The 57,671-nt window shown below is 53.0% G+C and carries 49 protein-coding genes (2 of these 49 cut by a window edge); 15 read left to right on the top strand and 34 right to left on the bottom strand.

Features of this window, described 5'->3' with window-relative positions; all coding sequences use genetic code 11:
• The 3 genes in view from galU to CFI03_RS07540 are tightly spaced (at most 20 nt apart) and all read right to left on the bottom strand, a layout consistent with a single transcriptional unit that may run on beyond the window.
• A protein-coding gene (gene galU, locus CFI03_RS07550; RefSeq protein WP_116394069.1) for a UTP--glucose-1-phosphate uridylyltransferase GalU crosses the window boundary here: on the bottom strand, positions 1–573 show its 5' portion. It extends 312 nt beyond the left edge of the window; only the first 573 of its 885 coding nucleotides appear in the window; it begins with the start codon at positions 571–573; its stop codon lies off the left edge, out of view.
• 20 nt (positions 574–593) lie between these two features.
• Positions 594–1,976 carry a HAMP domain-containing sensor histidine kinase gene (locus CFI03_RS07545; protein ID WP_116394068.1) on the bottom strand — a complete coding sequence of 461 codons (1,383 nt, stop codon included), beginning with the start codon at positions 1,974–1,976 and terminating at the stop codon, positions 594–596.
• Positions 1,973–2,647 (bottom strand): response regulator transcription factor, encoded by a 675-nt coding sequence (locus CFI03_RS07540; RefSeq protein ID WP_116394067.1) that lies wholly within the window; start codon positions 2,645–2,647, stop codon positions 1,973–1,975. Before CFI03_RS07540 ends, CFI03_RS07545 begins: the two co-directional genes overlap by 4 nt.
• 152 nt (positions 2,648–2,799) lie before the next feature.
• Here CFI03_RS07540 and trxB point away from each other — a divergent pair, with 152 nt between their 5' ends.
• On the top strand, positions 2,800–3,741 hold the full coding sequence (trxB, locus tag CFI03_RS07535) for a thioredoxin-disulfide reductase (RefSeq protein WP_116394066.1): 942 nt from the start codon (positions 2,800–2,802) through the stop codon (positions 3,739–3,741).
• Positions 3,742–3,925: 184 nt separating this feature from the next.
• Entirely contained in the window at positions 3,926–5,686 is a 1,761-nt protein-coding gene (locus tag CFI03_RS07530) for an alpha-glycosidase (RefSeq protein ID WP_116394065.1), read from the top strand.
• A gap of 53 nt (positions 5,687–5,739) precedes the next feature.
• On the opposite strand, the gene dgoD is transcribed toward CFI03_RS07530, so the two are convergent.
• The 5 genes from dgoD to CFI03_RS07505 form a co-directional block, all read right to left on the bottom strand.
• Complete coding sequence (gene dgoD, locus CFI03_RS07525; RefSeq protein WP_116394064.1) at positions 5,740–6,873, bottom strand: galactonate dehydratase; 1,134 nt, start codon at positions 6,871–6,873, stop codon at positions 5,740–5,742.
• Between the two features lie 40 nt (positions 6,874–6,913).
• Positions 6,914–7,690, bottom strand: a complete 777-nt coding sequence (locus tag CFI03_RS07520; RefSeq protein WP_162862768.1) for an SDR family NAD(P)-dependent oxidoreductase — start codon at positions 7,688–7,690, stop codon at positions 6,914–6,916.
• Positions 7,691–7,699: 9 nt separating this feature from the next.
• Entirely contained in the window at positions 7,700–9,028 is a 1,329-nt protein-coding gene (locus tag CFI03_RS07515) for a carbohydrate ABC transporter permease (RefSeq protein WP_116394062.1), read from the bottom strand.
• A 40-nt stretch (positions 9,029–9,068) separates the two neighbouring features.
• Entirely contained in the window at positions 9,069–9,977 is a 909-nt protein-coding gene (locus CFI03_RS07510) for a carbohydrate ABC transporter permease (RefSeq protein WP_116394061.1), read from the bottom strand.
• 94 nt (positions 9,978–10,071) lie between these two features.
• Entirely contained in the window at positions 10,072–11,529 is a 1,458-nt protein-coding gene (locus tag CFI03_RS07505) for an extracellular solute-binding protein (protein WP_116394060.1), read from the bottom strand.
• 206 nt (positions 11,530–11,735) lie between these two features.
• On the opposite strand from CFI03_RS07505, the gene CFI03_RS07500 reads away from it, so the two are divergent.
• Positions 11,736–13,541 carry a sensor histidine kinase gene (locus tag CFI03_RS07500; protein ID WP_116394059.1) on the top strand — a complete coding sequence of 602 codons (1,806 nt, stop codon included), beginning with the start codon at positions 11,736–11,738 and terminating at the stop codon, positions 13,539–13,541.
• A gap of 12 nt (positions 13,542–13,553) precedes the next feature.
• Positions 13,554–15,146, top strand: coding sequence for a response regulator (locus CFI03_RS07495; protein WP_116394058.1), 1,593 nt, complete (start codon positions 13,554–13,556; stop codon positions 15,144–15,146).
• Here the strand turns inward: CFI03_RS07495 and CFI03_RS07490 are convergent.
• The 5 genes from CFI03_RS07490 to CFI03_RS07470 all read right to left on the bottom strand — a co-directional run bounded on the left by CFI03_RS07490 (position 15,121) and on the right by CFI03_RS07470 (position 21,118).
• Positions 15,121–15,597: a hypothetical protein gene (locus CFI03_RS07490; protein ID WP_116394057.1), complete on the bottom strand. Its 477-nt coding sequence runs from the start codon at positions 15,595–15,597 to the stop codon at positions 15,121–15,123. The two genes, CFI03_RS07495 and CFI03_RS07490, sit on opposite strands and share 26 nt — an antisense overlap.
• Positions 15,598–15,893: 296 nt before the next feature.
• A complete protein-coding gene (locus CFI03_RS07485) occupies positions 15,894–17,549 on the bottom strand; it encodes an alpha-amylase family glycosyl hydrolase (RefSeq protein ID WP_116394056.1) in 1,656 nt (551 codons plus the stop codon).
• Positions 17,550–17,558: 9 nt separating this feature from the next.
• Positions 17,559–18,407, bottom strand: a complete 849-nt coding sequence (locus tag CFI03_RS07480) for a sugar ABC transporter permease (RefSeq protein WP_116394055.1) — start codon at positions 18,405–18,407, stop codon at positions 17,559–17,561.
• Positions 18,404–19,711 carry a carbohydrate ABC transporter permease gene (locus CFI03_RS07475; RefSeq protein WP_116394054.1) on the bottom strand — a complete coding sequence of 436 codons (1,308 nt, stop codon included), beginning with the start codon at positions 19,709–19,711 and terminating at the stop codon, positions 18,404–18,406. Before CFI03_RS07475 ends, CFI03_RS07480 begins: the two co-directional genes overlap by 4 nt.
• Before the next feature lie 81 nt (positions 19,712–19,792).
• Positions 19,793–21,118, bottom strand: coding sequence for a sugar ABC transporter substrate-binding protein (locus CFI03_RS07470; RefSeq protein WP_116394053.1), 1,326 nt, complete (start codon positions 21,116–21,118; stop codon positions 19,793–19,795).
• Positions 21,119–21,554: 436 nt separating this feature from the next.
• Between CFI03_RS07470 and CFI03_RS07465 the strand changes: the two genes are divergently transcribed.
• Positions 21,555–22,589: a LacI family DNA-binding transcriptional regulator gene (locus tag CFI03_RS07465; RefSeq protein WP_116394052.1), complete on the top strand. Its 1,035-nt coding sequence runs from the start codon at positions 21,555–21,557 to the stop codon at positions 22,587–22,589.
• A 57-nt stretch (positions 22,590–22,646) separates the two neighbouring features.
• Positions 22,647–23,081 (top strand): Dps family protein, encoded by a 435-nt coding sequence (locus CFI03_RS07460; RefSeq protein ID WP_116394051.1) that lies wholly within the window; start codon positions 22,647–22,649, stop codon positions 23,079–23,081.
• 79 nt (positions 23,082–23,160) lie between these two features.
• On the opposite strand, the gene CFI03_RS07455 is transcribed toward CFI03_RS07460, so the two are convergent.
• From CFI03_RS07455 to CFI03_RS07435, 5 genes are all read right to left on the bottom strand, one after another.
• Positions 23,161–24,678: an MFS transporter gene (locus CFI03_RS07455; protein WP_116394050.1), complete on the bottom strand. Its 1,518-nt coding sequence runs from the start codon at positions 24,676–24,678 to the stop codon at positions 23,161–23,163.
• Positions 24,679–24,804: 126 nt separating this feature from the next.
• Entirely contained in the window at positions 24,805–25,434 is a 630-nt protein-coding gene (locus CFI03_RS07450) for a fumarylacetoacetate hydrolase family protein (RefSeq protein ID WP_116394049.1), read from the bottom strand.
• A gap of 70 nt (positions 25,435–25,504) precedes the next feature.
• Positions 25,505–27,451, bottom strand: a complete 1,947-nt coding sequence (locus CFI03_RS07445; RefSeq protein WP_116394048.1) for an ABC-F family ATP-binding cassette domain-containing protein — start codon at positions 27,449–27,451, stop codon at positions 25,505–25,507.
• A 584-nt stretch (positions 27,452–28,035) separates the two neighbouring features.
• On the bottom strand, positions 28,036–29,421 hold the full coding sequence (fumC, locus tag CFI03_RS07440; protein ID WP_116394047.1) for a class II fumarate hydratase: 1,386 nt from the start codon (positions 29,419–29,421) through the stop codon (positions 28,036–28,038).
• A 183-nt stretch (positions 29,422–29,604) separates the two neighbouring features.
• A complete protein-coding gene (locus CFI03_RS07435) occupies positions 29,605–30,273 on the bottom strand; it encodes a bifunctional 2-keto-4-hydroxyglutarate aldolase/2-keto-3-deoxy-6-phosphogluconate aldolase (protein ID WP_015842390.1) in 669 nt (222 codons plus the stop codon).
• A gap of 178 nt (positions 30,274–30,451) precedes the next feature.
• Between CFI03_RS07435 and CFI03_RS07430 the strand changes: the two genes are divergently transcribed.
• The gene (locus tag CFI03_RS07430; protein WP_162862767.1) at positions 30,452–30,679 is read left to right on the top strand and encodes a DUF2642 domain-containing protein; all 228 of its coding nucleotides are present in this window, start codon (positions 30,452–30,454) and stop codon (positions 30,677–30,679) included.
• A 70-nt stretch (positions 30,680–30,749) separates the two neighbouring features.
• On the opposite strand, the gene CFI03_RS07425 is transcribed toward CFI03_RS07430, so the two are convergent.
• The 4 genes from CFI03_RS07425 to CFI03_RS07410 form a co-directional block, all read right to left on the bottom strand.
• Positions 30,750–31,067, bottom strand: coding sequence for a Dabb family protein (locus CFI03_RS07425; protein WP_116394045.1), 318 nt, complete (start codon positions 31,065–31,067; stop codon positions 30,750–30,752).
• Between the two features lie 56 nt (positions 31,068–31,123).
• A complete protein-coding gene (locus CFI03_RS07420; protein WP_116394044.1) occupies positions 31,124–32,053 on the bottom strand; it encodes a TauD/TfdA dioxygenase family protein in 930 nt (309 codons plus the stop codon).
• Positions 32,054–32,079: 26 nt separating this feature from the next.
• Positions 32,080–33,111, bottom strand: a complete 1,032-nt coding sequence (locus tag CFI03_RS07415; protein WP_116394043.1) for an aliphatic sulfonate ABC transporter substrate-binding protein — start codon at positions 33,109–33,111, stop codon at positions 32,080–32,082.
• A 257-nt stretch (positions 33,112–33,368) separates the two neighbouring features.
• The gene (locus CFI03_RS07410; RefSeq protein ID WP_116394042.1) at positions 33,369–33,962 is read right to left on the bottom strand and encodes a TetR/AcrR family transcriptional regulator; all 594 of its coding nucleotides are present in this window, start codon (positions 33,960–33,962) and stop codon (positions 33,369–33,371) included.
• Between the two features lie 113 nt (positions 33,963–34,075).
• Here CFI03_RS07410 and CFI03_RS07405 point away from each other — a divergent pair, with 113 nt between their 5' ends.
• Positions 34,076–34,870: a 3'-5' exonuclease gene (locus CFI03_RS07405; RefSeq protein ID WP_116394041.1), complete on the top strand. Its 795-nt coding sequence runs from the start codon at positions 34,076–34,078 to the stop codon at positions 34,868–34,870.
• On the opposite strand, the gene CFI03_RS07400 is transcribed toward CFI03_RS07405, so the two are convergent.
• Both CFI03_RS07400 and CFI03_RS07395 read right to left on the bottom strand, forming a co-directional pair.
• Positions 34,867–35,721 (bottom strand): ABC transporter permease, encoded by an 855-nt coding sequence (locus CFI03_RS07400; RefSeq protein WP_116394040.1) that lies wholly within the window; start codon positions 35,719–35,721, stop codon positions 34,867–34,869. The two genes, CFI03_RS07405 and CFI03_RS07400, sit on opposite strands and share 4 nt — an antisense overlap.
• Positions 35,722–36,055: 334 nt before the next feature.
• The gene (locus CFI03_RS07395) at positions 36,056–36,826 is read right to left on the bottom strand and encodes an ABC transporter ATP-binding protein (RefSeq protein ID WP_116394039.1); all 771 of its coding nucleotides are present in this window, start codon (positions 36,824–36,826) and stop codon (positions 36,056–36,058) included.
• 333 nt (positions 36,827–37,159) lie between these two features.
• Here CFI03_RS07395 and CFI03_RS07390 point away from each other — a divergent pair, with 333 nt between their 5' ends.
• Positions 37,160–38,038: a DMT family transporter gene (locus tag CFI03_RS07390; protein ID WP_116394038.1), complete on the top strand. Its 879-nt coding sequence runs from the start codon at positions 37,160–37,162 to the stop codon at positions 38,036–38,038.
• A gap of 170 nt (positions 38,039–38,208) precedes the next feature.
• Here the strand turns inward: CFI03_RS07390 and hisA are convergent, their stop codons facing one another.
• Positions 38,209–38,961: a phosphoribosylformimino-5-aminoimidazole carboxamide ribotide isomerase gene (gene hisA / locus CFI03_RS07385; RefSeq protein ID WP_116394037.1), complete on the bottom strand. Its 753-nt coding sequence runs from the start codon at positions 38,959–38,961 to the stop codon at positions 38,209–38,211.
• A 152-nt stretch (positions 38,962–39,113) separates the two neighbouring features.
• Here hisA and CFI03_RS07380 point away from each other — a divergent pair, with 152 nt between their 5' ends.
• Positions 39,114–39,890, top strand: coding sequence for an exodeoxyribonuclease III (locus CFI03_RS07380; protein ID WP_116394036.1), 777 nt, complete (start codon positions 39,114–39,116; stop codon positions 39,888–39,890).
• Here the strand turns inward: CFI03_RS07380 and CFI03_RS07375 are convergent.
• The gene (locus tag CFI03_RS07375; protein ID WP_116394035.1) at positions 39,887–41,497 is read right to left on the bottom strand and encodes an ABC transporter substrate-binding protein; all 1,611 of its coding nucleotides are present in this window, start codon (positions 41,495–41,497) and stop codon (positions 39,887–39,889) included. The two genes, CFI03_RS07380 and CFI03_RS07375, sit on opposite strands and share 4 nt — an antisense overlap.
• A 97-nt stretch (positions 41,498–41,594) precedes the next feature.
• Positions 41,595–42,476, bottom strand: coding sequence for a helix-turn-helix domain-containing protein (locus CFI03_RS07370; RefSeq protein ID WP_116394230.1), 882 nt, complete (start codon positions 42,474–42,476; stop codon positions 41,595–41,597).
• Positions 42,477–42,690: 214 nt separating this feature from the next.
• Between CFI03_RS07370 and CFI03_RS07365 the strand changes: the two genes are divergently transcribed.
• The 3 genes from CFI03_RS07365 (at position 42,691) to CFI03_RS07355 (ending at position 46,038) form a co-directional block, all read left to right on the top strand.
• On the top strand, positions 42,691–44,298 hold the full coding sequence (locus CFI03_RS07365; protein WP_116394034.1) for a glycoside hydrolase family 43 protein: 1,608 nt from the start codon (positions 42,691–42,693) through the stop codon (positions 44,296–44,298).
• Positions 44,299–44,634: 336 nt separating this feature from the next.
• Positions 44,635–45,492 (top strand): YwqG family protein, encoded by an 858-nt coding sequence (locus tag CFI03_RS07360; protein WP_116394033.1) that lies wholly within the window; start codon positions 44,635–44,637, stop codon positions 45,490–45,492.
• Positions 45,493–45,522: 30 nt separating this feature from the next.
• Positions 45,523–46,038, top strand: coding sequence for a tetratricopeptide repeat protein (locus tag CFI03_RS07355; protein WP_116394032.1), 516 nt, complete (start codon positions 45,523–45,525; stop codon positions 46,036–46,038).
• A gap of 91 nt (positions 46,039–46,129) precedes the next feature.
• Here CFI03_RS07355 and CFI03_RS07350 read toward each other — a convergent pair whose 3' ends face one another.
• From CFI03_RS07350 to CFI03_RS07340, 3 genes are all read right to left on the bottom strand, one after another.
• Positions 46,130–47,920, bottom strand: coding sequence for a right-handed parallel beta-helix repeat-containing protein (locus CFI03_RS07350; RefSeq protein WP_116394031.1), 1,791 nt, complete (start codon positions 47,918–47,920; stop codon positions 46,130–46,132).
• Between the two features lie 317 nt (positions 47,921–48,237).
• Positions 48,238–49,221, bottom strand: coding sequence for a Gfo/Idh/MocA family protein (locus CFI03_RS07345; RefSeq protein WP_116394030.1), 984 nt, complete (start codon positions 49,219–49,221; stop codon positions 48,238–48,240).
• Between the two features lie 19 nt (positions 49,222–49,240).
• Positions 49,241–50,218, bottom strand: coding sequence for a Gfo/Idh/MocA family protein (locus CFI03_RS07340; RefSeq protein WP_116394029.1), 978 nt, complete (start codon positions 50,216–50,218; stop codon positions 49,241–49,243).
• A 131-nt stretch (positions 50,219–50,349) separates the two neighbouring features.
• Here CFI03_RS07340 and CFI03_RS31285 point away from each other — a divergent pair, with 131 nt between their 5' ends.
• Positions 50,350–51,276 (top strand): helix-turn-helix domain-containing protein, encoded by a 927-nt coding sequence (locus CFI03_RS31285; protein WP_116394028.1) that lies wholly within the window; start codon positions 50,350–50,352, stop codon positions 51,274–51,276.
• 6 nt (positions 51,277–51,282) lie between these two features.
• On the opposite strand, the gene CFI03_RS07330 is transcribed toward CFI03_RS31285, so the two are convergent.
• The 3 genes from CFI03_RS07330 to CFI03_RS07320 all read right to left on the bottom strand — a co-directional run bounded on the left by CFI03_RS07330 (position 51,283) and on the right by CFI03_RS07320 (position 53,237).
• Positions 51,283–51,696, bottom strand: coding sequence for an RDD family protein (locus tag CFI03_RS07330; RefSeq protein ID WP_116394027.1), 414 nt, complete (start codon positions 51,694–51,696; stop codon positions 51,283–51,285).
• 135 nt (positions 51,697–51,831) lie between these two features.
• A complete protein-coding gene (locus tag CFI03_RS07325; protein WP_116394026.1) occupies positions 51,832–52,599 on the bottom strand; it encodes a hypothetical protein in 768 nt (255 codons plus the stop codon).
• Positions 52,600–52,691: 92 nt separating this feature from the next.
• Entirely contained in the window at positions 52,692–53,237 is a 546-nt protein-coding gene (locus CFI03_RS07320) for a GNAT family N-acetyltransferase (protein WP_116394025.1), read from the bottom strand.
• A 203-nt stretch (positions 53,238–53,440) separates the two neighbouring features.
• Between CFI03_RS07320 and CFI03_RS07315 the strand changes: the two genes are divergently transcribed.
• Positions 53,441–56,695, top strand: coding sequence for an OmpL47-type beta-barrel domain-containing protein (locus CFI03_RS07315; protein ID WP_248756983.1), 3,255 nt, complete (start codon positions 53,441–53,443; stop codon positions 56,693–56,695).
• Positions 56,696–56,729: 34 nt separating this feature from the next.
• On the opposite strand, the gene CFI03_RS07310 is transcribed toward CFI03_RS07315, so the two are convergent.
• Positions 56,730–57,671 carry the 3' portion of an NAD(P)-dependent alcohol dehydrogenase gene (locus tag CFI03_RS07310; RefSeq protein ID WP_116394023.1) on the bottom strand. Its footprint extends 60 nt past the window's final position, so 942 of the gene's 1,002 nt are visible here — the last part of the coding sequence; its start codon lies beyond the right edge, outside the window — the gene reads right to left on this strand; the stop codon is at positions 56,730–56,732.

The following is a 57,671-nucleotide window of genomic DNA, read 5'->3' as shown; positions in this document are numbered from 1 at the left end:
AATGCGGTTCTGGGAAGGGTCGGCGTTATCAAAAGCGGCAATGCCGTATTTATGCGTCTGATTCCAAGGCACCTCCATCAGGGCGACAACCGAGGAACCCGTCTCCTCGTACTGATGGATCATCTGCTGCAGGCATGGCGGCTCGGAACGAAGGATATCATCGCCAAGCAGCACCGCAAACGGCTCGTCCCCGATAAAACGCCGCGCGCACAAAACGGCATGTCCGAGCCCAAGCGGTTCCTTCTGACGGACGTAATAGATATCGGCCAGGTGCGAGATGTCGCGGACGATGGCGAGCATCTCTTCGTTGCCGCGTTCCTCGAGTTCCTTCTCCAGCTCGTAAGACTTGTCGAAATGATCCTCGATCGCCCGCTTATGCCGCCCGCTGACGATAATGATACTGTCGATGCCGGACTGCACCGCTTCTTCCACAATATATTGAATAGCCGGCTTATCGATAATTGGAAGCATTTCCTTCGGCTGCGCCTTGGTTGCGGGCAGGAAGCGCGTACCTAGTCCCCCTGCTGGAATAATGGCTTTGCGTACATGCTGCCTCTTCTTCTCATGAAACATGGCAGTCACCCTTTCTTGTTTCACATTGGCGGCTCGGGATCGAGCGGCAGCCGGACGACAAATACCGCCCCTTGTTCCGCATCCTCGATCTCGATCGTTCCGCCATGAATATCGATAATCTTCTTCACAATAGATAAGCCAAGCCCGCTTCCGCCCTCGGAACGGTCCCTCGACGGATCGATTTTGTAAAACCGTTCGAATACCCGGTCCCGTTCCTCCTCCGGTATTCCGCTGCCCGTATCGGAGATCCGGACGACGGCATAGCCGTTTTTCTCCGAGAGCTGGAACGAGATTTTGCCTTCCTCGGGCGTAAATTTCATGCTGTTGGCAAGCAGGTTGATCCATACCTGGCTCAATTGATCCTCGTCGGCTTTAATCACGGTCTCTTCCATTAACAGCTCTACCGTCAGCCGCTTCGCAAGCCAGGTCGGCTCGCAGGACAAAACGACGTCGCGGAGCTGCCTGTCCAGCCGGTAGGTGACCGGCTTGTACGGATGATGCTCGGAATCGAGCGACGCCAGCTTCAGCAGATTTTCGCTTAACCTGGATAGACGGCTGCTCTCCTGCTTAATAATACCAACATAACGATTCCGGTCCCCTTCCGTCAAATCCTCGCTGCGCAGCGCCTCGGCAAAACCGCCGATCGAGGTGAGCGGCGATTGGATTTCATGCGATACGTTGGATACGAAATCGCGCCGCATCGTCTCGAGCTGCGACAAGCTATGCGCCATCTTGTTAATGCTGTCCGCAAGCTCGCCCAGCTCGTTCTTATGCGACATCGGAAGCTGTACGCCAAAGTCGCCTTTGGCTATGCGGGTGGTGGCGGCCGTCATCATTTTGAGCGGCTTCACCAGATAACGGGCGGCGAACAGAATCAGGATACAGCCGACGACCAGCAGCGTAATCAGAATGGTGAACGTATTCCGCTGGAAGCTTCGAACCTGCCGGACATGATCCGGAGTAATAAACACGGCCCATTCCGTATTGCCGAATTGGGCCAGGCGGCCGTATGCCGGAGGCGAAGGCGGCCCGCTCTGATGCTCGTCCGCGAAGTTTACCCGTTCCGTTTTGCCTCCAAAAATGTTCTCGACCGTCTTGTAAGTCAAATGGTTCACGATCGCCCGGCTTGATCGCCCGACTTGAATAACAAGCCCGTTCCGGTTGACCGCAACGATCGACATCTCCTGAAGGCTTGAGACCTGCTCAAGGAACATCGGCAAGGACCGCGGAGACGAATCGTTGTACAGCCGCTCAAGCCGGGTTATCATCATTTCCTCAAGACCGTTCTGCCCTTGCAGATCCCGCCGGAACAGCTGGTTCGCCGTATAATAGGCAATACTGATACTTACTAATACGATGACCAGAAAAGTCACCGCTATTCGCACGTACAAGCTGCGGATCATGCCCGCTCCTCCAATCGGTAGCCAAGGCCGCGGATCGTCACGATGCGGAAGCCGAAATCCTCCTCCGGAAACCGTTCGCGAAGACGCTTAATATGTACATCAACCGTACGCTCGTCCCCTTCGTAGTTCATCCCCCACAGCTGCTCGATCAGATGCTCCCTCGTGAAGGTTTTGCCCGGATAGCTCGCCAGCTTGAAGAGCAGCTCGAATTCCTTCGGCGGCAGCAGAATCTTCTCGCCGTTCGCGGCAAGCTGGAAATCCGAGCGGTTCATCGACAGCCCGCCAAGCTCCACGACCTGCGAGGAAGCAATGCGGTAACGCTTGAGCAGCGCCTTGACCCGGACGATCAGCTCCGGCGGATCAAAGGGCTTCACCACGTAATCATCGGCGCCAAGCTCAAAGCCTTTTACCTTGTGAGCCGTCTCGCCCTTGGCCGTCAGCATCAAGAGCGGCATGTCGAACGACTCGCGCAAAGAAGAGCATAAAGCCCAGCCGTCCATCTTGGGCATCATCACGTCAATCACCGCGAGATCGGGCTTCACCGCCTCCAAGCGGGTTAAAGCGTCTTCCCCGTTGGTCGCTTCAATCACTTCATAACCTTCTCTCCGTAAAAACAAGCTGACCAGCTCTCTTATATTGGGATCGTCGTCCACGACGAGTATTTTCGGCATAATGGAGCACCCCCTGTACACTATCTTTCTACAATAATACATCTAGATGAAAATAAGATGAACTGTGTTGACAAAGTTTACAGATTGTAATAATTTTAAACTAGAAATTGCGACATATACCAACAACATATAGATGAGTGGAGGAATTCTTCATGTACAAAACAGTCATTATCGGTACCGGCCCTGCCGGATTAACGGCGGCGATCTATCTGGCGCGCGCAAATATGGAGCCTCTCGTTATCGAAGGCTGGCAGCCAGGCGGTCAGTTGACGACTACAACGGAAATCGAGAACTTCCCGGGCTTCCCTGAAGGCATTCTCGGCAGCGAATTGATGTCCAACATGCGTAAGCAAGCGCAGCGTTTCGGCGCATCCTTCCGCAACGGCTCCGTAAAAAGCGTCGACTTCAGCAAACGCCCTTATACGCTTGACGTTGAAGGCATCGGCGAGATTCAAGCCGAATCCGTCATTATCTCGACAGGCGCTTCCGCGAAATACCTCGGCATTCCGGGCGAGCAAGAAAACATCGGACGCGGCGTCAGCACTTGCGCAACCTGCGACGGCTTCTTCTTCCGCAACAAAAAGCTGATCATCGTTGGCGGCGGCGACTCCGCTATGGAAGAAGCGGTGTTCCTGACTCGCTTTGCATCCGAAGTAACGGTTGTTAACCGTCGCGATGAGCTCCGCGCTTCGAAAATCATGCAGGACCGCGCACGCGCGAACGAAAAAATCAGCTGGAACCTGAACAAAACTCCGCTTGAGATCGTTCCCGGCGAAATGGGCCTGAAAGGTCTGAAAGTACGCAACAACGCAACCGGCGAAGAAGAATTCGTGGAAGCGGACGGCGTGTTTATCACGATCGGCCATACGCCTAACACGAAATTCCTCGGCGGCCAAATCGACACCGACGAGCAAGGCTACATCATCGTGAAGCCTGGCACCTCGGAAACCAACATCCCTGGCGTATTCGCATGCGGCGACGTACAAGACCGTCAATACCGTCAAGCGATCACGGCGGCAGGCAGCGGCTGTATGGCTGCTCTGGATGCGGAACGCTTCCTGGAAGCGCAAAGCCATGACGCGGTGCATGCTTAAGATTTTATAAATTCGGGATTGCCAGTGGCTCGTTCGGACGGTTCGTAGTATAATGAGGAGGTTCGAACGACAATTTAAAGGCAATGCTACCTATAAAGGTACAACCTCGCTGATTTTTATAATTAGCAGGTTGTGCCTTTTTCTGTTTTCTACCCCATTATCCGATTGGAGTGATCTTACCCTTATGCTGCTGGAAGCGATCTATCACAGGCCGAAGCAAAACTGGGCTTACGCTTATAACCATACCACCCTGCATATCCGGATCCGCACGAAAAAGAACGATGCCCGGAGCGTGGAGCTCATTGCGGGAGATAAATACAACTGGGCCGGAACGTTTACCGTTGCCCGGATGAGCGTGCTCTCCTCGGATGCGCTTTTTGACTACTGGGAAGCTTCCATAGAACCTCCCTTCCGCCGGCTTCGTTATGCGTTTCGCCTTACCGGTGCCAATGCCGACGACGAGACGGTCTATATGACGGAAAGCGGCTTCCCGGCCGAGCTGCCGGATAATCCGAATACTTTTTTCGACTTCCCTTATATTAATCCGGTGGATGTGTTCTCTCCTCCGGCATGGGTGAAGGACGCGGTGTTTTATCAGATCTTCCCGGAACGCTTTGCAAATGGCGATCCTTCGTTGAACCCGGAGCTAACGGAAGCCTGGGGCGGTACGCCAACGCCAACGAACTTCTTCGGCGGAGACCTGCAAGGCGTGCTGGACCATCTGGATTATCTGGCCGAGCTTGGCATTAACGCGGTCTACTTCACCCCGCTCTTTGAAGCAACGACCAACCATAAATACGATACCGAGAACTATATGCAGGTGGACCGTCATTTTGGCACAAACGAGAAGCTGAAGGAGCTGGTCGGGGAATGTCATAAGCGCGGAATCCGGGTGCTGCTGGATGCGGTATTTAACCATGCGGGCCGTACGTTCCCTCCTTTTGTGGATCTGCTGAAAAACGGCGAGAAATCCGTCTATGCGAACTGGTTCCATGTGCGGGAGTGGCCGCTTCGGGTGGAGGACGGCATCCCTACTTACGAGACGTTTGCCTTTGAGCCGATGATGCCTAAGCTGAATACGGAAAATCCGGATGTGAAGGCCTACTTGTTCAATGTGGCGCGTTATTGGATCGAGAAGATCGGAATCGACGGCTGGCGGCTTGACGTGGCCAACGAGGTGGATCACCAGTTCTGGCGGGAGTTCCGCCAAGCGGTGAAATCCGTAAATCCCGATGCGTATATCCTCGGCGAGATCTGGCACGACGCGATGATGTGGCTGGAGGGCGACCAGTTCGACGCGGTGATGAACTATCCGTTTACGAACGCGGTGCTCGACTTCTTCGGGCATCAGACGATGGGGGCGAAGGCTTTCGCCGATGCGATCGGCAAGCAGCTGGCCGCTTATCCGCAGCAGGTGACGGAAACGGCGTTTAACCTGCTGGACAGCCATGATACGCCGCGTCTTCTGACGATTTGCGGCGATGAAGTCGACTCGATGAAGCTGGCGGCTTTGTTCCAGCTGACCTATCCGGGTACGCCGTGCATTTATTACGGCGATGAAGTGGGCATGAACGGCGCGGGCGATCCCGACTGCCGGAAATGCATGGTGTGGGAGCCGGAGCAGCAGGATCAGGAGCTGCTCGCTTTCTATAAGCAGGCGCTTGCGCTTCGGCGCAAGCACGCCGCGCTGCGCAGCGCGGACATCCGCTTCCTTCAGGCAGCGGATGGCGAAGACGGCGGCGTTATCGTGTACGAACGCCGCCATGGGGACGAGCGCATCCTCGTCGCGATGAACGCGCGAGGACGCGAGGCGGTTGCCGCCGTGACAGCTGGCGGCAGCTGGGTGTCGCTGCTCGGCGATGAGCAGCGGCTAGAGCCGGCAGCCGGGAAGCTGCAGCTGCGGCTCCCGGGGTACGGCTACGGTATTTGGAAGCAGCTTGTTTAAACGGAAAGACGGACACAGCATCAAGCTGTGTCCGTCTTTTTGTGTTTAGCCAATTACCATTCCGCGAACGAACCGTCGTCATAGGCGAGACGCGGCGTATCCCAGTCGCCTCCGAAGCTGCGTTCGATCAGCGCTTCTTCGTTTATTTCAATGCCAAGCCCCGGTCCCTCCGGGATGGCGACATGGCCGTCGATGACTTCGAACGGCTTGCTTAAGTAGCCTTCGCCCAGATCCCACTTCTCCGCCATGGAAGGATGCTCCTGAATGAGGAAGTTCGGCGTGCAGGCATCAAGCTGCAAGCAAGAGGCGAGAGAGATCGGCCCAAGCGGATTATGCGGGGCGACCGAAGCATAGTAGGTTTCCGCCATGGCGGCGATTTTGCGGCTTTCGAAGATGCCGCCGGCATGGCACAGGTCGGGCTGCACGATCGCCACGGCGCCTTTCTCGAGTGCCTCGCGGAAGCCCCAACGCGTGAACAGGCGCTCGCCGGTTGCGATCGGAATACTCGTCGATTCGGCGACGCGCAGCAGCTGGTCCACGTTTTCCGGCAGGCATGGCTCCTCGATAAACATCGGATAATAAGGCTCCAGCGCTACTGCCAGACGAATGGCCATCGCCGGGCTGACGCGTCCGTGAAAGTCGATGGCGATGTCAACGCCGCTGCCAACCGCCTCCCGCGCTGCCGCAAACTTGTTCACTTGGCTCTCCACGAAGGCAAGCGAATCCACGTTGCGGACAGGCGCGTCAACGCCTGTCTTTATGGCCTGGAAGCCGGCTGCCACTCTCAGCTTGGCGTTCGCGGCAAATTCCTCCGGCGTTGCGCCGCCGCAATGGCTGTACATGCGGATCTTGTCGCGGACGCGCCCGCCCAGCATTTCATAAACGGGCATGTTATGGAACTTGCCCTTAATATCCCAAAGCGCCTGCTCGATGCCGCTTATCGCGCTGACGAGAACCGGACCGCCGCGGTAGAATGTGCCGCGGTACATGATTTGCCAATGATGCTCGATGCGCAGCGGATCTTCGCCGATCAGATAGCGCTTCAGCTCTTCGATAGCCGTCGCAACCGTCAATGCGCGACCCTCTACGATAGGCTCGCCCCACCCGGCGATCCCTTCATCGGTCTCAATCTTCAGGAACAGCCAGCGCGGCTTGACATGGTAGAGCTTCATATCCGTTATTTTCACGATCAGGACTCCTTTATTTGATGAACTCGGCAGCTGCCGGTTAGCCGTTAATTCCTTTCTCCGCCCATACCGGGAGAAGAGCACCGCCATCCATATAAAACGTTGTTCCCGTGACGTAGCCCGCGCTGTCCGAAGAGAGGAATACGGCAGCCGCCCCAACCTCCTCCGGCGTGCAGAACCGCCCCATCGGAATGCGGGAAGAAATATCCGCGATGGCCTTCTGTACGCGTTCGTCGCCTTCGGTCCAACTGTTTCTCGTGTAGCCCGGGGCGATTCCGATGACCCGAATGCAGTGAGGCGCGAGATCAAGCGCCATATTTTTGGCCAGCTTGTTCACGCCGGCCTTCGCCGCCGCGTACACCGTCGAATTCGACCAATTGCCTTCCGCATGATTCGAGCTGATATGGATAATGACGCCGCGCGTGCCCTGTTTGACCATCAGGCGCGCCGCATGCTGAGAACAGAAATATAAACCGCGCAAATCGGTATTGATGACCTCTTCGAACAGCTCCGGAGGCGTCTCCAGGAACGGCTTCATCCGCGTGATGCCCGAGTTGTTCACAAGCACGTCGAGCCGGCCGAATCGGCTCTCCACCTGTTCGATCAACATCGCGATCTGGTCCAGATCGGCGATGTTCGCTTGGACCGCTTCCGCCCTCACGCCATATTCCAGCAGCTGCCGGACAACTTCCTGCGCCTGCTCGGCGCTTTTATTGTAATTGACGCACACATCGTAACCGGCTTTTGCAAACTCATGCGCGATCCCTTTGCCAATCCCTCGTCCCGAACCGGTTACCAAAGCGACTTTTCGTTCCAATTCGATCCCCTACCCTTTCAGTCCCGTGAAAGAAACGCCTTTCTCAATCAGCTTCTGACAGGACGTAATAATGATCATAAGCGGTATCGTAGCGATGACGAGACTTGACATAATGACGTTGGAGCCCAGGCTTCGCCGCTGCTGGAAGTCGTTCAGCGCAACCGTAAAGGTCCAGACGTTTTGCGTTCTCGCAACAACAAGCGGCCATAGAAATTCGTTCCATACCGCGATAAACGTCATGACCGCCACGACCGTAAAGATTGGCGCCGACATCGGCACAACAATGCGATAAAAGATCTTCATCTCGCTTGCGCCGTCAATCCGTCCCGCCTGCAGAAGCTCGCCCGGCAGCTGCTCGAAGAAGCCTTTGAACAGGAAGATTACAATCCCCCAAGCGGTATGCGGCAAAATAATCCCCCACAAGGTGTTGACCAGATGCAGCTTATCCATCGTCAGATAGAGCGGAACGAGTATCGCAATCTCGGGAATCATGATGGTCGCAACGAAGAAAAGCGTCAGCCAGCCGCTGATGGCACCTCGCATGAGATGCGCCAGCGCATAGCCTGCCGTACCGCCGATGATAAGCTGAAGGATAATCGTTGCGCCTGTGACAAAGACGCTGTTCAGCAAGAAGTGAGGAAAGCCGTATGATGCGGCAGTCGATTTGCTGTCCGAACTGCCGGTCATTTCCCACAGCACGATGTAGTTGTCGAACAATCGCTTCCAGTCGCTTATTTCATCGATGGTCAACACCTTGCCTTTGACCACTTTTGACTCGGACAGCCATTTGAGCGCATTGGCCGCCTGTTGCGGCAGCTCAGAGGGGATCGCCGTTTCGCCGCCGTACTTGCCGCCTTCCTCCATATAGTCAAAGGTCGTCAGCTTGCGGTCCCGAATTTTCTGCAGCTTGTTCTTCATCGTGGCATGGGTGGCGACCATCGTAGGGACGATCTCGGAGCGTCCCACCGTAAACTTGTAGGAAGGCATGGAGGCTTTGTAGACAACTACGCCGTCCTTCACTCCTGTTATCTTCATCGCGCCAACCGCTTCATTTTGCATGCGTTTCCAGGTAAACCAGATCGCTTCCATCGCATCCAGCTCGTAATCTTCCTTCTTCAGATCCGTGCCGTCGTAATTAAGGGTCACGCTGACGGATTTCGGCACCTCCGGAACCCAGGTCGGCGGAAACTTGTAGATGGTAATGTTGTCCTTCATCGATGAGCTGACCATCCAGAACAGCGGCACGATGGAGGCCAGGATAAAAAATATAGCAACCGAATAAGAGACGATTTTTACCGATAATGAACCCTTCTCCTTGATGCGTCCGCGTCCAGCCATGAGATGCTCCTTCCTGCTTAGCCAAATTTCCTAAGGGCAATTAATCCTTGTTCGACAATTTGATTTGCAAATAGGTAATGACCGCAATAATGACAAACATAACAAACGAAATCGAACCCGCCACGCCGAACCGGAACTCTTTAAACGAGCTGTTAAAAACAAGCATGGAGAGCGTCTTCGTGCTGCTGGCCGGGCCGCCGCCGGTCATAATATACATCGGGTCGAAGGTTAAGAACACGCCGCAAATAAACGAAATAAATTGAATGCCGATAACAAACTTGAGGCTTGGGAACACGATGGAGCGCATTCGGCGCCATGGTCCGGCACCGTCGATTTTGGCCGCTTCGATATTCTCGCTCGGAATGCCCTGCAGCGCGGAATAGTAGATCAGCATCCCCATTCCCGTTGCGAATACGCCCGGCAGCACGATTGACCACTTGGCCATGGAAGGATCATTCAGCCAGCCGTAAGGGCCAAGTCCGATAAAATGGAGCAGATAGTTCAACAATCCGTAATCCGGATTGTAAAGCCATTTCCACAGCAGGTAGCCGGCAACCGCGGGCACCGCCGTCGGCAGCAAATACAAGGACCTTAACGTTTTGCTCGCGAACTTGATCTCGTTAAGCAGCACCGCCTGTACAATCGGCACCCAAAACGTGAGAATGAAGTAGATAAAGAAGAACGCAAAGGTATTTCGGAATGCATTCCAGAACTCGGTGGAATGGATTAAATACTTATAGTTATCCAGCCAGACGAACTTGCCCGGCGGGTTGATGACTTTGTAATCGAAGAAGCTCATGTACACGGCTTGAAGAAGCGGATAATACTTGAACAACAGGAAACAGACAATGGCAGGAGATACGAAAGCGATCGCTGTCCAGGGGATCTTAATCCGGGGTCTGACCCGCGCTTGCACCTGAGGCTTCCGGCCTTCTATGGCTGCTTTCAACGTTTGACGCCTCCTTTCCAAATGGCAGGCGGAGCAGCTTGCGGCGTTTGCGCTTTACGCCCCGCTAATCAACTCCGCCTTCCTTCAAGTCGTTTTATTTCTTCACGGATGCGTTGTACGCGTCGACCACTTCTTTTTGCGCGGCATCCTGAGCTTCCTGGAGCAGCTGCTTCGGATCGGATTTTTCGTCCGTAAGCGCCTTTTGAACCGCTTTAACGACATACGGAGTCAAGCGTTCCTTCAGGAAATATTCCAGATGCGTATCGGATGCCGCTTTGTTCACGGCCGCTACAAGCTTAGGCGAAATGTCTTGCGCGAATTGGGATGGATCAACGTCGGAGCGAACGGACAGCAGATTCGGGAAGATTCCGTTGTCCTGCTGGAATTGAAGGTATTTCTCGGCAACCTCTTTGGAGTTCAAGTACATGATGTATTGCCAAGCCGCGTCTTGCTTCTCTTTGGTCGTCTTTGGATTAATGATCCAGTAAGCGCCGCCGATTTGTCCCGGACCTTTGCCGCTTGGGCCTACCGGATAAGGCGCAAAACCAACGTCGTTCAAGTCCATTCCTTGCGCAACATAGTCGCCGAATCCGCCGGAAGCTGCGTTCGACATCGCCGCGCGGCCTTGGAAAATATCGTTCATGTTATCCTGATAGCTCTGGAGCACGTTGTTTTGCACGATTTTATCCTTCCACTTCAGATCTTTATAGAATTGCAGCGCGGTTACGGAAGGCTCTTCCGTAAAGGCCAATTGCACCGTACCGTCCGGATTGACATGCGTCAGGTCGCCGCCCGCCTGCCATACGTAGTACTCAAACCACCAGTCTGCCCATTCCATGCCCAGCAGCGTAATGCCGTACTGCTTCTTGGCCGGATCCGTCAGCTTCTTGCCGAATTCAACAAGCTGATCCCAGTTCGCCGGAGGGGTATCGCGGTCAAGCCCCGCTTCTTCGAACATCTTCTTGTTCCAGAACAAGCCCGTTACGTACATATCGTGCGGAACGCCGTACACTTTGCCGTCAATGGTACCCGCTTCCATCGAGGATGGGATGAATTTATCTTTGTCCGAGTAGCTGTCCCAATACGGAGTCAAGTCAAGCGCAAGACCTTGGCCTACCCAGTCCGCGATAATCGGAAAGTGAGCCGAATGGTAAGCATCGGGGCCATTGCCGCCCGCCATCGCCGTTACGAATACTTCACGGTCGTTTGTGCCCTGCGGCATCAATTCGTGCTTTACTTTAATGTTGGGATGCTGCGCTTCGAAATCCGCGTAAACCTCTTCTTTGATGGATTTCATCGTGTCGTCCGGATTCGGCTGATCCCATACCGTAATTTCGACGGTGCCGCCGTTTGAAGCCGTATTATCCGCCGTCGCTTCCGCGTTATCAGACCCGTTGTTTGCCGCCGCGTTCGTGCTCGAAGAGTCATTAGTCGCTTCAGAAACGTTTGTCGCGTTGCTGCTATTTCCTCCACTGCAAGCTGATACCATTAGCATTAAGACAAGAGCAATTGCCAGACTGGACCACGTTCTAAACCGCTGCTTCTTCTTCAATCGAACGCCCCCTCAAATGGTTATCGGATTTACAAATTCAGTATAGGACTTAAATGATAGCGCTTTCTATGCAATATCTTAACCTCCTATTAGGAATATTTTAAGCAACTTTGGAATCAGGACTCTCCTAGAAACAGGAAAATAGTCAAAGCTATCGAATACCTTCTGAGTAAGCGGTTACAGATGCGTTGGGAGGTAGCTTGAACATGTGGTCTCGTTTCCTCAACCTGAACATGCAGTTCCGCAATAAGATGATTCTCTCTTTCTTTATCGTCATCGGCCTTACAGCAATCATTATGGGCTACTCCTACTATCGCATGATGAGCCGCGAGCTCGAAGCCTCCACGCTGCAAGGGCTGGAGAGGATGACCACGCAATCGGTCGATACGCTGGATCTTCATTTCAAGACGGCCTCCAATATCGGCTACAGCTATTTCAGCGATACTTCGCTGCAGAAGTTTCTCGATGGTCCTCCCAATACCGACAATGAACAATATTACCGGAACCGGATTATCTCTAATAAGCTGCAAAATCCTCTCATTTCGTTCATTTCCATCACCCGCTTGGACGGCCAGCAAATTTCGAGCTACTACTATTACAATCGGAACGTCAAATCCCTTCTGGATGAAGAGCAGGCGCACCTGTTCGACAAAGCGCTCCGAATGGACGGCACCCCCTTCTGGACAGTCTCGCATACAACCATAAGCACAACCGTCACGCCCGTCAAAACGGTCAGCTATATTCAGCTGCTCAAACGAATTACGATGAATGAACAGCACCCGATCGGGTACATCAAGATTGATATCGACCCCGGCGTGCTGGACAAAATTTTCCCGGAACCGCAAAAAAGCGACGCCAGCAAGTACTATATCGCGGACCGCTCCGGCCATATTATTTTCGCGCAGAACAAGGAAGACATCGGCAAGTCCATTGCGGGAAGTCCCTTGTTCGCGGCTTACAAGATGGCGCCAAGATCAAGCGACTACGTAAACTTCCGCTACGAAAACCGGAACAAAACCTATATCGGCTTCTATGAACGACTGGATGCCGGCGACTGGATTGTGATCGGCAATATTCCGCTGGATCAAGTGCTAAGTAAGGTAAACTCCTTCCGCCATACGCTAATCGTGATCGCCATGATCAGCTTTCTTGCCGCCATGCTCATCGCTTCTCTGATTGCCGCTGGCGTTACCCGTCCGCTGAAAGAGCTCAACAAAAAGATGAAGCAGGTGGAAATGGGCGATTTCGGGGCTACCATCGAGGTAAAAGGCAAAGACGAGCTGTCTACTATCCAGCATAGCTTCAACAAAATGACCGCCGAGATTAGTACACTCATCTCTAAAGTGTACGAGACGGAGCTATTGAAAAAGGAAGCGGAGATTAAGGCGCTTCAGACGCAGATCAACCCTCATTTTCTCTACAATACGTTAAGCACGATCGACAGCATTTCATCGGTTAACGGGGACGAACGGGTCTCTTTTATATGCATCGCGCTCGGAAGCATGCTCCGTTATAACTTGAACGGCGGCAGTCTCGCCACCGTTCAGGAGGAAATTACGCATCTGAATCAATATTTATCCATCTATCAAATTCGGTTTGCCAATGTGTTTGCTTACGAGATTGAAGTGGAGCCGGGTATGGAGGATCTCATTTTGCCGAAGTTTCTCATACAGCCTTTAGTCGAGAATGCCATCATTCACGGCTTGGAACAAAAGGTCGGGAACAAGAAGGTGCGCATCACGCTTGGCAGCGTAGACGATTCCTTCTTGAAAATCATCATAGAGGATAACGGGGTTGGCATGGATCCTGCCATGATCGAGCTTTTTCACCGCAAATTGAATAACCCGAACGCAATCGTGTCCAGGCAGACCTCTTCCAGGACGATGATTGGACTAGCGAACGTATTCAAACGGATTCAATTGTATTACGAAAGCGATCCGAGGGTTGAAATCTACAGCCAGCCGGGCGCAGGCACCAAAATTTATTTCGAGCTGCCGAAGCGGACGGCATAAGGGGATGATCGGATGAAGGTACTTATCGTGGAAGACGAGCCGCTTCTGCGGGAAGGTTTAATTCGAAAAATCGATTGGAAGACGCTTGGACTTACGCTTGCCGGAGAAGCGGGAGACGGATTCGAAGCGATGTCCCTGCTCGTTAGCTGCCAGCCGGATATCGTCCTTACCGATGTTCGAATGCCGGGCATGGACGGACTTCAGTTCATTAACCAGGCGCGGGCGATCTCCCCGAATACGAAATTCGTCATTATTAGCGGCTTTAACGAGTTCGAATATGTACGCGAGGCGCTGCTCAATCATGTGAAGGATTATTTGCTTAAGCCGATCGATAAGGAGAAGCTGCGCGCGCTTCTTGCCGGCCTGGTGGAGGAACTGCGGGCAGAAAGGCAGCAGGAAGCGGATCTCTCCAAGCTGAACGCGCTGGACGAAATGATCCGCCAGAGCCATTTGCAGCCGCTGGATTTTCAGCTTACGCATCTGATCACGGAGCAGGATGCCCACTGGGATGGTCTCCCTGTCGAGCTGCTGCACTGCTGCTCGTTCGTTGGCATCTCCGTGCGTATCGTCTACCGCAACGAGACCTCCCGCTTCAAGGAGAACGAGGAGCCGCTCGCCCGCTTCGCCGTCCAGAACAGCATTGAGAACGCGCTCGCCGCGCTCCCTGTTGAAATCCTTGCCTTCAAGCATGCTTACCACTCGGAGGAGATTGTTGTCTTTCTCGCCTCTCCGAATCGTGTTCTCGAGCCGGAAAGCATCGTGGAAACGTTAACGCAGACGGTTGGTTGGATCCGCCAGCATCTTGGGCTTGTCGTATCTATCGGCGTCGGCGGCGTAAAAGAACAGCTGACCTTGCTAAGAATCTCCTGTCTGGAAGCAAGGAAGGCGCTTCAGAACCGGCTGCTATTCGGCGGCGGCAACGTCTACACGGATACGGTTAACCAGTCGCATGCGGCGACGGTATTTCCGCTCCTTCATCAAGCGGAGCGCGGTTTAACCGCCTTGCTGGAGGATGGTCAGCACCGCGAATTTCTCGCTTTTGCTTCCGAGCTGTTCCACACCCTGGCGGAGTCGCCTGACGCACGGTACGAGCATGTCGAGTATTTGTACACCGAGATCATTCACGTTCTCCGCAAACACGCCGCCAAGACGGCCTTCGAACTGCCGAACTGGAATCTCGGGACGCCGATCGCCAGTCTCGAGAGCTTTACGGATTGGCGCCAGATTATTTCGGTTATCGAACAGCAGCTTGAAAGGCTGAGCAATGTGCTGGGTGGCGGAGCCGAGCGTTCCTGCGACGACATAATCGATAGCGTGCAGCAGTACGTACAGCAGCATTACGACGAAGACCTGTCGCTGCAATGGGTCAGCGACAAATATTTTATCCACCCCAACTATTTCTCGAAGCGTTTTAAGCAGATCGTTGGCATCAGCTATAACGACTATGTAACGCGAGTGCGCATCGAACGGTCCAAGGAGCTGCTCAAGACGACAACGCTCAAGATCGCTCGAATCTCTCAGCTAGTCGGGTACGAGGATCAAGGCTATTTTTGCAGCGTGTTTAAGAAAGTGACCGGCGTTAGTCCGTCGGCCTACCGGATCTGAATTTAAACCGGATTAGAGTGATCACCGATTGAATGAAGAGCAGCAGCAGGATGCCGCTTAAGAACGAGTAAAAGTTGATGTAAATCGTATTGGTATAGGGGTTCAGCCAGCCGAATTCATTCGTTCGGCCATCGATCCGATCGCGTATCCGCTGGGCTTTATCCACCTGAAGCAGGAGCGATACCGCCAGCAGAGCAAGTAAAATCACCGATACCCGGACTCTATTGTACTGCACCAGATACCGTTCTTTATGTACGATAAAGGCAATGCCGGTCAACAGCAGCAAATACGCCGGCAACTCGAGAAAACATAGAATAACCGCGGGGTTCGAGTTGCCGGAAATGTTTTTGCCCGGGATCATCTCGATCGTAAACCAATCAACAAGAAAAATGAGAATAACATTAATCAGGAACACAACAAGCGTCGCAATCCGCAGTACTTTCGTATTCAATGTTCCGCCCCTCCCGCAATCCGAGCTTACTCAGCTATCAATTACCGCAGACTACTATTGTACCGCTCTAACGGCTGGTTCAAACCCCGGTTGCTCCGGTTCCTCATCGGAGCCTTCTTCCTGCACACCCGCCAGCCGCCAACCTCAAACCAATCTGCCAACAATCGCTCCTCTTCGGAACAAGGCACTCTCGCTTCATCCGCTATAACACGGTTTTTACCTGTGCGGGACGACGGGTGGCGAGGCCCCCGCCGTCCAAACAACAAAAAATCCGGCGCCTCAGGCACCGGATTCGTCTACTTCAAAATAACGCTGCTGTATGGCGGCAGCGTGACGACGCCGCCGCTTAGCTCGGCGGCGTTGTCGCTCTTGCGGCTCAGCTTCGCGAATGAGCCGTACTCTTCGGCCAGCTCCGCCTTCTGCGGCTGGCCGGACAAATTGTGCAGCACGAGCACGCGCTCGTCTGCTGTTGCCCTCACATACGCGGATACTTGCGGTACCGCGTTCTTCAAGCTGTACGCGGCGATACCCCCGTCGCGCAATGCCGGCTCCTCGCTGCGCCACTTGAGCAGCATCCGATACCAAGCAAGCAGCGACTGATCATTCTGCTGCTCGCTTTCCACCGATACCGCAGAGCCCGCAGCATTGTACTTGCTCTGCTCCCAGCTGGTCTGGCCCTCCCCGCCAGCGGGGTCGGCATACCAGATCATCGGCTCGCGCAAATACTCATCCGGCTTAGCCCCGGCCATGCCAAGCTCTTCGCCGTAATAGATAAACGGATTTCCCGGTAGGGTGAGCAACATGGCTGCAGCCATCTTGGCATGAGCCAGATTGCCGTTCAAAGCGGTCATCACCCGAGTCTGATCATGGTTGCTCAGAAACGGCGCGTCCACATACGTTCCGCCCGAGGACTTCTCGTACAACCCGTATGCCTTGCCAAGCGTAAAGGCCAGATCCGAATCCCGCTCCCGGTCAGCCGAGCTGATCAGCTTGCCGGCGAGATCGAAATCAAATGCCGAGTCCAGCGCCTTATCCAGATAAGGAGCAATAACAACGGGCGAATCCCATACCTCGCCTACCAGGTACGCATCCGGCTTTACGCCGGACAAGCCACTGCGGAACTCCTGCCACCATTTCTTATTCGCAGCCTGAATCTCCGGGCTATTAATGGTTGAAGCATAGTCTCCGTAAATATGCTTGGCCGCATCAAGCCGGAAGCCGTCGAGCCCCTGCTCCAGCCAATATTGGCCGACGGACACAAGCTCTTGGCGTACGTCTGCGTTGTCAAAATCCAAGTCCGGCATGCCTTCCCAGAACACGCCTAGATACTTGCTTTTCCCGTCAGCCGTCACATGCCACGGATTGCTGCCAACCGCACCGTCCGCCTTCGCATCCTCATCGGCCCCCGCAAAATGGTACCAGCTCCGATAAGGACTATCCGGATCCGCAAGCGCCTCCTTAAACCACGGATGCTCCGTGCTCGTATGATTCACGACCAGATCCATTATGACCTTAATGCCGCGCTTATGCGCCTCATCCGTCAGCTTCTTCAGGTCATTCAGCGTACCGTAATCCGGATTGACCGCCCGGTAATCCGTCACGTCATACCCGTGATAGCTTGGCGAAGGATTAATGGGCATAAGCCAAATGCCGCCGACGCCGAGCTGCTGCAAATAGTCCAGCTTGGCCGTTACGCCGTTCAGATCGCCAATCCCGTCCCCATTCGTATCGTAGAAGGACCGGACAAAAATCTCGTAATAAACGGTGCCCGGCTGTTCATCCACCGGCTCCGCAGAAGCCTCCTTCACAGCAGCGGCAGCCGTCGGCGATGCCGAGGCAACAGGCTTACTCTCAGCCTTCCCGCCGCCAGCGTTATTCGCCGAGCAGCCCGCAAGCAAAGCTGCCAAGGCGGCAGCAATCGCGGCACGCACAAACCAACCTCCATACGCCATAGCCAAGCCTTATCCTTTCGAAGCGCCTGCCGTAAGCCCTTGAACAAGGAACTTCTGCAGGAAGACGAAAAGCAGCGTAATCGGAACCGCAATCAAGACGGCGCCCGCGGCAAACATCGTAAAGTTCGAGTTCTGGTACGAGCTGACCAGATCCCACATGCCGACGGCAAGCGTCCAGTTCTCTTTCGAACGAAGCACCAGCCGGGCGAAAATAAAGTCGACCCAAGCTCCCGCAAACGTCGTCAGCGCGACATAAATCAGAATCGGACGGGCAAGCGGCAGCATAATGCGGTAGAAAATTTGCAAATGGTTCGCGCCGTCAATCCGAGCGGATTCATCAAGGCTGCGCGGAATCGTATCGAAGAACCCTTTTATCACAAACCCGTTCATCAATACCGAACCCGCGGAATAAACGATGATGATCGCCGCATGGGTATCCAGCAGGTTAAGCTGAAGCAGGAAAATATACACCGGCACAAGGCTCATAAAGCCAGGGAACATGCCGAGGACTAGCAGGGTTGTCAGCAGGGTTTTCCGCCCCTTGAACCGGAAGCGCGACAACGCGTACATGCTCATCGTCGAGAGTATCGTCGAGAAAATCATCGACAGAAACGCGATTTTCAAAGTGTTCAGATACCATCTGCCGTACAGGAATACTTTCGAATGGAACAGCTCCGTGTAGTGCGACAGCGTAAACGTCTTTGGAATAAACGAATCGCTGTATAACGAAGTGCCCGGACGGAACGAAGACAGCAGCACCCAAAGGGCAGGATAAAGACAACAAATCGCGATGACAGTCAGCACCGCATAGCTAAGCGTCAGCCGAATATAACGGCTCCTCGATTGACCAGCCTTCATTGGATCATATCCTCCTCTTTGAACGACTTCGTACGGCGGTAGTTAATGATCGAGAACGTTGCGATAATAATGAAAATAATAATGCCAATCGCCGAAGCCATATTGAATTGGCTGTTGTTCAGCGTCAGTTTGTACAGCCACGTGACAAGCAGGTCCGTGCTGCCCGCATATTGATAATTGCCGTTCAGCGGTTCGCCGTTTGTCAGCAGGAAGATCAGGTTGAAGTTGTTGATATTGCCCGCAAACTGCGTAATCAGAATCGGCGCCGTCGCAAACAGGACAAACGGCAGCGTAACGATCCGGAACTTCTGGTAGCCGGAGGCTCCGTCCACGTCCGCCGCTTCGTAGAGATCCTTCGGAATGGCGGTTAGCACGCCAAGAATGAGGACCATCGACACCGGAATGCCAACCCACATATTCACGAGAATAGCGGTCGCCTTCGCCCAGGTCGGATCCGTCAGCCAAGGCAGCTTGCCAAAGCCGAAGTACGACAGGTACTGGTTAATCGGGCCAAACTGTCCGTTGAACAGGTTGCGCATCACAAGCAGCGAGATCAGTTGCGGAATCGCGTAAGGCAGGATGAACAGCGTCCGCCACAGCTTTTTAAACTTCACATCCTTCTGTTCGATAAGCAGGGCGACAAGCAGGCCGCCGAAATAGCAGGTTGCGGTCGCCAGCACGGCCCATATAATCGTCCAGGTAAAGACGCCAAAAAACGTTCTGCTCCAGGATTTCAGCGTCAGCAGATCCTTAAAGGTGTTGAAGCCGACCCAATCGACCAGCTTCGCCGGCGGAATATGTTGAGGCAATGAGTAGTTCGTGAAGGAAAGCAAAATCATGAAGACAATCGGCATAATCGTCAGGAACAATACGCCGAGGCCCGGAATGGTCAGCAGCAGATGAGGAAACTTGCGGTCCCACACATAGCTGATGGACTCCCGGAAGCTCGCGGCCTGAATGCCTTGATCTCTTTTTGCCCCCGTACGGTACGCATCGCGGATATTCATAATGTAAATGGCAATAAAAAGCGCCAATACTAAAATCGTAATTAGACCGTTAATCATCAGGAAGATCGAATGATCCCCTTTGACCGTCTGATAAACCTTGCCTACCTTCACCATCTTGGATGGTGCGTCACCCAGCGTCCAAATCCCCCACAGATCATGCACAAGGCGCGGTATAAAATAACCAAGCGCTGCCGCCTCCGTCAGGAGCAGCAGAATGCCTTTCAAATATTGCCGGTTGTACAGTTGGCCAAGCCCCATAGATATGGCGGACAAAACAGCACTGCGACGACCATTCATACCCGTGTACTCCTTCCACGGCTTACGCCCGCCGAAACTTTTTTCGGCGGGCGAGCCATCTGTCTCTTATTTCGAATGCCGTTATTTCGTCGCGCCTTTAGCCGCCTCTTGTACTTGCTTAACCGCATTGTCGAGTGCTGCTTTTGGATCTTTGTTCTCGTTCCAGATGTCGGCCAGAGCCGCGCCGATCGGATCCCATACCTTGCCCATTTCCGGAATGGAAGGCATCGCTTGCGAATTTACGAATTGCGCTGCAAAGCCGCTCGAGATCTCATCCGCTTTGAACGATGGATCTTCCATCGCTTCTTTGTTCGCCGGAATCGCGCCAGTCAGCGAGTAGTCTTTCAACTGGCCTGCTTTGGAAGAAATAAAGTTAGCAAACAGACGGGAAGCATTCGGGTATTTCGTAAACGAGTTCACGTACCAAGCTTTTACGCCGGAGAACGAAACAGCCGGTTTGCCGTTGATCGTCGGAATTGGAGCTACGCCAAAATTAATGCCCAGGTTCTTGAAGTCGCCGACTTTCCAAGGACCCGTAATCGTCATGGCCAGCGATTTGTCGGCGAATTTGCCTTGGATAATGTCCGCGGAAGCGTCGCCGGATTTGATCGGCAGAATTTGCTTCAAGGACTGGAAGTATTTCAGACCTTCAACCGCGCCATCGTTGTTCAGACCGATGTCGGCAGCGTTTGTGCCGTTCTCGCCGAACACGTAACCGCCGGTTGATGCGAAGAAGATGTAGTTGAAGTAGAAATTGCCCATTTCCCACATGAGGGCATATTTATTTTTTGCGGGATCATTAAATGTTTTCGAGAAGGTAACGATGTCGTCAAACGATGCCGGAGGCGTCTGTACCAGGTCTTTGTTGTAGAACAGCGCGTAAGTTTCTACCGAACGAGGGTAGCCGTACAGGATACCGTCCGAAGTTACCGCGTTAACCGCAGCTTCCGCGTTTGCCGTTTTTGTCTCTTCTTCGAAGAAATCGTTAGGAAGAATAAGTCCGGCTGCTACCGCTTGGCCAAGGTTGTCATGCGGGAACGTTACGATGTCGGCACCGATGCCCGCAGGACCGTCGGTTGTCAGCTTTTTCACTTGGTCCGGCGACTCTACTTCTTCGATTTTGACCGGAATGTTGTATTGCGCCGTAAATTCCTTCGCCATTTCTTCTACGAAGCCGCGTTCGTTCTTCGAATCCCATACAGTGAGCGTTGCGCCTTCTTCCGGTACGATCGCCTCGTCTGCCGGCTCCTCGCTTGCGCCTGCATTGCCTGCGTTAGCCGAAGCTTCTTCCGTTGCCGCGGGAGCGTTTGTAGCCGCGGAATTGCCGTTGTTATTGCTGCCGCCGCTTCCGCAAGCCGATACGATGAACAATGCCGTAATCATCGTCGATACAAACCATTTTTTCATTCTTAATGATCCCCTTCCGTAATGTATGACTTGGGATAGATGCGCCCGATCTTACCCGTTTTCCGTGCCTGCAGCGGGTATGCCGCTATTTGTCGTTTTGTGCAAACGTTTGTGCAAATGGCAAAAGAAAAGTAAGGGTACACGTCGTTTTCATTCGTTTCCGGCTGATTATACGCCGATTTTCGCAATGAAAGCGTTATATCCACGAGTTCATCATACAACAGCCTATTAGGTTTGTTAAAACGTTTGCACAGATGATCTATGCAAGTAATTTTATGGTTATCTCCCGTTTTCTTCGATTTTCTTGAATTTGCCCAATATTTCACTTGTGGCTTGGCAAAGTTCCGAACTGCCAGTTTACTTTAAAGACCCGTTCAAGTAACATGGATGCATAGAGTTCAAACGATTGCATAAGAGTAAGGGGATCACGATAACGATGGTAACCATTAAAGATATTGCGAAAGCTGCAGGCGTTTCCCCTTCGACCGTGTCGAGGGTGGTATCCAATCATCCTCGAATCAGCAAGGAGACGTCCGCCAAGGTGAAAAAGATCATGGAGGAAATGGGCTATCACCCGAATGTCATGGCTAAAAGCCTGGTCTCCAAGACAACCAAGACGTTAGCCATCATGCTCCCCCGCCCTGCGGAAGAGCTGTTCCAGGACTTCTTTTTCGGGGAACTGTTAAGAGGAATACTGACCCACTCCACCAGAGCGGGCTACGATATGCTGCTTACGACGGCAACAAGCGCGCATGACGAGACCGAGACGATCTCCCGGCTTGTGTTCGGCAGGCGCGTAGACGGCGTGATCCTGCTGTCTGCACGGGTGAATGATCCGCTTATCCGTTATTTAAACGAGCAGGATTTCCCCAGCATTCTGATCGGACGCGCCGGCGAGGAATACAGCCGCGTGATGACGGTCAACAACGATAACGTACAAGCTGCTTACGACGCCACTCAACACCTGATCAAGCAAGGCCATAGCCGAATCGGTTTTGTGAGCGGACCAACCAACCTGACCGTTTCGAACGACCGGATGGAAGGCTATAAAAAAGCGATGCGCGAGGCAGGACTGCCCATGCAGTCGGAGTGGATTGTGGAAGGCGAGTTCCTGCAGGAAAGCGGCTTCCGGGCTATGTCTTTTATTATGGGACTGCCGGAGCGCCCGACAGGGCTTGTGGTCATCGATGACGTGGTGGCGTTTGGCGTGCTTCGCGGCTTAACCGAAATCGGCTACAAGGTGCCTGATGACATCAGCCTTGTCAGCTTTAACAATATTGCGTTGTCCGAGCTTGCCACGCCGCCAATCAGCTCCGTAGATATCGGAACGTACCAGCTCGGCTATACGGCCTCGCAGCTCTTAATCCGTCAGATTCAGGACGAGCCGATCCATCAGTCGGATGTCATTATCCCGCACCGGCTGATCGTACGCGAATCCTCCGTTCGCCTTGCCGCCAGCCGCGGTTTTTAAGTATGCAAAACCTTTCCCGTGCGCACACTACTGCCTAGGAAAGGAATGTGAAACCGTATGACACAAACAAATGACGTTCTTAATAAACAAATCGCCAATTGGAGCGTCCTGTACATCAAATTGCACAACTTCCATTGGTATGTCAAAGGCACTCAGTTTTTCACCCTGCATGTGAAGTTCCAGGAGTTCTACGAGGAAGCGGCTCTTCATGTCGATGAGCTTGCCGAACGGCTGCTGGCGTTAAAAGGCGCACCGGTTGCGACGATGGCGGAATATCTGCGCATCGCCAGCATCAAGGAAGCGAGCGGCAGCGAATCGGCCCACCAGATGGTGGAGACGTTGATTACCGATTTCTCCATCGTCATCAGCGAGCTGAAGGAAGGCATGGATATTGCGCAAGACGCAGGCGACGAAACGACCGCCGATATGCTGCTTGCCATCCATACCACCCTCGAGAAGCATGTCTGGATGCTGACCGCGTTTAACGCTTAATTATTTTCGTTATATGACAAACACCCCCGCCTCAGCCTTCCGGCCTCCGCGGGGGTGTTTGTTATATTGCAAGAAAGATCTACGCAACCGTTTGTCCGGCTGCCTGCTCTTCCGCATCCTCATGCTTCGTGAGCACTTCCTTCTTCAAGAACCAGGTTATTACAAAGGATACTGCCGCGAATCCAAGCGCTATAGCGAAGATATGGTCAAAGGAATTAGCGAATACCGTTTGTATCTTCAGCACAAGATCTGATGGCAATCCGGCCGGAATCCCGCCTGTCTTGATCGAATCGACCGTCTCCGGATCCATTCCGCTGGACAAGCTGTTTATGCCGTCTTTAATGCTCTTGGCGAGAACACTGCCGAATACGCTAAGCCCAACTGTAGCGCCAAGCGACTGGAACAGCTGAACCGTGCCAAGCGCTACGCCGCTATGCTTTTTCTCTACGGACTCCTGCACGATCAGGTTATCTCCGCCAAACAGCGCTCCAATGCCTAGTCCCATAACAAAGAAGGCAATAATAACAAACAACGGAGTTGTGCTTACGGCCAGCTGCGTGAGCATGAATATTCCCACAAGCGGCAGGACGAAGCAGGTAATAAACAGGTTGCGATAAGCGACGCGGGTAATTAAAAACCCGTTTACGATACTGGACGGGATGGCTCCGGCCATAAAGGCGAACATCAGATAACCCGCTTCGGTTGGCGTAAGTCCCATCACATTTTGCGCGAAGAACGGGAAGGTTGCGATTCCGCCCATAAGCCCAAGCATTAACGTAAAGACAAGAAGCGATAATACAACGACATTCCGGTTGCGGAACAGATGCAGCGGAATGATCGGCTGCTTCGCTTTCGATTCAATCCGAATAAACAAGCCGATTAATACAGCGGACAAAACAAGCAGTCCTATAATAATCGGGGACGACCAGCTTAATCCTTGGTTATCGATCAGTACTGGCGCAATCAGGAAGGACAGTAATGCGACGACAAGCGTTCCCGCCCCTGCCCAGTCAATCGTATGCTTTTCTTCCCCTTTGGACTCATGCAGTCCTTTGAACAAGAAGGCAACCGCGATAACCGCTACGGGAATATTAATGAGGAACAACCAATGCCAATTGAGATTTCCGACAAAATAACCGCCGATCGTTGGTCCGATTAGCTGCGGCAGAATCATCAGCGGACCAATAAGGCTCTGCACCTTCGCGCGCTGCTCCAGCGGGAAGGATTCTCCGATAATAACTAGAGCGATTGGCATTAATCCGCCTGCGCCGATCCCTTGAATGCCTCTGCCGATAAGCAGCTGGGCCATGGAGTCGGCGGAGCCGCACACGATGGAACCGAGGCAGAACAAGGCCATACAGCTCATGTATATTTTTTTCCGGCCGAATACATCCGCAAGCCTGCCCAATATCGGCATAGCAATCGTCATAGCCAGCATGTATACGCCTGCTACCCAGCCGTACAGCGATAAACCGTGCAGCTCGCGGATAATCGTTGGCATTGCGGTTGAGACGACGGTCTCATCCATCTCGGCGAATATAAGGCCAAGAAGCAAGCCGATCAGGATGAGCGTTTTATTGTTTTTATTCACAGTCACAGATAAGCACCTCTCCACTTCTTTGATCTGGAATCATCTTAACCGCCGAATTTAAACGGAATTTAAACCGAAGCAGAAAAAAGACTGTCGATTCTAGCTCGACAGTCTAACTCGTTTTATGAGATGCTATACCAGCTTCACCGTGCAGCTTGCTGCTTTTTCGCCGTTAAACAGCGCTTCGAGCACGTCGCCGTCATGCAAAGCGGCTACGCCGGCAGGCGTGCCCGTAAAGATAATGTCGCCTTCGCCAAGGCCGTAACGCGAATCGATATGACGCACCAGCTCGGAGATGCTGAACAGCATATCCTTGGAATTGCCAAGCTGCGCTTGCTCGCCGTTGCGAATGAGGGCAAAATCAAAGGCTTTCAGCCCCTCCTCGCCCGGATAAGCCATCCATTCGCCAAGCGGAGCGGAGGCTTTGAAGCCTTTGGCATCCAGCCAAGGCTGGCCTTTTGCCTTCAGCTTGCTTTGCACGTCGCGCAGCGTCAAGTCGAGTCCTAGCGCCAATCCGTCAATAATCTCATCCGGCGACATGCCCGGTTCAAGCCGACGCGCAATGCGAAGCACCAGCTCCAGCTCGAAATGCACTTCCCCGCGTCCGCCCGGAATTTCGACGACGTTGCCGTTCATCGGCGCAACCGCATGAGAGGGCTTCGTAAAAACAAGCGGCTCCTCCGGTACTTCATTACCCAGCTCAAGCGCATGCAGCCGGTAGTTCCGGCCGATGCAATAGATGTTGCGAATATCGTTTGCCATGGTTGGAGTTCCTCCTAATAAGAATTGCGAACAACAATTGCGAAGTCATTTTCGCTCCGCAAGCATAAGTCTATTTCTTCTGAGCCGCGATCTTCTCCGCCAGCTCGTTAAGCTCCGCCCAGCGGTCCATCAGCTCTTCCAGCTTGGACTCCAACTGCTGCTGCTCTTCCACTAATTGCTGCAAAAGCGCGGAATCGCTGCCCGCGTTATTCATCTTTTCCGTCACGGCCGCCAGCTGGCTTTCCGCTTTCTCGATCCAGCCGTCAATCTGCTCGTAATCCTTCTGGTCCTTGTACGACATGCGCAAACGTTCGCCGGAAGGCTTGCTTCCGCCATCTGCTGCCGAAGAAGGTTCTGCAGCTGGCTTAGCTGCCGCCTGTGCCGGTTTTATGCTGCCTGCCGAGTCGGTAGTGCCACCATACTTCTCGACATATTCCTGGTATTCGGTGTAGTTGCCGACATGCTGCGTAATGACCCCATCGCCTTCAAAGGCGAAGATTTTATCGACGGTCCGGTCAAGGAAGTAACGGTCATGGGATACCACAAACACAACGCCGGGGAAATCGTCGAGGTAATCCTCGAGTACCGACAATGTCGCAATGTCCAGGTCATTGGTAGGCTCGTCGAGCAGCAGGACGTTAGGCGCATTCATCAGGACGCGCAGCAGCTGCAGACGGCGCTTCTCTCCGCCGGAGAGCTTGCCGATAATCGACCATTGCATCGCAGGCTCGAAAAGAAACCGCTCCAGCATCTGACCGGCAGAAATGGTCGTGCCATCTGCCGTCTTCACCTGCTCCGCTCCCTCGCGGATATACTCGATGACGCGAAGCGACTCATCCATCTCTTCATGCTCCTGCGAGAACCAACCCAGCTTAACGGTCATGCCAAGCTCGATCTTGCCTTCATCGGGCTTCAGCTTGTCCGCGATGAGCTTCAGCAACGTAGACTTACCTTCGCCGTTACGGCCAACGATGCCGACGCGGTCTTCCGGTACGGCGATATAGCTGAAATCGCGGATAAGCGTACGGTCGCCAAACCGTTTGCTGACCGATTCCATCTCCACGATTTTTTTGCCGAGTCGCGTTGACGCTACCGATACGTCCATTTTGCCGCCTGCTTGCTTCGGCGCTTGCGCCTTAAGCGCTTCGAACCGGTCGATCCGGGCCTTCTGCTTGGTCGACCTGGCTTTCGCTCCGCGCCGGATCCAAGCCAGTTCGTTACGCAGCAGATTTTGCCGCTTGTCCTCGGAAGCCGCTTCCCGCTCCTCGCGTTCTACCTTCAGCTCGAGGAAACGGCTGTAGTTCGCTTCATAGAAGAACGCCCGCCCTTTATCCAGCTCGATGACGCGGTTGCTTACCCGGTCCAGAAAGTAACGGTCATGGGTAATCATGAGCAGCGCGCCTCTGCGCTTTTGCAGCATGCTCTCCAGCCACGCAACGGATTCGTTATCGATATGGTTGGTAGGCTCGTCCAGAATAAGAATATCCGAAGGCTGCAGCAAAGCCGCCGCCATCGCCACGCGTTTTCTCTGCCCGCCGGAGAACGTCTCTACCTTATCGTTGAAGTTTTGGATGCCCAGACGGCCAAGCGCCGTCTTTGCTTCGCTTTCCAGCGTCCAGGCGTCCAGCTCGTCCATCTTCTGATTAGCTTTGATCAGTCGCTCCTGCAGCGACTCGTCGCTTGGCTTCAGCTCAAGCGCTTCAAGCGAAGCCGCATATTCGCGAACGGCGCGCAGCTGCGGCGAATCGCCGCCAAGCACATGCTCGAGCGCCGTCTCGCCCGGCGCGAATGTCGGGTCCTGCGCCAGCATCCGCACAACGACGCGGTTGCCGATCGAGATGCTGCCGGAGTCGGCAGGCTCAAATCCGGCGATAACCTTCAGGAACGTCGACTTGCCCGTTCCGTTGACGCCGATAATACCGATTTTATCGCCCTCTTCGACGCCAAAGGTCACGTCCTCGAAGAGCATTTTCTCGCCGTAGCTTTTCGTTATATGTTCAACCGATAATAAATGCATAATAAGTTACCCTACTTTACATCCAAAATGTGCAGCCGCCCTTGCGGCAACTGCCATCCGTATCATACCATATTCCGCCGCCCCCTGGCACCCGAAGCCATGCAAACATGCATGCTCAGCAACCCCGCCTCACGCCTCATCCCTTACGCAAACAGCTTAACGATGTCGTGCATCGTTAAGCACACCAACTACCCCATTTCTGATGCCTTAACGATACGGCGTATCGTTAAGCTCAGCCAAAACCGCCCATTTTGCTCATTCCGCCAACTTTTCTCTTCCCTTAACGATGTCGCACATCGCCAAGACCATGCGCTTCCCACTAATTAGTCACTTTAACGATGTCCCGCATCGTTAAGCTTAGCTTAGCCAGCCTCCTGCAACCAAACCAGTCTTTGCTGCTTCGGCCTACCTTAAGCTCCCTAAAGAACCTTAAGCCCCCATCTCATACCACGCCGAACTCCGTTAAGGTCCCTTAGGAACCTTAACCCCACAATACAGAGCAGATTCACCAGCCACGCGATCCGCCTTCCGGACGGTCCGCAAACAAAAAAAGGCTCCGGGAAACCCGGAGCCTGCCTTATCTATTAACGTTTGCCAACCATTGCTTCCGGCTTCACGTATTCGTCGAACTGCTCCGAAGTGAGAAGACCGCTTGCGATCGCGGATTCTTTCAGCGTCAGTCCTTTTTTGTGCGCGTTTTTCGCGATTGCCGCCGCGTTCTCATAGCCGATGTACGGGTTCAACGCCGTTACCAGCATAAGCGATTGCTCGAGATTGCGCTTGATAACCGCTTCGTTAGGCTCGATGCCGATCGCACAGTTATCGTTGAACGAGATCATGCCGTCCGCCATCAGAGCAACGGATTGCAGGAAGTTGTAGATAATAACCGGCTTGAACACGTTAAGCTCGAAGTTGCCTTGGCTTGCCGCGAAGCCAATCGTTGCGTCGTTGCCGAACACTTGGCAAGCGGCCATTGTCAGCGCTTCGCTTTGCGTAGGATTTACTTTACCTGGCATGATGGAGCTGCCCGGTTCGTTCTCCGGAATGGAGATCTCGCCAATACCGCAGCGAGGGCCGCTTGCCAGCCAGCGAACGTCGTTCGCAATCTTCATCAGATCCGCTGCGAGCGCTTTTACCGCACCATGCGCGTACACGATTTGATCATGGCTTGTCAGCGAGTGGAACTTGTTAGGAGCCGTGATGAACGTTTTGCCAGTCAGAGCCGTTACTTCTTCCGCTACCTTCACCGCGAAGTCCGGATGAGCGTTCAGGCCCGTACCAACCGCCGTACCGCCAAGCGCCAGCTCGCGCATTTGATCGATGCTTTGAATCAGCATCGCGCGTGTTTTCTCGAGCATCGCATGCCAGCCGCTGATTTCTTGGCCAAGCGTGATCGGAGTAGCATCCTGCAGATGCGTTCTGCCGATTTTAACGATGTTGTCGAACTTCTCCATCTTCTCAACAAAAGTACCTGCCAGTACATCGATCGAAGGGATCAGCTTGTCTTCCACGTCGATGACTCCCGCGATATGCAGAGCGGCCGGGAACGTATCGTTCGAGCTTTGGGAACGGTTCACGTCGTCGTTCGGGTGAATGCGGGCTTCGCTGCCGCGTTCGGCAAGCAATTGGTTCGCACGGTGAGCAACCACTTCGTTCACGTTCATGTTCGTTTGCGTGCCGCTGCCTGTCTGCCATACAACAAGCGGGAAATGCTCGTCCCATTTGCCAGCCAGAATCTCGTCAACCGCTTCGCCGATGACGCCGGCTTTCTCCGCATCAAGCTTGCCAAGCTTCAGGTTTGCGTTCGCAGCTGCTTTCTTGATGATCGCCATCGCATATACGACTTGAAGCGGCATTTTCTCGCCGCTGATTTTGAAGTTTTCCAAGCTGCGTTGGGTTTGAGCTCCCCACATTCTGTCCGCAGCAACTTTGATCTCGCCCATTGTGTCTTTCTCAATCCGGTATTCCATGCTCTTTAACGGCCTCCTTCATGTTTACATGCACATAGTACTACTTTATACAAAATCACCCGGTCATTTCAATACGATTACCGCCTCATATCCATGCCGGGACGGCATAATTCCAAGCCCGGCAAGCAAAAACGCCCCAAGAGGGAGCAGCTACGCTCTCCATCCCCGGGACGTTTCCAAATCTTACAGCCCTTTCGCGGCGCGATAGGCTTCCATATAGGCGCTTGCTTTTTGCTCGATCAGCGAGAAGTCGCCTGTTGCTACGGCATCCTTCGTCAGGTCGGAACCGATACCTACAGCTACGGCGCCCGCTTTGACCCAATCCTTCAGGTTGGAGAGCGATACGCCGCCCGTTGGCATAATGTTTGCCTGCGGCAGCGGACCTTTAATCGATGGAATAATGCTTGGCGAGAACAGGTTGCCAGGGAACAGCTTAACTACGTCAACGCCCATCTCAAGCGCGCTTTGAATTTCATGAACCGTCATCGTGCCCGGCATAACCGGAATCGCGTAACGGTTGCAAAGCTTAATCGTATCCGGGTTAAAAGCAGGTGCCACTACAAATTCCGCTCCGGCCATAATCGCCGCGCGTGCCGTTTCCGGATCAAGCACGGTGCCTACGCCGATAATCGCGAAGTTGTCCGCATCCGGCGAAGCCGTGCTGGAATACTCCTTGGACAGCTGTTCGATCGCACGGAGCGCAAACGGCACTGTCATCGTAATTTCAATCGCTTTAATTCCGCCTTTAATGGCACGGCGCGCCATCTCGGCTACTTCCTCCGGCGAATCCGCGCGCAGAACCGCAACGACACCCGCCTCCGTTAATTGCCCAAGTACTTTCAGCTTCTTCATGAAAAATGACCTCCCATAGTCATAGGTGAAATAAACGCAAAAAGATTGAACATTCCCGCTCCATTATAGGCCTATGTTTAACAATCGGACAACCCTGCAAAAAAACTGGTTCCGTTTTCGCTTGTAAGCGGATACTTATAATATACGAGTCAGACCTCACCAGAAAGGAATGAATCCAATGACAACGCCATCCGCCTCCCATCTGATTACGCCGGGCTCCACCCTTTTCTCCCTGATGACCCGTCACAAGGGCCAACTCATGACCGTATCGACCGCAGCCGGCGATGTACAAGGCATTCTGACGGCTTTTGACCCTGCTTACCTCACCTTGACCACGGATACGAACCAGACCAAATACGTGCTTGTTATGAATATTGCTTCGTTTACCTTTGAACCGGCATATTAATAGTTTGCGCAAGCAAAAAGAGGGTGTCCCCAGCAGCCTGAACCGGCTCCAAAGGAACACCCTCCGTTGTTTATGCTTCATAAACTTCCGAATAATCGATTTCGAGGAACGCTTCTACTTCCTTCTCCCAACGCTCCGATACGAAGGCAACATGCAGCGGATGCGCGTTATAAGCCTCGTAAGCCGCCTGATCGGCGAACTCCATCGAGAATCCGAATTTATAATCATTCTTCGGGCTTACTTGTCGGAAAACCCGGAACCGCTGAACCGTGGGAATAGAACTTAGAATCGCTTTGCCATCCTCGAGAAACAGACGTTCCTGCTCCGAGCCTCCGGCATGCTTCAAGGTGAAAATAACGGAATGCTGAATCCATGTTGTTGCGGGCAAGTGCTTCCTCTCCTTTTAGAACGCTATGATAGGCCAAGCCTGCCCTAAGTATATAATTAATAAGGACGGTCGCCAAGAATGGAAATCCGCTCCGCTACGCGGCGGTTCGGATAATAATCGGAAGAAGCGTAATGCTGGGTCGCACGGTTATCCCAGAGCGCAATCGAATTCTTCTCCCAGTTGAAGCGCACTTGGTATTCCGGAATCTCCGCTTGACGGAACAGGTACTGGAGCAGCTTCTCTCCTTCTTCCTCATCCAGGCCAACAATACGCGTCGTAAAAATCGGATTCACGAACAACGTCTTTCGTCCCGTCTCCGGATGCGTACGGACAACCGGATGCTCGGCCGCAGGGAATTCGGCCTGCTTCTGCGCAAGCAGCTCCGGCGGCATGTTCCGGCCAAACGTCGGAGTAAAATCATGGATAGCGGTTAAGCCGTTAATCCGCTCCTTCACGGCTTCAGGAAGGTTATCGTAAGCAGCCCCCATGTCCGCCCACAGCGTATCTCCGCCTTGAGGAGGCACCTCGGACAACCGCAGAACAGCTCCCAGGGATGGCTCCAAGCGCCAGCTTACGTCGGTATGCCAGTTGTTCTCCTGCCCTTTCATGTTCGCATCCTTCTCGAAACGGGTAATCTCGGCCGCCGCACCCTTCGGCAGGAACGGATGGTTCTCCAGCTCTCCCCATTGTCTTGCAAAATTCAGCTGCTGCTCGCTCGTAATGTCCTGGTTGCGGAAGAATAGAACCTTCCATTCCAGCAGCGCGCGGTGAAGTTCGGCTTTGACTTCCGGCGACACTTGCTCCCTGAGGTCTACGCCTTCAATTTCTGCACCGATGACCGGGCCTAGCGGCTTCAGCGTAAACAGAGTATAAGGACGGTCTTCCAAGCCATCAGCCAAACGCTGCAGGAATCGCGGGCCGCCTTGAATCGTGCGTTTCGAAAAGAGATCAAATTGACGGGATGTGTCTACGGTTAATTGAGTCATGGTTAATCGCTCCTTTTATAAATGGTTTATTGGGACAGCTTCTCAAGAAAACTCGCGTCGACATGATCCTGGAAGCTAATCTTATTCTTAATGAAGCCGTTGCTGAGCAAGAGCTCCGCCGACTTCTGCTGCGCATCCAGCTCTTCTTGCGAATAAGCGCGAAGATTAGGCGCGGAGCTGGCGAGCAGCGCTTTTACCACGCCTGCATCAATCTTTTTCAGATCCGCATAAATCTTAACCGCTTCGTCGGTGTTGGCGTTCTGCCAATCAATCGCCTGCTTGTAAACCTTCAGGAACGCCGTGACCAGCTCCGGATTGCTCTTGGCAAAATCCGTTCTCGCGATAGCCGATACCGGTGCGGCAATGCCTTCATTGGAGCCCGCGATAACCGTCGCTTTGCCCGATGCCGTCTCCTTCGTCGTGTAAGGATCCCAAGTTACCCAGGCATCCACTTTGCCAGTCTCGAAGGCCGGCAAAGCATCCTCCGGCTGCAGCGCAATCAGATTGACATCCTTGTCGCTTAACCCATACTTCTCCAGCACCTTCAGCAGGAACACATGCGCCGTTGTACCTTTGGCGACCGCAATGGACTTGCCTTTCAAGTCCTCAACCTTCGAGATCCCTTTATCCTTCGGCGTAATAATCGAGTTGGACAGCTTGCCGTCGCTTAGAAGAGCGATAACCTCGAAAGGCAGGTTGGCCGATAAACCGGAAATCGTAGCGCCATCCCCCAGGAAGGAGAGGTCGACGCGTTTGGATGCAAGCGACTCGAGCAGCGGAGGCCCGCTCTGGAATTCGCTCCAGTTGACGTCGGCATTAAGCGTTTTGAACTCCTCCTCAAGCCATCCCTTTTCCTTTGCGAGAAGCAGCGGCGATAATCCTCCGTTGATAGCCACATTAACCGTTACATGCGGCCGTTCAGCCGCACCTCCGTTAGCCGATGCCGCGGATGCGGTTGAATCCTTCGACGACTTGCCGCCGCAGCCGGCCAGCACCGTAACCAGCGCAACTACCGTCAAAGCTGTCAGCGTTAAAGCCCGAAACTTGTTTCTCTTCATATGCTCCATCTCCCTTAATACAAGTTTATTTATTTGTTTAATCGGATTTAGAGAATAAAAAAAGATCCGATCCCTAACCTTCCCCTGTGATCAGGTAAAAGGTTAGGAAATCGAATCTCCGGTCGTCCAGTCGATTCTTCATTCTCTTCGTTCGACAAACTGATAAAATGATCAATTTGTCATTTGGTGATTCTGATCATACCAGCTGACATTTTGGCTGTCAACCACTTTTTTCCGATTATTCCAACCCGCTTGGTTTACTTTTTGACAACAAGCCTCAGCATAATATCAACGGCGTGGCCGGATGGCTCGCCAAAGCCGCGGTAGCCCCATATCGACGTGCTTTGAAACAGGGACAGCAGCAGCGTTGCCAATTCAACCGCATCCCCTTCCACGATTGTACCTTCCGCCTGCCCGTCGCGTATAATATCCGCGAGCAGATCGCGGTTAGCCTGAGCTTTCTGATTGATCTCCGCTTTCTCCTCCGGATTCAGCACCTCGGTCGCCTGCGCCTGCAGCACGACCCAGAAATGCGTGGACGTCCTGCCCTTTTGCAGGTATATTTCGATGAGCCACCTGAGTTTATCGAGTGACGTACCGCTGCCGCCGCGCGCTTCGAGCAGCAGCTCGGTATACCTTTCCTGCGAGGACTGTACAAGTGCCAATAGAATCTTCTCCTTGGATTCGAAAAAATTATAAACATGACCGTAGCTTAATCCCGCTTCGGTCGCGATATCGGATATTTTCGCTACGGCTACGCCGCGCACGGTAAAGACGGAAGCCGCCGCCGACAATATCTGATTGCGGCGCAGTTCCCTCTGCTGCTGGTCTTTGATGACGTTCCTGGCCATAATATCTGCTCCTTCGCCATGATCCTCTCAAGAGGTTCTCATACGCTCATTCCTGTTTCCTTCGCATTTCTGTTAGAATGGTTAGGCATGAGCAATTTATCGGGGGTTAATACATGGATTATATAATTCTGGACATTGAATTTAACGGACGCAAATTCGCAAGCGATCTTCCCATGGAAGTCATTGAGATTGGCGCCGTACGGCTGAATGCCGATTTACAGCAGACCGATATTTTTTCTTCCTTGATCAAGCCGGTCTACTTCTCCAAGCTGAATTCCTTTATTAAGAAAAAGACGGGTATTCCGCAGGAAGAAATTGATATAGCGCCAAAATTCCCTCGCGTGATCGGCGAGTTTATGAAGTGGCTGGACCGCGGAGAGCCCTTTATGCTCTTTACTTGGGGCGGCGAAGACCTGAAACGGATCGTCTACGATACGCGGATGCATAAGCTGGACGACGCCTTCTGGCTGTCCATGGATACTTTCGACCTGCTGAAGGGTTATCTCCGCTATAAAAATATCACAAACGACGTCAGCGTAGAAGCCGCTTTGGCCGATCTTAACCTCGTCTTCGAAGGGAATGCCCACCGTGCGCTGGACGATGCGATCATGACGGCTGGCGTGTTCCGCGCCATCTTCGATCACTTGGACCTCGACGCCTATAAGCAGAAATACAAGGATCTGTACACCAACGCGAAGGAACGCCGCATGGTCAAAAACGCCGTGCGCGCGATGCGTTCTCAAAAAGCAGCCCCTACTTGGGAGCTGCTGGTCAGCAAGCATCTGGAAGGCAAAATTGCTTTAACGGATCCTCGCAAGGAAGCCGAGCTGAAGGAATATTTCGAAGCGGAGGCCGCCAAGCTCCCGCCGCGGCAGGCTCCGCCGCAACAAAGCCCTGCCGGCAGCTAACCCTTGTAGCTGACGCGCCATTTGAGCAGGCGCCGCTCCAGTACCCGTACTAGCGAGTCCGTCAGCTTGCCGACGGCAGCAAACAGAATAATGCCGATAAACACAACCTCGGTGCGCATAAACGACCGGGCATCCTGGATCAAATAGCCAATGCCCCGGTCGGCACCCATCAGTTCGGCCACGACAAGCACCAGCCATGCAATGCTGATCGAAAGCCGAAGTCCCAGCAGCACGTTCGGCATAGCCGCCGGAAGGACAAGGCGGATCATCTGGTTCACCTTCTTGAATTCCAATACCCTCGCCACGTCAAACAGCTTGGAATCCACGTTCCGTACGCCCAGAAACGTATTTACATAGAGCGGGAAAAACGCTCCAAGCGCGATGAGCAGAATTTTCGACGTCTCCCCAAACCCGAACCACAAAATAAACAGCGGCGTAATCGCAAGGAGCGGTACGGTGCGAATCATTTGAACGGTAGGATCTACAATCTCCTCAACCTTGCTGAACATGCCAACCGTAAGGCCAAAAAGAAGGCCAAGGCTGCCGCCCAGCAAAAAGCCCAACAATGCCCGCAGCACGCTAATCTCCAGATGGCGGAACAGCTCTCCGGAGACGATCATTTCATAAAATTCTTTAATAATGGAGGACGGCGCCGGGAACATCATCGCGTCCACGATTCCCGTGCCGCTGACGTATTGCCAGCTTCCAATAATAATAAGCGGCAGCAAGCTGCCCATCAGCAGCTTTCTTCCTTTGAAATCACCTTTCATCCTGGCGGCGCGAACGGCAGCGGCAGGCTTGGAAGCCGCCGGGGATACTCCTTTTATTGCTTCAGTAGCAGGATTGGACATGGTTTATTCATCCTTTCATGGCTCCGGTTGTTCGGTCGTGCTCCTTGCGGTTTGTTTGGCACAAAGGCTTCGGTTGTTCGGTCGATTGTTCCTTGCGGATTGGCGCTACGGTTGATCGATCGATTGTTCCTTGCGGTTTGTTTCTTGAATTAGAATTTTTCGGTTGATACAAACGCGCAATAGTCACACTCGACCGATCAACCTCCGCTAACAGCGCGGACATTCGCACTCGACCAAACAACCTTCGCTAGCCGATACAAAACACGCAAAGTCGCATTCCACCGAAACAATCTCCGCTGGACGCTAAAACAAGAGGCCTAAACATCGGCCGGAGCTAGATTGTATAAGATTCTTTATCAGGATCCTCGTGGTCGAGAGCACGGAGGATTAACGTACGGAGGTCCTGGAACGCCGAACCCGTTCTTTTGCGTGGGAACGGAAGATCGATCGGAACAATCGTCTTGATTCGGCCGGGACGAGGGTCCAGAACGATAACCCGATGCGACAGGAAGACGGCTTCGTCGATATCGTGAGTGACGAACAGCATCGTTGTGCGGTTTTCGCGCCAAATATCGAGCAGCGCCTCCTGCATATGGCTGCGGGTGAAGGCATCCAGCGCGCCAAAAGGTTCATCGAGCAGCAGCACCTTCGGATTGCGGAGCAGCGCCCTCGCGATAGCCACCCGCTGGGACATGCCCCCGGACAGCTGCTTCGGGTATGCTTTTTCGAAGCCCTCCAATTTAACCAGTTTGATCAGCTGATCTACCTTTTTGCGGGTCTCCGGATTACGAAGAGACAGATCGGCCGCGATGTTGCGTTCAACCGTTAACCAAGGGAATAGACGATGCTCCTGAAAAATAAACCCTTTCTCCTGGGAAGGCTTCTTCACTTGTTCCCCTTCAAGAAGAACACGGCCTTCGATATCGACATCCAGCCCCGCTACAATCTTGAGCAGCGTGCTTTTCCCGCAGCCGCTTGGTCCAATAATCGATACAATCTCCCCTTGATTGATGGTCAGCTTCAACCGGTCAAGCACGGGAACCGCTTCGTTAGAATTACGGAACGTTTTGCTTACGTCTACAATCTCCAATAATGCCGTCGACATTGCCGGCACCTCCTCTGTTTGATTGTTTCCCCTAATTTTACTATTCCGTATTGGAATAGTTGGAATTAGGATATAAAAAAAGATCCAATGGACGTCTAAGCAGACAGCTCCATTGAATCTCTGGTTGGTCCAGTCGATTCGATCTCCTGTTACAGACTGACATTTTCGTCAATCCGTATCTGATGATAAGATCATAGCGGGTTGGGAAAAAGCTGTCAATCGTTTTTTGAAGTCTAAAACCAACAGTTTCAAATTGCTCCCTTTACCCGCCTGTAGTAGTATTACTTGTTGGGGTTTTTATACGAATTTTATTGCATGGGAGAAGTATCATTCATGAATCGCGCATCCAAGTCTTTCTCCGCCTACGAGCTTCTCTACGTCGTTGGCATCATCGCCATCTCGTTCTCGTCCATCTTCATCAAATGGTCCAGCGCCGAGCCTTCGGTTATCGGCATGTACCGACTCTATCTGACTGTCCTGATTATGCTGCCGCTGGCATGGAAATATAAGCAGGAGCTGCTCTACCATACGGCCCGCCAGCTTCTGCTGCTGCTTGCATCGGGTATAATGCTCGCTTTGCATTTCCTGTTCTGGATGTCGTCGCTCAAGCATACCACGGTTGCAAGCTCAACGATCTTCCTGGCGCTTGAACCGGTGCTCGTAATGCTGGGCTCTTATTTCATCTTCAAGACGAAGGCTAACAAAATGATGCTGCTCGGCATGGGAATTGCCATGATCGGCACGGTCATTATCGGCTCGAGCGACCTGGCCTTATCGAAGGAAGCCTTGTACGGCGACGTCCTGTCGATTCTCGGCACGGTTGCGGTAGCGCTCCATATGCTGATCGGCAAGCAGCTCCGGAGCAGCACAAGCGCCTTCGCCTATAACTTCCTTGTGTTTGCCATTGCCGCTACAACGCTTGCCGTCTATAACCTTATTCAAGGCTACCGGTTTACCGGCTACAGCTCGCATGAGTGGGGCATCTTCCTGCTGCTGGCGATTGTGCCAACGCTGTTCGGCCATTATCTGTTCAACTGGCTGCTGAAGTATATGAACGCAACGGCCGTCTCCATGTCCGTGCTGGGCGAGCCCGTTATCGCTTCGCTGTTAGCCTGGGCGCTGCTCAAGGAAGCCCTCACGGGTTGGCAGCTTGGCGCAGGCATCGTGATCCTCTTCGGCGTGTGGCTGTTTATGCGCCACGGCAAAGAGTAGTTTGTTTTTCGCTTTCAGGGCAGAGAAAATGTATCTTCTGGAGAGCGTTAGCGCCTGCCTTTGCCTTCCCTTTGCAACCTTTAAAAATTGTTCAGGCAAAGGGAAGGCAACAGCAGTGGAAGAAGATACATTTTCTCGTGCTCCTGCTATTAAGCGAAAAACAACTCTCTCTACCGGCAGTAAGCCACGACCTCATCATAGGACAAATTGCCGCCGAAGATATCCAGCGCGCTGCCGATCGTGATGTCCAGCTTGCCGCCTGTCAAACGGCGGAACAGATCGAGATCCTCCAGCGAGCGGGCGCCGCCGGCATAGGTCGTCGGGATCGTTACCCAATCCGCCAGCTGCTTCACCAGGCTTTCCAGAATGCCCGTCCGCTTCCCTTCCACATCTACCGCATGCACGAGAAACTCGCTGCAATACGATTCCAGCTCGCGAAGATTCGCTTCGTTCACCTGGAAGCTGCTGAAGGTCCGCCATTGGTTCGTCACGACATACCAGCTTCCGTCCTTTTGCTTGCAGCTCAGATCGATAACTAGCTTGCCCTTGCCAACCTCGGAGACCATCCGCTTCAGGTTGTCCATATTCAGCTCGCCGTCACGGAAAATATAAGACGTCACTATAACCTGCGAAGCGCCCGCTTCGAGGTATTTTGCCGCATTGTCCGCCGTAATCCCTCCGCCGATCTGCAGGCCTCCCGGGTATTCGCGCAAAGCGTTCAATGCCGCTTCTTCATTTCCTCCGCCCAGCATAATGACGTGACCGCCTGTCAGCGCATCCCGCTTGAACATCGATGCGTAATAAGCCGAGTCATGCTCGGACACAAAATTTTCAACCACGCGCCCCGGATTGGCATCCAGCGTCTCTCCGACAATTTGCTTCACTTTCCCGCTATGCAGGTCGATACACGGTCTGAACTTCATGCGATCTCCTCTTTCTCGTCTTTAAGTCCCTTTATTGTAACAGAACTGCCCGCTATGTCGTATGCCGCATAGCAAAATTTTAAGGCCTTCGAACGGATGGGCGTATGTTACACTAGAATACGAGAGTTAATAGAGAAGGAGATTCGCGAGCGATGAAGTTTGTTTCCTGGAATGTGAACGGCCTTAGAGCCTGTGTAAATAAAGGATTTTTGGATTATTTTAACGAGATGGACGCGGATTTCTTCTGCCTGCAGGAGACGAAGCTTCAGGAAGGGCAAATCAATCTGGAGCTTGGCGAAGCCTATCATCTGTTCTGGCATTATGCCGAGAAAAAAGGGTACTCCGGCACGGCGATCTTTACGAAGCATAAACCTCTGTCCGTAAGCTACGGCTTAGGCGAAGAAGACGAAGATAACGAAGGACGGGTTATTACGCTTGAGTATGAGAACTTCTATCTCGTAACGGTGTACACGCCAAATGCCAGACGGGACCTGTCGAGGCTGGATTTCCGGCTGGCTTGGGAGGAACTGTTCAGGGGTTATCTCACTAAGCTGGACGAACATAAACCGGTGATCGTATGCGGGGACTTGAACGTGGCTCATCAGGAAATCGATCTGAAAAACGCGAAGTCGAACCGGGGCAACTCCGGCTTCACGGACGAGGAACGGGAAAAAATGACGCGTCTGCTTGACGCCGGATTTATCGATTCCTTCCGTTACCTGTACCCGGATCGGACGGATGCGTACACCTGGTGGTCTTTTATGCCGAAGATCAGAGAACGGAATGTCGGCTGGCGCATCGACTATTTCCTAACATCCGCAAGACTTGCTCCGTCCATTGCTGATGCCGGCATCGATTCCCAAATTCTCGGCAGCGACCATTGCCCGGTTGTGCTCACCCTCGACATGGAAAAGGGACATCAAGCTTAACGCTTAATGTCCCAATCCTGCACATCAATAAACATGCCGTAATCGGAAGGATGCACGCCGGTGACCGCATTATTAACTACGCCCAACGAACGGGTCGCGTAAACGGACAGCATTGGCACATCTTCCGCCATAATCTGCTGCAGCCTGCTGTAGGATTCCTTAATGTCGGCTTCGGTCTTTTCCGATTTCAGGAAAGCGAGCAGCATGTCCACTTCGGGATTGCGGTACCCGTTGGGATTCCCCTCCTGCAGAAAATAGCTAACGTCCGGCAGAGGGTTAACGAGTGACATCGAGACCGTCATAACGCCAAGATCGTAGTCTCTTTCAACGATTTTATGGATTAGAGGGTCCAGACTTACCGTCTGAATCTCCGCGTCTATTCCAACAGCCTTCAAATCATCGGCTGCCATCCGGGCTGCCTGCTCCAGCGTGCTGTCCCCGGCCAAGACGGATAACGTCAGCTTTGTACCGGGTATCCAGCCTGACTCCGCAAGCAGGCTTTTTGCTTTGTCCGGATCATATTCCGCCTGTTTGACCGACGGGTCAAGGTAAGGGCTGTAGCTGGTGAACAATCCGTCTACCGTCTCTCCCGCTCCCCGCAGCAGATCGTTGACAATCCTCTCCCGGTTGATCGCGTAAGAGATGGCTTTCCTTTGCCTTGCATCCGGCAGCTCTTGTTCATTGATATACATGAATTGGGTCGCAACGGATGGCCCATTGATCGTTGTCACATTCGGGAGCGATTTGATTTTACCGTAATCCTCAATCGGGATAACCCCAAACGACGGAATATTGAGATCCACATCTCCGCTTCCGAGCTGATCGGCAAGCGCCTCGCCCTTCAATATTTTAAAGTTTAACCGGCCGATTTTTGGCACTCCCTTGAAATAACCGGCGTTTGCCTTCAACTGGACGAGTTGATCCCGCACGTAGCTATCGAACTGATAAGGACCGCTGACGACAGCTGATTTTTGCACAAAATCACCGTTCCTCAGCTGATCAACCGACGCATTCTCAAGCGCTTTTTTGGGAAGCGTAAGCAAATTCCGGCCTATCGCGTCCTGCATAATGGTTAAGGTTGTCGGTTCCTTGGTTTTTATCGTAAGCGTATGCTCGTCCACGGCTTGCACGCCGGTTAACCCCAACTGCTCCTGCGGCCGGAACCCCTCTGAATCTGTCCCCTCTATAATGGAAAACATATACGCATAAGTCGAAGCAATTTCCCTGCTTGTCATCAGCTGCAGCGTAAAAACAACATCATCCGCCGTGACGGGACTCCCGTCGCTCCATTCGGCGGCCGGACTCAGATTGATCGTAAATAACCTATGATCCATTGTTGTAATGGAATCCGCCAGCATCGGCTTAAAGGCCAGATCCTGATCCAGTTCAAAAAGCGGCAAATACATTAAACCGGAAATATAAGAAGAGACCTGTCCAATAGGCGACAATGGATTAAGAGTATTTGGGGAGTACGTTACTCCGATATTAACGGTTTTTGCCGAGGAGATCGGCTTCATGGATAGTTCCGTTCTACTGCATGCCGATAGGATAAACAGCATGGCTATCAGCAGTCCTAACAGGGAGCGCATACGACTAAAGTTATGCATGGCTGCTTCACTCCTCTTCAACAATCCAAGCGTAAACGACTGCCGGAAGCATGCGTTTCGCGAAAGACACCTCTTCCTATAGTTTACCACTATATGTCTAATCGTGGAATCTATCCCTGAAACGACTTGGCGCTTCCCCGGTCCACCGCTTGAACTGTCTGCTGAAATGAGCAATATTGTTGTAGCCAAGTCTCGAAGAGATCTCTTCAATCGTCAGCTCGGGATCCATCAGCAGCAGCTTCGCCTTCTTCAGCATAATCGTGGATAAATATTGCCTCGGGGATACGCCAAAAGCCCTGCTAAACAGACGGTTCACCGACGAGGTGCTGTATCCGACCGCAGCGGCAATCGAGGTGACCGTATCTTTGTCGTTCAAATGGCCCAGGTCCGCTGCGCCTTCCACAGCTTCCTCCAGCAAAATCGCGACTCGCGAAGCCAACTCGGAGCCTCTGAGGCCGGGAGGGTCCTGATTCAGGTTGGACAGCGTACCGCTAAGAACGGCAAACAGCTCGAATAACGCGGACAGGACATGCATGCGGGCTTCCGTTCGCAGCACCGCTTCTTGCGACACCGTTAATCCGATCAGCTTGTCCAGCGCCGGCCTTATCGCCATAGCAAGCTCGCTGTCCGCAGGGTAGAAGCATCTTGGGCTCCTGTTAAGCAGCTCCCGGAACGATGGCTCGTCCACGTCAAAATGAAGGCAGTAATACGTCATGTCTTCCTCCCCCGACACCCGGCTTTCATGCCGGTCGCCGGGCCTGAAGAGCAGCAGGTCGCCCGCTTGCTGCGTGTAGCTTATCCGTTCAACGCTAAACTGCTGGGTACCTGTCAGAACCAGATTGATCTCAAACAACGGATGCTTGTGAAGCGGATAAGTCCAGCCGGGATCAACGGTTCGGGAGTGGGCTCCGAACACCCGGAAGGTCGAGTCCATATCGGGCAGCATATATTCCCTTTTTTGACGTTCTTTTTGCTCCATTTCAACTTCCTCTCCGGCGGCCGCCACAGCATGATCGATTTGGGTAAATTCTATCCTGCTATGGATATGGGATAGCGCTTAAACTCTTGATAATATAAAGATATTATAACATACCAGCCACAATAAGACGGTAGCGGAGAATGGTAAATACCATACATCTCCAGTCTTTCCAATGGCTAATTTGCTGATCTGATGAGAGGAGATTTTTATCGAAATGGCTACTATTACGAACCCTATTCTACCGGGCTTTAATCCGGATCCTTGCATTTGCCGCGTAGGCGAAGATTATTATATTGCGGTATCGACCTTCGAGTGGTTTCCGGGCGTGGGAATTTACCATTCCAAGGATCTGAAAAACTGGCGGCTTGCTTCCCGTCCGCTGAACCGTCTAAGCCAGCTGAATATGATGGGCAACCCGGATTCCGGCGGGATCTGGGCGCCTCAATTGTCCTACAGCGACAATCAGTTCTGGCTGATCTACACAGACGTAAAGGTTGTTGAAGGCCAGTGGAAGGACTGCCACAACTACCTGGTTACCTGCGATACGATTGACGGCGAATGGTCCGAGCCGATTCATATGAACAGCTCCGGCTTTGACCCTTCCCTCTTCCATGATGAGGACGGCAAAAAATATTTCGTAAACATGATGTGGGATCAACGCGTTGGCAATCACCCGTTCTACGGGATCGTGCTGCAGGAGTATGATGCGGCCGAGCAGCGTCTGGTCGGCAAAGCGGAAGTCATTTTTAAAGGCACCGACATTAAGCTGACCGAAGCGCCTCATTTGTACAAAATAGGCGGCTATTACTACCTTCTGACTGCTGAGGGCGGTACAAAATACGATCATCAGGCGACGATTGCCCGCTCGAAGGATCTCCGTGGACCGTATGAGGTGCATCCGGAAAATCCATTAATCTCCTCGCATGCTCATCCTCGGATTGCGCTGCAAAAAGCGGGACATGCTTCCATCGTTCAGACGCATACGAATGAATGGTTCCTTGTCCACCTGGTAGGGCGTCCGCTCTCCCGCGAAGGACAACCATTGCTGGACCCGCGCGGCTATTGCCCGCTTGGACGGGAAACAGCTATTCAACGTCTGGAATGGCATAACGATTGGCCTTATGTGGTAGGCGGCAATAAACCTTCGCTGACCATTGAAGGGCCAAACATCGAAGAAGTGGTGTGGGGACCCGACTTCCCCGAGAAGGACGAGTTCGATTCGGAGACGCTGAATCCGCATTTCCAGACGTTGCGTATTCCGCTCGGCGAGAACATTGTATCCTTGAAAGACAACCCGGGCCATCTGCGTATCTACGGGAAAGAATCGCTGACTTCGAAGTTCACGCAGGCTTTTGTTGCCCGCCGCTGGCAGCATTTTAACTTCACCGCGGAGACCAAGGTAGCGTTTAGCCCTGAGTCGTTCCAGCAATCCGCCGGTCTCGTAAACTATTACAATACGCAAAACTGGACTTCGTGCCAGATTACCCGTCATGAAGAAAAGGGCCGCATTCTGGAGCTGGTTGCCTGCGATAACTTCTCGTTCTCGCAGCCGCTGCAAGGCTCCGAGGTTGTTATCCCGAACAACGTGGAATACGTATTCCTCCGCGTTGATGTCACGGAGCTGACGTACCGCTACTCGTACTCGTTCGACGGAGACAGCTGGACAACGCTGCCGGTTACCTTCGAGTCGCATAAGCTGTCGGATGATTACATTCAAGGCGGCGGCTTCTTCACCGGCGCTTTTGTCGGCATGCAATGCCAGGATACTTCGGGCAGAAGCTTGTATGCAGACTTTGACTATTTTGTTTACAAAGACAACTGAAACCTAGTACGGGAAAACTAGGCTCGTCATGACGGGAATTGGAGACAAGTGGCTCGTCATGGCGGGAATTGTTCTCCTTCCGGTTGCTGTTGCCAGTGTGAAATTTTGATTATACTCGTTTAACGAGATTTCACACTGACAAAGGCAAGCGCTCCGCTCCTCCAGGAGAACAATTCCCTCTATTCCTCGCCAGTTGTCTTATTTTTTGGGGGACCGAAAGAAAAGGAAGGCCTGCTTTATTGGGGCCTTCCTTTTTTATGTAGATAGGTCTTCTTTTCCAGTAAATGATAGAATAAGAGTTGCTGAAGATAATCTAACCCGATTTGGAGGAACTGCATGATTGACGGCAAGATAGAACAACTTATTCGTTCCAGTGGTCTTGAGAACTATGAGGATGCCATTATCTCTAATTGTTTATTATCACTTAGAATGACCACGGAAAACCGGGATGATGGTAACATTCCCGTTGCACATTCTAAGCTAGGAGGTAAACCGGATCTGCCAATCGGAATTTCTTGGCCGAAGTATCAGGATCGTTCTCTTCATTTCATTGCGCAAGTTAATCTTGGAGAGCCGGAAAAGAAACTTTCTCTATTGCCTGATAAAGGCCTGCTCAGTTTCTTTTATGATTCGCTTGAGCAGCCATGGGGATTTGATCCCAATAACCGCGGAAGATGGAAGGTTCTCTATTTTGATCGTACTGAAAATCTAGAAAGAAGAGAAGAACCGGAAGATATCATCGAACAAGGAAGTTACTCGTCATGTATGACCGTCTTCCATCTACAGACCACATTACCTCCTGCCGAATCCTTGTTTGTTGAGAAACTTCGATTAACGACTGTGGAAACGGATAACTACTATGCGTTACTCGAAGAAATTGAAGAGCATTATAATTTTGGCGATATGAGTCATAGGTTATTGGGGCATCCGAATCCCATTCAGAATGAGATGCAATTAGAATGCCAACTAGTCACTCATGGTTTATACTGCGGAGACGGTACAGCCTATAGGGATTCAAAGAGAGAACTGCTCGAACAAACGGCGGACTGCTGGAAGCTCCTGCTCCAAATCGACTCGGAAGAAGAAATTGGAATGATGTGGGGAATGACAGGCAGGTTGTATTTCTGGATACGCGAAGAAGATCTGCGACAGCTGAATTTTAATAATGTGTGGGTCGTTTTACAATGCAGCTAGCAACTACTACATCTATGGGAATGGTGAAATATGACAAGAGACATTTTAAGTAAATTAATTGAACGGCGCGAAGAAGGACGAGCAAAGCAGGATCAAGAGATTTTAAGCGAGGTACGCGAACAGCTGTTAGAACTGCTATCCGAATATCCCGATGATGCTGAGGTTAATTACCAGATGGGGATCGCCTGCGATAATTCCGGTCTTGGAGATAAGGCGATCCCTTATTACGAACGGGCAATCGAGTTAGGACTGTCCGGCGCTGATCTGGAACGATGCCTGATGGGACTCGGCAGCACTTACCGTTACTGGGGACAATACGACAAAGCGGTCGCGACTTTGCGCAGGGGGATGAAGGAATTTCCCGAGAACCGCGCTATTCAAGTATTTCTCGCCATGGCGCTGTATAACAGCCAAAACTATAAGGAAAGCGTAGAGCTTCTGATCACTAACCTCATGGAGAGCACCACGGACGAGAAGCTTCATTATTTCAAGCGCGGAATAGACTATTACAAGGAAAATCTAAATGAAACGGCTTTAAGCGAATAGCCCTTGCATGGTAAAAATCCGCGGCATCCAGAAGAACAAGCTCGCCGCCTCCGCTTGGAGCCGTTCGGCGAGCTTGTTCGCCTTCGTGTTGCTATTCTGCTTCTGCTCTTGTCTGCAGCCCCTGCCCCGCCTCGACAACCGCTTCATCCTCCGGCATCTGCCGCAATCGGACATCCCGCTCAAGGCCTTCGCCGGATAGGATGTTGCCGGCGATTCGCACGCCGCTGCAGGCCGTTAGCGTTATGAGACTTCGTACAGGCTTATCCGCATCCGCGGTCGTAACGATCTCGTTGCTTATAAAATCGATCGGTCCCGCGCTCTTGGCGCCAAGTGCCGCAGCGTCCCGCGTCTCGATCCTGTTGCCCTCGATGCGGATACCGGCATGCACTGGCCGGGCGGCATCCAGCTCGGTATTTTCCGGAGCGATCACAATGACGGGGTGATCCGGCCCACCGCATTCGATAAAGCGGTTGTTCCGGATCGTCAGGTCCCCTACCTTCCCCGACTCATACCAGCTCTCGGCGTCGTCGGCTACGGAAATGCCGCTCATCGTCATTCGCTCGAAAAGGTTGTCCTCGATGACGACCTTGCGGCGCGTCGTAATGAGTACGCCCCGCGTTGGAATGCGGGCGAAATAATTGCCCGCGATCCGCACCTCGGGCGTCCATGTCACGTTTTCGACGACGTCATCCGGACGGATGTCCGACGGGACAGGCGCCTCTAGCGTTAGCAGCACCTCGCGCGGGCTGAGCCGCTCCGTCGTCTTGACGGTGCCCGAGCCGTAGGCGAGCAGCGAGGCGTGACGAACGAATTCGATCTCGTCGCCAGGGATGAAGGCGTCGAAGCCGTAGGTTTGATGGTGCATGAAGCGCAGCACCAGTTGATCCGGCGCCGGCGTGCCAACAATCGGGAGATGGGTGCCATGCGCGTTGATTGGGTCGTCATGACCGCCAATGAACCGGCTGTCCGCAATCTCCACCTTCCCACGGCATCCCGACAGATGGATAAAATCGGCGAACGCGGTCACCGTCCTGCCCGTTTCCGCGCGGGGAGAGAAATCCATCTGCTTGAAGCTTAGATTCTCGCTGAACTGGCCGACAATGCCAAGGCCATGCATGAAATGCATGCCAACTCCGCTCCAAGATACATCGCGGCTCCGATGGATAAATGCTCCGACCTGGTCGCGGATGCCGTCGCGCATCTGTAATACCCGGCCTGCGGTCAGGCCGGATACTCCGCTTCCATCCTCAACAAAAAGCCTCAGCCGGTTCGGCGCCAGCTCCTCCACCTTGGATGCCCGTTCAACTACATTGTCGATCCTCCAGGTCGTATCACGGATGGGGTCGTATTCCTGCATCGGCCCTTTCGTGAACCGCCAGCCCTCTCCAATCCAGACCAGTCGGCCCTCCTCGATCTCATAACGGCTGTCAGGATGAACCTCCGCGTCGAAATAATCGCTTCCCACGGCGGTGATGGTCATTTCCGTCACCGTAGGCCATTCGTAATCGGCATGCAGATTGCGGATCCGTATGCCTTCGCAGCCGTCAATCGCCAGCATTGTCATCTTGCCGTGGAAGACAAGCAGCGTGCCGTTACCCTCGAGCGTCAAATCCTTCAACCCTTTGAGCAAAATGCCGATCGTCTTCGTCACGTCGGGATTCTCCGACTCGCTGGCCGTATTCGAAATATAATAAGGCGCCCGGACCGCCTCGTCCGGATGGAAATCGTAGCGTCCCCGCGGAATATCCAGCAGGACGGGTCCCTGAACGCGCGATGCGGCTTCAATGGCCCGGCGCATGGCCGGCTGAGCGTCCGCCCCCGAATCGGGAACCGCTCCATAATCAGTCAAGCGGATAACAACCGGATTCTCTGAAATGATCAACACCATCCTCAAATAATAAGTTAAGCGCTTAATATACTTTACAATGATTAACTATCCCGTTCAATATCGATTGCGGGAGCGGACAACGAACCACCTGATCGCCTGGATCCAAACCCGCCTGTCCGGGCTATAACCACAGGCGCGGCCTCCGAAAAAAAAGAAAGAAGCTCCGCCGGATGACACGCGGAAGCCCCTCCCTTGCAAAAGCCTTGTTATTTGCCTTGCTTCGCCATCTGCTTACGGGCGTCAATTATCGACTCGGAAGATGGCAAAAAGCCGACGGACGCCTTTCGGTTCCATCGGCCTATCTATTGCATTTAAAGCGCGACCGGCTGTCCCAGCTTCGCGGACTCGTAGGCGGCCAGTGCCACGGCGGCGGACCGCAAACCGTCTTCGCCGGTAATAGGTACCGACCGCCCCTCCAGCAGCGACCCTACGAACGACTCGATCATCAGCCGATCCATGTCGTCGCCCCAATAGCTCCAGCTGCCTTTGCCGTCAAGATCGCTGTACACCTCATTCTTCTGGGCGAAGCCGTCGACAGAGATGCTGCCTTTCGTGCCGATGATTTCCATCGTTACGTCGCCCCAGGTCGGGAACGATTTCGGGCGGGACCAGCTTGTATCGATGACGGCGAAGGCGCCTCCGGCGAACTTCACGTGAACGAGGCCCGCGTCGTCGATTTTCGTTTCGCCGAACCGCGATGCCGCGTATCCGTAAACCTCCTTCACCTCGGAGCCGATCATCCAGTTCAGCAGATCCATCACATGGACCGTATGGTCCAGCAAGGCGCCGCCGCCCGACAGCGCCCTGTCGGTAAACCAGCCGCCGGGATTCGTCCCGTGATTGGTTCCTTTGACGGCGACGATGTCGCCGATATCGCCGCGCTCGATCGCGGCTTTGGCGCCGGTAACGGCCGGCAGATAGCGGCACGGAAAAGCGGTCATCAGCTGGACGCCGTTATCCCGTGCGGCGGCGATCATCCGTTCCATTTCGCTGACGGAGATGCCAAGCGGCTTCTCGCACAGCACATGCTTCCGCGCCTCTGCCGCCGCGATCGCATGCCTGGCATGATGGACATTCTCCGAGCAGATGACGATGGCATCGGCGTCGGTAGCGAGCAGCTCCCGATAGTCGGCATAGTAAGGCAGGCCGGTGCGTTCGACGATCGAGGCTACGCGGCTCTGCGATTCGTCGGCGATGCCGGCGATCTCGACCTCCGGCATAGCAGCCAGACTTGCCAAATAGCTGTATGCATGGCCGTGCGCGAAGCTGATCAGACCTACTTTCAGTTTTTTCACCGTTTACTCCTCCTTGCGATTATAATAAAACGACTTTTCCCGTCTGTATCGATTCCAGCGCGGCCAGCGCAATGCGGAGCGCCTCCCGCGCATCCTCCGCCGTAACAAGCGGCTCCGCGCCGTCCCGCACGCACGCCAGAAAATGCGCCAGCTCCCGGTCGTATGGACTCAGAACGCCCGGGCTTTGCGGAATTTCGGCGAACCGCCCATCCCTTTCGGCTTGGGCGCGGGTGCGGACATGCAGCGAGGCGGAGGCCTCGCTGTCCAGCCGGATCAGTCCCGCGGAGCCGGAAATTTCGGCCGCATACCGGAACGGACCGGGGTCGCCCCAATGCGCTTCCAGGTTGGCTGCAGCCCCGTTTGCGAATTCCAGCGTCACCAGTGCGTAATCCGAGTCGTCCTTGCAGGCGTTCATGGCGTAGACCGATTTGACCTCCCCCCAAATCCACCTCATAAAATCGATGTCATGGATCATCATGTCGACGATAACGCCGCCGCTTTTCGCAAGGTCCTTAAACCAGCCTCTCGCGATTCCGGGATGGCCGCCGACCCGCTTCGTATGGGCTACGCCGGGTTCGCCGATTCTCCCTTCTTCAATCTGCCTGCGTACCTGCTCGTATTCAGGAAAAAACCGGACGACATGTCCAACAAACAGCCGAACGCCGTTGCGGCGGCATGCCTCGATGATCTCGTCTGTATCCTCCAGCGACAGCGCGACCGGCTTCTCGCAAATAACATGCTTGCCGGCTTCCGCCGCCTCCAGTACAGCTTGCTTGTGCAAATAGCTCGGCAGCGCGATGCTGATGACCTGCGAATCCGTCTCTTCCAGCATATCGGCGAAAGAGCAGAAGGCCCGCGTTCCCGTCTTGCTGGCCAGCTCGCCGGCCAGTTCCGCATCGATATCGCATACGCCGACTAACTCCGCATCCGCCATTCCGGCGAAGCTTTGCGCATGCACATGCCCCATGCCGCCGCAGCCTAACACCGCTACTCTCATCTCGGACACTCTCCTTCTTTTATGGTATACTTCACATGAATGATCTTAGTACGAGGGTTTGCAGGCCACAATTACGATATTTGGGCCTTTTGTATCCAAATTGACTATGGCGCAAAGAGGGCGATCAACCGGTGAAAGACGTTCAGGTACATGCTCCGGAAAACGTTCAGGAACAATTTCAAGAGCCGATCCATTACCAGAACCAGCATCTCTGCATCAAAGCGTGGCAGTTCACGGACGAGTCGAAGCCCGGTCCGTCGAACAGGCGCTGGCATTATCACAAGGAGGTCGAGCTCATTCTGGTGCAGAATGGGTCCATGAATCTCCATACGCCCGGCCATTGCTATGCGCTTGACGCGGGGGATGTCGCCATCGTCGGCTCCTCCCAGCTCCATCTCAGCCAAAAGACGTCGGACGGGCCTCTGATCTATATCGTGCTGCATGTCGATCTGCAGCGTTATTTCGACCCGGCGATGATGATGTATTACCGGCACTTCTCTGAGCTCGTTCGCCCGCTCGAGGAGCTGAACTATATCTTTCGGGAAAACGCCGCAGCCAGGCTGGAGATGGCCGGCATCCTGACGGGCATACACGAGGAAATGATCGGCAAGCGGAAGGGATACGAAATCGCCGCAAGCATGCATATCAAGCATTTGCTGCTGACGCTGCTCCGCCACGACAGCCGCGGGCTGCTGCAGAGCTACGAATTCGTGGACGACACTGTCATGCGCCCCGTCCTCGACTATGTAAGCCGCCATTTGAACGAGCGCATCGACATGGACGAGGTAAGCCGGATCGCCCGGATGAATTACAGTTATTTCTCCAAATATTTCAAAAAAGCGGTTGGTGTTTCGTTCGTCGATTACGTAAACCGCCAGCGCATACTTAAAGCCGCGCATAGGCTTGTCGCGGAGCCCGCCAGCGTCTCCTCCATCGCCGCAAGCGTCGGCATCGAAAATATGGCGCATTTCTACGAGCTGTTCAAACGTTATAACGGCTGCACGCCGAAGGAATATGCTCGGCGGCTGCTTCGGGGCGAAGCAAGGAGCGATGCGTAGACCGGCTCATTCAGGTAGCGCATTTCCTTTTTCCGATTGATTTTTATTGAGTTCAATTACCTTAGTTCTCATGATCAAATCGCCCAGCCTTCTCCCCTTAATCAGCAATAGGAAGAGTTCCACCGGCCACACAATCAGAGATATATTCCGGAGAAAAAGCCTCCATTTCCCTGGCGTGTTATGAGGATTAGAATAATCCCTTACACCTAACCCTACTATTCTTTTGCCGATGCTTCTGCCGCCTATAAGATCTCTATTAGAGATAACAAACAGCACTAGGAACAGAAGCGGATGAAATATTTCAAATGGCCGATTAGAGTTTTCTTCAGTCGAATTGATATTGATTAGGATACTAATTGGAACAAAAATAAACAGAACCAAAATATAATCAATAAAAAAAGCCAGTAGTCTATTCTTCATTACTGCCCCTGCTTTCAACGTTAAGTTTTATAGTATTTCTAGAAAAATACGTTATAAGCAAACTATATCCTCCTTTCAACACAATAAGAAACGAAAACAAAAAGGCTGTCCCCTCTAACGGGAGACAGCCTTTGCTTATACCATGGAATTCGCGATTTTCAGCAAGGTTTCCGGTTTGTATTTGACCTTTAAATATTTCTTGTTACCGATTGCGAGCATATACTGCATCCCGTTCTTGTGAAACCTCAACTCATAGGCTAAGTTATTATTTACTCGATAGAGCGCCTTGGTTCCATCTTTCAGCGTGTAATATACATCATCGTTATCAAATTTGAACCGATCCAAATCTACGGTTACAGGAGCTGCTTTAACCTTGAGAAAACCGTTTATTTCATCGCTCCGATACAAAAGCTCAATCGAGCTGTCATCCTCGATAAAGCCATGAAATTCAGTAACTTTCCTGAAAGGCAGCTCGGTTAGGGTTAAAAGACGGCGCTTGAATTTGGTTTGATATTCTCTTATTAAGCGCGCCTCGTCTGCCAGCGGGTTGAAGCCCTCATATAATACGTGAATCTGGGTGATACGGCCGTAGTTAACGGACAATTCCCAAATATAAGCCAGTCGTTCGGTTTTTCGTTTCTCGTCATAGAAGCTCACCATAAGGACCTGTTCTCCGTTTATTGGCGAAGGCGCAAGCTTATAGCTTTGAGCGGAAACATGCTCCGGTATTTCGGGAATGCGCACGTAATCTTGATCGATAAAGCTTTGCGCTTTTTTATAGTCATTACGCGTAATGGCATTGGCGAATTCGGTTGCAGGGTCATTCTCTTTGGCAAAAGCAGGCGTTCCGGCTAACGACGTAAATCCAAGGATTATCACGATTGTCCATATCCGCTTTCTCAATAGCAAACACCTCATTGATGGGATACTTCTATTTATTCCCAAAATAAGGAGTTGAATGCGTTCTTGCTATCCACTGGTCAAGCGACCGAATGTTATCGCCCTTCCCATTCCTCGCGCAAAATCCCCATCCGAATGGAATCGTAGTACTCGCCATTATATAAGCGTACCTTGCGGATTCTTGCTTCCATCGTCATTCCAAGCTTCTCGGCGCAGCGGATCATTCGGTTATTGCCCGACCAGGTGGTGAGCCCGACTCGCACGAGCGGCATTGCCCCGAACAGATAGTTGATCCATAACGTCAAAGCCTCCGTTCCGTAACCCCCGCTCCAATGCTTCGGGCTGTAGATCGTAATGCCAAGCTCAAGCCACAGCGAAGGCCTATCCTCCCAATAGTAGGATACGACCCCGATAATCTGTCCCTCCGATTCCATAATGAGCATGGAAGGAACGTCATCGGCGGACAGCCGGACCTCCGTTTGGGTTTGGAAGGTTTCGAAATCTATTCGGTTATGAGGGAAATAAGGGGCATCCCATTTTTTCCACTCCGGATTCTCTTCCCCGTATTTTAATTGCCACAGCCGGTACATATCTTCCCGTTCAATGGTTCTGAGCGTCAAGGTTTTGCCGTCGACACGCATGTTGTATTCCTCCTTTCAACCTTTCTTCAAGTATACGTTAATGGCTGTCCCAGTCCATGCGATCCCCTCTTTTACAATACCCTATCACACAAATCTGGAATAACGTGGTAAACTAAACGCCAGAAAGACACAAATAGCTGTTGGGAGGAATGGTTGTGGAGAGATTACTTCAATTGAGACACAAATGGCTAAAGTTATTGCTGATGATGCTGCTGGTTGTGCCGGTTCAGTATCAATGGACAAGCAATAACGCTCATGCGGAGGGACCATCGGATCCTGCCCCTTACATCAACGCTAAGGTCGTCAACGAGAATGCGGGTAAAAAGGTGTTGTTCGATAACACGCACGCGCAGACAGCGGGAGCTGCGGACTGGGTGATCGACGGCGGATTCTCGGATTTCGCCAACGGGCTTGCCAACAATGGCTACTATGTCCAAGAGCTTCGCAAGTCTACCGCGTTTACGTATGACGATTTGAAAGGCTATGACGTATTCGTTATTGCAGAACCTAATATTCCGTTCAAAACCTCGGAGCAAGCGGCAATGGAGCAATATGTCGAAGGCGGCGGCAGCATCTTCTTCATCGGCGACCATTACAACGCAGACCGGAATAAAAACCGCTGGGACGGTTCGGAGTCCATCAACGGTTACCGCCGCGGCGCATGGGCGAATCCGGCTCAAGGCATGAGCGCGGAAGAAGCCAGTTCCTATGCGATGCAAAATGTCGCAAGCTCGGACTGGCTGGCCGATAACTTCGGCATCCGCTTCCGTTACAATGCGCTTGGCGACATTAACGCAACCAACATTGTGGCTCCAAATCAGGCGTTTGGCATTACGGAGGGCGTATCGGCCGTAGCCATGCATGCCGGCTCGACGCTTGCCATTATTGATCCGACGAAAGCAAAAGGCATTGTGTATCTGCCTCAAACAAACGAAGCTTGGGCAAGCGCGGTTGACCAAGGGGTATACAACGGCGGCGGCGCAGCGGAAGGTCCTTATGTAGCCGTATCCAAGCTTGGCGGCGGGAAAGCGGCTTTTATCGGAGACTCCTCCCCGGTTGAGGACGTATCGCCTAAATATTTGCGCGAAGATACGGGCGCGAAGAAAACCACTTACGACGGCTTCAAAGAAGTGAATGACGGCGTCTTGCTCGTTAACCTTATCGACTGGCTGTCGACGAAAGAAAGCTATACAAGCCTGAGCCAAGTAAACGGCTTGCAGCTCGACCAGCCTACCGCTCTTCTTCCTTTCGAGACTCCAGCCTTGTCTACGGAACCGCAGCCTGAACCATGGTCAGCTCCAAATGCAGGCTACAAATGGTATGACCGTTCGACATTCAAGGCCGGTTCTTTCGGTGGCACAACGGCTGTCTCCAACCCGGCATACAGCTTTGTGCATCAGGCAACGCTGCCTAACAGCGGAACGCCGTTCCCGGTTCGCGTCGTATTTAACAACCTGGCTCCTAATTCGACTGTAAGCAATTATCAGATTGGCGTTTACTTAACGAGCGGCGGCACCCAAATCGCTCAGGTGCAAAATGCGGACGGAACTTGGCCAACGGCTTACGGCTACAGCGCGAATTTTAATGTTACGGCCGATGCCACAGGGCATGCTTATAAGGATTTAACGATTCGCTTAAAGGCCGGTTCCACCGGAGCGGCTAATCTTCGCCTTAGACAAAACAGCACGAACCTGCTGACAGAAGGCGTTACGCTTGGCAACGTAACCGCTGAGCCTCTCCCGGGCGATGAAGGCGGAATTCCCGCCAAAATCACGATCGCGGAATCCCGTGCCAAAACCGTCGGCGCTACCGTTACGGTTGAAGGCGTAGTGACGACGGAGCCCGGTATTTTCGGCGGACAAGCCTTCTACCTGCAGGACCAGACGGGCGGTATTTACGTCTACCAGAATGCAGCCGGGTATCATGCGGGCGATCTTGTCAAAGTAACGGCAACTACCTCACTCTACAATACCGAGCTTGAGCTTGGAGATATTGTCGCCATCGAAAAAACGGGGACAGCAGCTTTGCCGGCTCCAAGCCCGGCAACCGCAGTGGACAGCTCCAATCAAGGCCAGCTGCTGCAGCTGAAGGACGTTACGATTGCCAACATCATCTCCGCCACGCCATCCGGCTCCTTCGAGTTTGACGCTGTCGGCGATAATGGTACGGTTAATCATATCCGTGTTGACGGACGTACCGGCCTTACGCAAAGCAGCTTCCCTTATACCGTTGGTCAAAAGGTAACGATCACCGGCGTGTCCGCTATTTTCAAAGACTTATACCAGCTCAAGCCGCGCAGCCTCGCGGATTTCACGATTGTACAACCGGCGGATAACGAGCCGCCAACCGCTGAAGCTATGCTGTCCGCTTCCCCTAATGCGGAAGGCTGGTTTAATCAGGATGTTCAAGTGACCGTAACCGCTGCAGACAATTCGGAAGGTAAAGTAGATACGTTTTACGCGTTAAACGATAACAGCTTTTCGGATTATACTTCGCCCGTTAACGTAGCCTCAGAAGGCAATCATACATTCTCTTATTATGCGGTGGATGCATCAGGCAACAAAAGCAGCGTGTCTTCGGTTCATGTTCGATTGGACAAGACCGCTCCGGCAGCGGTATTAACGCAATCCGGCGGACAAGTGGCGGACGTTCTTGAGACGGCGACCCTTGTCTATGACCTTGCAAGCAGCGATACGCTATCCGGCGTTGCTTCGGAGCAGCTGCTCTTGGACAATAGCGCGATTGCAGACGGTTATTCGATCGAAGCTTCCAAGCTTGGTATCGGAAGCCACACGGTACAATATACGGTAACCGACAAAGCAGGCAATACGTCCACTGCAAGCTACACGTTCAAAGTGACAGGCAAGCCGCTTGCCGACGGTGCTCCGGGAACGCCGGTCTTATCCCATAACAACGGCTGGGATAACGGCCTTCAAGACGGAAGCTATACGGTAACGATGAACCTGTGGTGGGGCAATAACGGTTCCGAATACCGGCTGTACGAGAATGGCGTCCTGATCGATACCGTCGAATTGAAGGACGCTTCTCCTTCCGTCCAGTCCGTACAGACACAAATTACGGGCAAAGCTAACGGAACCTACACGTATACCGCGGAATTGATTAATGCGTATGGCAAAACATCCAGCAGTACGCTGGTCGTTAAAGTAACCGACGCTTCCCCGGGCAAAGCCGTCCTGTCCCATGACAACTGGGATCAAGACGGAAGCTACAAAGTAACGATGAATCTGTGGTGGGGCACGAATGCTACCGAATACCGCTTATACGAAAACGGAATACTCATCGATACGCAATCGCTGAAGGATGCTACTCCCGCGGCGCAAACCGCCGTAACCGCCATTTCGGGCAAAACGCCCGGCGCCTACGAATACCGCTGCGAGCTTGTGAATGCGGCAGGCGTTACCGCGAGCGATACGATTACCGTTACCGTCGCGAAATAATGGGATAAAAAGATCGGCAAGAAACCCCATGCCTTTATGGCATGGGGTTTTCGCTTTTTATGCGGACAACGACTTTCCCTTTAAATTCCCCTTCCCCGAAGTACCGGAGAGCTTCGGCGGCATCCTGCAAGCCATACAGCCGGTGAATGACGGGAGCAATACGGCCCGCTTCAGCAAGCGACTTCCATACCTGCTGATCCGCATGATTAGGCTTATGAACCAGAATAGTCATGTTCTTCTTCTCAAACCTGCGGATCAGCGGCGCGGCGAGCAGCGTCTGGAGAAGACGAGGCATTAAGCCGCCTATCATAACGTATGTACCGCCTTTCTTAAGCGCGCGCTTCACCTCGAAGACGGAACGGGTTCCCACTACATCCAGGATAAGATCGTATTGCCGTCCATTTGCGGTAAAGTCCTCTTTCTTGTAATCCAGCACATGGTCCGCTCCAAGGGACAGCAGCATGTCCCTCTTGCCCGCACGGTCAACGGCGGTTACCTCCGCCTCGTGCAGCTTGGCATATTGGATGGCAAACGTACCTACACCGCCCCCTGCCCCATTGATGAGCACTTTCTGGCCCTTCTGCAAATTCCCTTTATCGCGCATTCCCTGCAGGGCAAGCACGGCGGCTTGCGGAATCGCTGCCGCTTGCTCGAAGCTCAGCCTCTTCGGCATTGGAGTTAATGCCTCCTCGCCCGCGCATGCGTATTCGGCAAATCCGCCCCAGCCGCAGCCGGACAGATCGCCGAACACCTCATCACCGGGACGGAACCGCGTGGCGGAGGCGCCAACGGCAATTATTTTCCCGGCAATATCCGCGCCAAGAATCGGATACCGCGGCTTGCGGAATCCGCCAATGCGGGTTATGTACGGTTTGCCGCGTAGCAGATCCCAATCCCATGAATTGACCGAAGCGGCATGAACCTCGATCAGCACTTCATGCTCTTTCGGCACGGGGACATCCACTTCTTTGAGCTC

Origin of the sequence: Paenibacillus sp. ATY16, from assembly GCF_003399985.2 — a bacterium.
In the GTDB taxonomy this organism is placed as follows: Bacteria; Bacillota; Bacilli; order Paenibacillales; family Paenibacillaceae; genus Pristimantibacillus; species Pristimantibacillus glycanilyticus.
This window is presented reverse-complemented; position numbering and strand designations above follow the sequence as displayed.

Bases quoted from the DNA above. Each gene is read 5' to 3' on its own strand.
- CFI03_RS07360 (WP_116394033.1), top strand. From the start codon at position 44,635: ATGATTGACGGCAAGATAGAACAACTTATTCGTTCCAGTGGTCTTGAG.
- CFI03_RS07405 (WP_116394041.1), top strand. From the start codon at position 34,076: ATGGATTATATAATTCTGGACATTGAATTTAACGGACGCAAATTCGCA.
- CFI03_RS07355 (WP_116394032.1), top strand. From the start codon at position 45,523: ATGACAAGAGACATTTTAAGTAAATTAATTGAACGGCGCGAAGAAGGA.
- CFI03_RS07480 (WP_116394055.1), bottom strand. From the start codon at position 18,407: ATGAAGGCTGGTCAATCGAGGAGCCGTTATATTCGGCTGACGCTTAGC.
- CFI03_RS07420 (WP_116394044.1), bottom strand. From the start codon at position 32,053: ATGACTCAATTAACCGTAGACACATCCCGTCAATTTGATCTCTTTTCG.
- CFI03_RS07515 (WP_116394062.1), bottom strand. From the start codon at position 9,028: ATGGCTGGACGCGGACGCATCAAGGAGAAGGGTTCATTATCGGTAAAA.
- CFI03_RS07475 (WP_116394054.1), bottom strand. From the start codon at position 19,711: ATGAATGGTCGTCGCAGTGCTGTTTTGTCCGCCATATCTATGGGGCTT.
- fumC (WP_116394047.1), bottom strand. From the start codon at position 29,421: ATGGAATACCGGATTGAGAAAGACACAATGGGCGAGATCAAAGTTGCT.
- CFI03_RS07340 (WP_116394029.1), bottom strand. From the start codon at position 50,218: ATGAGAGTAGCGGTGTTAGGCTGCGGCGGCATGGGGCATGTGCATGCG.
- CFI03_RS07390 (WP_116394038.1), top strand. From the start codon at position 37,160: ATGAATCGCGCATCCAAGTCTTTCTCCGCCTACGAGCTTCTCTACGTC.
- CFI03_RS07545 (WP_116394068.1), bottom strand. From the start codon at position 1,976: ATGATCCGCAGCTTGTACGTGCGAATAGCGGTGACTTTTCTGGTCATC.
- CFI03_RS07435 (WP_015842390.1), bottom strand. From the start codon at position 30,273: ATGAAGAAGCTGAAAGTACTTGGGCAATTAACGGAGGCGGGTGTCGTT.
- CFI03_RS07315 (WP_248756983.1), top strand. From the start codon at position 53,441: ATGATGCTGCTGGTTGTGCCGGTTCAGTATCAATGGACAAGCAATAAC.
- CFI03_RS07530 (WP_116394065.1), top strand. From the start codon at position 3,926: ATGCTGCTGGAAGCGATCTATCACAGGCCGAAGCAAAACTGGGCTTAC.
- CFI03_RS07470 (WP_116394053.1), bottom strand. From the start codon at position 21,118: ATGAAAAAATGGTTTGTATCGACGATGATTACGGCATTGTTCATCGTA.
- CFI03_RS07450 (WP_116394049.1), bottom strand. From the start codon at position 25,434: ATGGCAAACGATATTCGCAACATCTATTGCATCGGCCGGAACTACCGG.
- CFI03_RS07365 (WP_116394034.1), top strand. From the start codon at position 42,691: ATGGCTACTATTACGAACCCTATTCTACCGGGCTTTAATCCGGATCCT.
- CFI03_RS07375 (WP_116394035.1), bottom strand. From the start codon at position 41,497: ATGCATAACTTTAGTCGTATGCGCTCCCTGTTAGGACTGCTGATAGCC.
- CFI03_RS07400 (WP_116394040.1), bottom strand. From the start codon at position 35,721: ATGTCCAATCCTGCTACTGAAGCAATAAAAGGAGTATCCCCGGCGGCT.
- CFI03_RS07320 (WP_116394025.1), bottom strand. From the start codon at position 53,237: ATGCGTGTCGACGGCAAAACCTTGACGCTCAGAACCATTGAACGGGAA.
- CFI03_RS07460 (WP_116394051.1), top strand. From the start codon at position 22,647: ATGACACAAACAAATGACGTTCTTAATAAACAAATCGCCAATTGGAGC.
- CFI03_RS07410 (WP_116394042.1), bottom strand. From the start codon at position 33,962: ATGGCCAGGAACGTCATCAAAGACCAGCAGCAGAGGGAACTGCGCCGC.
- hisA (WP_116394037.1), bottom strand. From the start codon at position 38,961: ATGAAGTTCAGACCGTGTATCGACCTGCATAGCGGGAAAGTGAAGCAA.
- CFI03_RS07380 (WP_116394036.1), top strand. From the start codon at position 39,114: ATGAAGTTTGTTTCCTGGAATGTGAACGGCCTTAGAGCCTGTGTAAAT.
- CFI03_RS07445 (WP_116394048.1), bottom strand. From the start codon at position 27,451: ATGCATTTATTATCGGTTGAACATATAACGAAAAGCTACGGCGAGAAA.
- CFI03_RS07395 (WP_116394039.1), bottom strand. From the start codon at position 36,826: ATGTCGACGGCATTATTGGAGATTGTAGACGTAAGCAAAACGTTCCGT.
- CFI03_RS07540 (WP_116394067.1), bottom strand. From the start codon at position 2,647: ATGCCGAAAATACTCGTCGTGGACGACGATCCCAATATAAGAGAGCTG.
- CFI03_RS07500 (WP_116394059.1), top strand. From the start codon at position 11,736: ATGTGGTCTCGTTTCCTCAACCTGAACATGCAGTTCCGCAATAAGATG.
- CFI03_RS07485 (WP_116394056.1), bottom strand. From the start codon at position 17,549: ATGGCGTATGGAGGTTGGTTTGTGCGTGCCGCGATTGCTGCCGCCTTG.
- CFI03_RS07495 (WP_116394058.1), top strand. From the start codon at position 13,554: ATGAAGGTACTTATCGTGGAAGACGAGCCGCTTCTGCGGGAAGGTTTA.
- trxB (WP_116394066.1), top strand. From the start codon at position 2,800: ATGTACAAAACAGTCATTATCGGTACCGGCCCTGCCGGATTAACGGCG.
- CFI03_RS07465 (WP_116394052.1), top strand. From the start codon at position 21,555: ATGGTAACCATTAAAGATATTGCGAAAGCTGCAGGCGTTTCCCCTTCG.
- CFI03_RS07415 (WP_116394043.1), bottom strand. From the start codon at position 33,111: ATGAAGAGAAACAAGTTTCGGGCTTTAACGCTGACAGCTTTGACGGTA.
- CFI03_RS07330 (WP_116394027.1), bottom strand. From the start codon at position 51,696: ATGAAGAATAGACTACTGGCTTTTTTTATTGATTATATTTTGGTTCTG.
- CFI03_RS07430 (WP_162862767.1), top strand. From the start codon at position 30,452: ATGACAACGCCATCCGCCTCCCATCTGATTACGCCGGGCTCCACCCTT.
- CFI03_RS07370 (WP_116394230.1), bottom strand. From the start codon at position 42,476: ATGGAGCAAAAAGAACGTCAAAAAAGGGAATATATGCTGCCCGATATG.